General features: G+C 48.3%; 71 protein-coding genes, 1 rRNA gene and 1 other annotated feature (1 of these 73 cut by a window edge). Of the genes, 69 read left to right on the top strand and 3 right to left on the bottom strand.

The genetic code is table 11. The annotated features are described in order from the left end of the window. Both disA and pssA read left to right on the top strand, forming a co-directional pair. A protein-coding gene (gene disA / locus AC0YNS_RS30680) for a DNA integrity scanning diadenylate cyclase DisA (RefSeq protein WP_090986378.1) crosses the window boundary here: on the top strand, window positions 1–765 show its 3' portion. 312 nt of this gene lie to the left of the window's left edge; only the last 765 of its 1,077 coding nucleotides appear in the window; its start codon lies off the left edge, out of view; it ends in the stop codon at window positions 763–765. A 154-nt stretch (window positions 766–919) separates the two neighbouring features. Continuing rightward, window positions 920–1,672: a CDP-diacylglycerol--serine O-phosphatidyltransferase gene (pssA, locus tag AC0YNS_RS30675; RefSeq protein WP_475784677.1), complete on the top strand. Its 753-nt coding sequence runs from the start codon at window positions 920–922 to the stop codon at window positions 1,670–1,672. Window positions 1,673–1,771: 99 nt separating this feature from the next. Here pssA and AC0YNS_RS30670 read toward each other — a convergent pair whose 3' ends face one another. After that, on the bottom strand, window positions 1,772–2,167 hold the full coding sequence (locus AC0YNS_RS30670; protein WP_090986375.1) for a nucleoside triphosphate pyrophosphohydrolase family protein: 396 nt from the start codon (window positions 2,165–2,167) through the stop codon (window positions 1,772–1,774). 187 nt (window positions 2,168–2,354) lie between these two features. Here AC0YNS_RS30670 and AC0YNS_RS30665 point away from each other — a divergent pair, with 187 nt between their 5' ends. The 63 genes from AC0YNS_RS30665 to AC0YNS_RS30355 all read left to right on the top strand — a co-directional run bounded on the left by AC0YNS_RS30665 (window position 2,355) and on the right by AC0YNS_RS30355 (window position 50,585). Next, window positions 2,355–3,449 (top strand): PIN/TRAM domain-containing protein, encoded by a 1,095-nt coding sequence (locus AC0YNS_RS30665; RefSeq protein ID WP_475784676.1) that lies wholly within the window; start codon window positions 2,355–2,357, stop codon window positions 3,447–3,449. Window positions 3,450–3,521: 72 nt separating this feature from the next. Then, window positions 3,522–4,244 (top strand): 2-C-methyl-D-erythritol 4-phosphate cytidylyltransferase, encoded by a 723-nt coding sequence (gene ispD, locus AC0YNS_RS30660; RefSeq protein WP_475784675.1) that lies wholly within the window; start codon window positions 3,522–3,524, stop codon window positions 4,242–4,244. Further along, window positions 4,241–4,726: a 2-C-methyl-D-erythritol 2,4-cyclodiphosphate synthase gene (gene ispF / locus AC0YNS_RS30655; protein ID WP_090986371.1), complete on the top strand. Its 486-nt coding sequence runs from the start codon at window positions 4,241–4,243 to the stop codon at window positions 4,724–4,726. Before ispD ends, ispF begins: the two co-directional genes overlap by 4 nt. Before the next feature lie 40 nt (window positions 4,727–4,766). Then, complete coding sequence (gene gltX, locus AC0YNS_RS30650) at window positions 4,767–6,224, top strand: glutamate--tRNA ligase (RefSeq protein ID WP_475784674.1); 1,458 nt, start codon at window positions 4,767–4,769, stop codon at window positions 6,222–6,224. A gap of 447 nt (window positions 6,225–6,671) precedes the next feature. Then, on the top strand, window positions 6,672–7,343 hold the full coding sequence (gene epsC / locus AC0YNS_RS30645; protein WP_090986368.1) for a serine O-acetyltransferase EpsC: 672 nt from the start codon (window positions 6,672–6,674) through the stop codon (window positions 7,341–7,343). Then, window positions 7,343–8,746: a cysteine--tRNA ligase gene (gene cysS, locus AC0YNS_RS30640; RefSeq protein WP_475784673.1), complete on the top strand. Its 1,404-nt coding sequence runs from the start codon at window positions 7,343–7,345 to the stop codon at window positions 8,744–8,746. Before epsC ends, cysS begins: the two co-directional genes overlap by 1 nt. Next, window positions 8,746–9,204, top strand: a complete 459-nt coding sequence (locus AC0YNS_RS30635; protein WP_475784682.1) for a Mini-ribonuclease 3 — start codon at window positions 8,746–8,748, stop codon at window positions 9,202–9,204. Before cysS ends, AC0YNS_RS30635 begins: the two co-directional genes overlap by 1 nt. Before the next feature lie 29 nt (window positions 9,205–9,233). Beyond that, window positions 9,234–9,998 carry a 23S rRNA (guanosine(2251)-2'-O)-methyltransferase RlmB gene (rlmB, locus tag AC0YNS_RS30630; RefSeq protein ID WP_475784672.1) on the top strand — a complete coding sequence of 255 codons (765 nt, stop codon included), beginning with the start codon at window positions 9,234–9,236 and terminating at the stop codon, window positions 9,996–9,998. 3 nt (window positions 9,999–10,001) lie between these two features. Continuing rightward, window positions 10,002–10,523 (top strand): NYN domain-containing protein, encoded by a 522-nt coding sequence (locus AC0YNS_RS30625; protein WP_475784671.1) that lies wholly within the window; start codon window positions 10,002–10,004, stop codon window positions 10,521–10,523. Window positions 10,524–10,814: 291 nt separating this feature from the next. After that, window positions 10,815–11,465, top strand: coding sequence for an RNA polymerase sporulation sigma factor SigH (gene sigH / locus AC0YNS_RS30620; protein WP_090986361.1), 651 nt, complete (start codon window positions 10,815–10,817; stop codon window positions 11,463–11,465). A gap of 332 nt (window positions 11,466–11,797) precedes the next feature. Next, window positions 11,798–11,947: a 50S ribosomal protein L33 gene (gene rpmG, locus AC0YNS_RS30615; RefSeq protein WP_090583192.1), complete on the top strand. Its 150-nt coding sequence runs from the start codon at window positions 11,798–11,800 to the stop codon at window positions 11,945–11,947. Between the two features lie 23 nt (window positions 11,948–11,970). Continuing rightward, window positions 11,971–12,180: a preprotein translocase subunit SecE gene (secE, locus tag AC0YNS_RS30610; RefSeq protein ID WP_090986359.1), complete on the top strand. Its 210-nt coding sequence runs from the start codon at window positions 11,971–11,973 to the stop codon at window positions 12,178–12,180. Between the two features lie 32 nt (window positions 12,181–12,212). Then, window positions 12,213–12,746: a transcription termination/antitermination protein NusG gene (nusG, locus tag AC0YNS_RS30605; protein WP_090986393.1), complete on the top strand. Its 534-nt coding sequence runs from the start codon at window positions 12,213–12,215 to the stop codon at window positions 12,744–12,746. 51 nt (window positions 12,747–12,797) lie between these two features. Continuing rightward, window positions 12,798–13,223 (top strand): 50S ribosomal protein L11, encoded by a 426-nt coding sequence (rplK, locus tag AC0YNS_RS30600; protein ID WP_090583195.1) that lies wholly within the window; start codon window positions 12,798–12,800, stop codon window positions 13,221–13,223. Window positions 13,224–13,354: 131 nt separating this feature from the next. After that, on the top strand, window positions 13,355–14,047 hold the full coding sequence (gene rplA, locus AC0YNS_RS30595; protein WP_090986355.1) for a 50S ribosomal protein L1: 693 nt from the start codon (window positions 13,355–13,357) through the stop codon (window positions 14,045–14,047). Between the two features lie 14 nt (window positions 14,048–14,061). Then, window positions 14,062–14,225: a sequence feature (ribosomal protein L10 leader region), on the top strand. Window positions 14,226–14,284: 59 nt separating this feature from the next. Further along, complete coding sequence (gene rplJ / locus AC0YNS_RS30590; protein ID WP_475784670.1) at window positions 14,285–14,782, top strand: 50S ribosomal protein L10; 498 nt, start codon at window positions 14,285–14,287, stop codon at window positions 14,780–14,782. Between the two features lie 97 nt (window positions 14,783–14,879). Further along, window positions 14,880–15,239: a 50S ribosomal protein L7/L12 gene (gene rplL / locus AC0YNS_RS30585; RefSeq protein ID WP_475784669.1), complete on the top strand. Its 360-nt coding sequence runs from the start codon at window positions 14,880–14,882 to the stop codon at window positions 15,237–15,239. Between the two features lie 86 nt (window positions 15,240–15,325). After that, entirely contained in the window at window positions 15,326–15,928 is a 603-nt protein-coding gene (locus AC0YNS_RS30580) for a class I SAM-dependent methyltransferase (protein WP_475784668.1), read from the top strand. 408 nt (window positions 15,929–16,336) lie between these two features. After that, window positions 16,337–19,900, top strand: coding sequence for a DNA-directed RNA polymerase subunit beta (gene rpoB / locus AC0YNS_RS30575; RefSeq protein WP_475784681.1), 3,564 nt, complete (start codon window positions 16,337–16,339; stop codon window positions 19,898–19,900). A gap of 152 nt (window positions 19,901–20,052) precedes the next feature. Next, a complete protein-coding gene (gene rpoC / locus AC0YNS_RS30570) occupies window positions 20,053–23,679 on the top strand; it encodes a DNA-directed RNA polymerase subunit beta' (protein WP_475784667.1) in 3,627 nt (1,208 codons plus the stop codon). 263 nt (window positions 23,680–23,942) lie between these two features. Then, the gene (locus tag AC0YNS_RS30565; RefSeq protein ID WP_475784666.1) at window positions 23,943–24,173 is read left to right on the top strand and encodes a ribosomal L7Ae/L30e/S12e/Gadd45 family protein; all 231 of its coding nucleotides are present in this window, start codon (window positions 23,943–23,945) and stop codon (window positions 24,171–24,173) included. Window positions 24,174–24,308: 135 nt separating this feature from the next. Next, entirely contained in the window at window positions 24,309–24,728 is a 420-nt protein-coding gene (gene rpsL, locus AC0YNS_RS30560; protein WP_090583216.1) for a 30S ribosomal protein S12, read from the top strand. Between the two features lie 64 nt (window positions 24,729–24,792). Then, window positions 24,793–25,263, top strand: coding sequence for a 30S ribosomal protein S7 (gene rpsG / locus AC0YNS_RS30555; protein ID WP_090986341.1), 471 nt, complete (start codon window positions 24,793–24,795; stop codon window positions 25,261–25,263). 29 nt (window positions 25,264–25,292) lie between these two features. After that, the gene (fusA, locus tag AC0YNS_RS30550; RefSeq protein WP_475784665.1) at window positions 25,293–27,374 is read left to right on the top strand and encodes an elongation factor G; all 2,082 of its coding nucleotides are present in this window, start codon (window positions 25,293–25,295) and stop codon (window positions 27,372–27,374) included. A gap of 113 nt (window positions 27,375–27,487) precedes the next feature. Continuing rightward, the gene (tuf, locus tag AC0YNS_RS30545) at window positions 27,488–28,678 is read left to right on the top strand and encodes an elongation factor Tu (RefSeq protein WP_475784664.1); all 1,191 of its coding nucleotides are present in this window, start codon (window positions 27,488–27,490) and stop codon (window positions 28,676–28,678) included. Window positions 28,679–29,271: 593 nt separating this feature from the next. Beyond that, window positions 29,272–29,580, top strand: coding sequence for a 30S ribosomal protein S10 (rpsJ, locus tag AC0YNS_RS30540; RefSeq protein ID WP_005544556.1), 309 nt, complete (start codon window positions 29,272–29,274; stop codon window positions 29,578–29,580). Between the two features lie 41 nt (window positions 29,581–29,621). Beyond that, window positions 29,622–30,245, top strand: a complete 624-nt coding sequence (gene rplC / locus AC0YNS_RS30535) for a 50S ribosomal protein L3 (protein ID WP_475784663.1) — start codon at window positions 29,622–29,624, stop codon at window positions 30,243–30,245. 25 nt (window positions 30,246–30,270) lie between these two features. Then, window positions 30,271–30,894, top strand: a complete 624-nt coding sequence (gene rplD / locus AC0YNS_RS30530) for a 50S ribosomal protein L4 (RefSeq protein WP_475784662.1) — start codon at window positions 30,271–30,273, stop codon at window positions 30,892–30,894. After that, a complete protein-coding gene (gene rplW / locus AC0YNS_RS30525) occupies window positions 30,894–31,184 on the top strand; it encodes a 50S ribosomal protein L23 (RefSeq protein ID WP_210663952.1) in 291 nt (96 codons plus the stop codon). The genes rplD and rplW overlap by 1 nt, the downstream gene beginning before the upstream one ends. Window positions 31,185–31,248: 64 nt before the next feature. Next, complete coding sequence (gene rplB, locus AC0YNS_RS30520; protein WP_090986330.1) at window positions 31,249–32,079, top strand: 50S ribosomal protein L2; 831 nt, start codon at window positions 31,249–31,251, stop codon at window positions 32,077–32,079. A gap of 68 nt (window positions 32,080–32,147) precedes the next feature. Next, on the top strand, window positions 32,148–32,429 hold the full coding sequence (gene rpsS / locus AC0YNS_RS30515) for a 30S ribosomal protein S19 (protein ID WP_090986328.1): 282 nt from the start codon (window positions 32,148–32,150) through the stop codon (window positions 32,427–32,429). A 44-nt stretch (window positions 32,430–32,473) separates the two neighbouring features. Continuing rightward, on the top strand, window positions 32,474–32,809 hold the full coding sequence (gene rplV, locus AC0YNS_RS30510) for a 50S ribosomal protein L22 (protein WP_090986326.1): 336 nt from the start codon (window positions 32,474–32,476) through the stop codon (window positions 32,807–32,809). Between the two features lie 13 nt (window positions 32,810–32,822). Further along, window positions 32,823–33,485: a 30S ribosomal protein S3 gene (gene rpsC / locus AC0YNS_RS30505; RefSeq protein WP_475784661.1), complete on the top strand. Its 663-nt coding sequence runs from the start codon at window positions 32,823–32,825 to the stop codon at window positions 33,483–33,485. Between the two features lie 2 nt (window positions 33,486–33,487). Then, entirely contained in the window at window positions 33,488–33,922 is a 435-nt protein-coding gene (rplP, locus tag AC0YNS_RS30500) for a 50S ribosomal protein L16 (protein WP_090986323.1), read from the top strand. Next, window positions 33,912–34,112, top strand: coding sequence for a 50S ribosomal protein L29 (gene rpmC / locus AC0YNS_RS30495; RefSeq protein ID WP_090583239.1), 201 nt, complete (start codon window positions 33,912–33,914; stop codon window positions 34,110–34,112). Before rplP ends, rpmC begins: the two co-directional genes overlap by 11 nt. A 48-nt stretch (window positions 34,113–34,160) precedes the next feature. Next, the gene (rpsQ, locus tag AC0YNS_RS30490) at window positions 34,161–34,424 is read left to right on the top strand and encodes a 30S ribosomal protein S17 (RefSeq protein ID WP_090986321.1); all 264 of its coding nucleotides are present in this window, start codon (window positions 34,161–34,163) and stop codon (window positions 34,422–34,424) included. Window positions 34,425–34,468: 44 nt separating this feature from the next. Further along, entirely contained in the window at window positions 34,469–34,837 is a 369-nt protein-coding gene (rplN, locus tag AC0YNS_RS30485; protein ID WP_090583243.1) for a 50S ribosomal protein L14, read from the top strand. Between the two features lie 45 nt (window positions 34,838–34,882). Next, window positions 34,883–35,236, top strand: coding sequence for a 50S ribosomal protein L24 (gene rplX, locus AC0YNS_RS30480; protein WP_090986318.1), 354 nt, complete (start codon window positions 34,883–34,885; stop codon window positions 35,234–35,236). 31 nt (window positions 35,237–35,267) lie between these two features. Further along, entirely contained in the window at window positions 35,268–35,810 is a 543-nt protein-coding gene (rplE, locus tag AC0YNS_RS30475; RefSeq protein ID WP_090986316.1) for a 50S ribosomal protein L5, read from the top strand. A 22-nt stretch (window positions 35,811–35,832) separates the two neighbouring features. Then, window positions 35,833–36,018, top strand: a complete 186-nt coding sequence (locus AC0YNS_RS30470; protein ID WP_090583249.1) for a type Z 30S ribosomal protein S14 — start codon at window positions 35,833–35,835, stop codon at window positions 36,016–36,018. Between the two features lie 30 nt (window positions 36,019–36,048). Then, window positions 36,049–36,447: a 30S ribosomal protein S8 gene (gene rpsH, locus AC0YNS_RS30465; protein ID WP_090986314.1), complete on the top strand. Its 399-nt coding sequence runs from the start codon at window positions 36,049–36,051 to the stop codon at window positions 36,445–36,447. A gap of 30 nt (window positions 36,448–36,477) precedes the next feature. Continuing rightward, entirely contained in the window at window positions 36,478–37,020 is a 543-nt protein-coding gene (rplF, locus tag AC0YNS_RS30460) for a 50S ribosomal protein L6 (RefSeq protein WP_090986312.1), read from the top strand. 63 nt (window positions 37,021–37,083) lie between these two features. After that, window positions 37,084–37,452: a 50S ribosomal protein L18 gene (gene rplR, locus AC0YNS_RS30455; protein ID WP_475784660.1), complete on the top strand. Its 369-nt coding sequence runs from the start codon at window positions 37,084–37,086 to the stop codon at window positions 37,450–37,452. Between the two features lie 31 nt (window positions 37,453–37,483). Further along, on the top strand, window positions 37,484–37,981 hold the full coding sequence (gene rpsE, locus AC0YNS_RS30450; protein ID WP_475784659.1) for a 30S ribosomal protein S5: 498 nt from the start codon (window positions 37,484–37,486) through the stop codon (window positions 37,979–37,981). Between the two features lie 13 nt (window positions 37,982–37,994). Next, window positions 37,995–38,180: a 50S ribosomal protein L30 gene (gene rpmD, locus AC0YNS_RS30445; protein WP_090986308.1), complete on the top strand. Its 186-nt coding sequence runs from the start codon at window positions 37,995–37,997 to the stop codon at window positions 38,178–38,180. Window positions 38,181–38,300: 120 nt separating this feature from the next. Further along, window positions 38,301–38,741 carry a 50S ribosomal protein L15 gene (gene rplO, locus AC0YNS_RS30440; RefSeq protein ID WP_090986306.1) on the top strand — a complete coding sequence of 147 codons (441 nt, stop codon included), beginning with the start codon at window positions 38,301–38,303 and terminating at the stop codon, window positions 38,739–38,741. Continuing rightward, window positions 38,742–40,040, top strand: coding sequence for a preprotein translocase subunit SecY (secY, locus tag AC0YNS_RS30435; RefSeq protein WP_475784658.1), 1,299 nt, complete (start codon window positions 38,742–38,744; stop codon window positions 40,038–40,040). It abuts the gene before it with no gap. A gap of 87 nt (window positions 40,041–40,127) precedes the next feature. Further along, complete coding sequence (locus AC0YNS_RS30430) at window positions 40,128–40,781, top strand: adenylate kinase (RefSeq protein WP_090986302.1); 654 nt, start codon at window positions 40,128–40,130, stop codon at window positions 40,779–40,781. Further along, window positions 40,778–41,539 (top strand): type I methionyl aminopeptidase, encoded by a 762-nt coding sequence (gene map / locus AC0YNS_RS30425; RefSeq protein ID WP_475784657.1) that lies wholly within the window; start codon window positions 40,778–40,780, stop codon window positions 41,537–41,539. The genes AC0YNS_RS30430 and map overlap by 4 nt, the downstream gene beginning before the upstream one ends. A gap of 14 nt (window positions 41,540–41,553) precedes the next feature. Next, entirely contained in the window at window positions 41,554–41,826 is a 273-nt protein-coding gene (locus AC0YNS_RS30420) for a KOW domain-containing RNA-binding protein (protein WP_090986392.1), read from the top strand. A 2-nt stretch (window positions 41,827–41,828) separates the two neighbouring features. Further along, on the top strand, window positions 41,829–42,044 hold the full coding sequence (gene infA, locus AC0YNS_RS30415) for a translation initiation factor IF-1 (RefSeq protein WP_015847200.1): 216 nt from the start codon (window positions 41,829–41,831) through the stop codon (window positions 42,042–42,044). A 43-nt stretch (window positions 42,045–42,087) separates the two neighbouring features. Beyond that, entirely contained in the window at window positions 42,088–42,201 is a 114-nt protein-coding gene (rpmJ, locus tag AC0YNS_RS30410) for a 50S ribosomal protein L36 (protein WP_003333770.1), read from the top strand. A 16-nt stretch (window positions 42,202–42,217) separates the two neighbouring features. After that, on the top strand, window positions 42,218–42,586 hold the full coding sequence (gene rpsM, locus AC0YNS_RS30405; RefSeq protein WP_475784656.1) for a 30S ribosomal protein S13: 369 nt from the start codon (window positions 42,218–42,220) through the stop codon (window positions 42,584–42,586). Between the two features lie 18 nt (window positions 42,587–42,604). Beyond that, window positions 42,605–43,000 (top strand): 30S ribosomal protein S11, encoded by a 396-nt coding sequence (gene rpsK, locus AC0YNS_RS30400; RefSeq protein WP_090986296.1) that lies wholly within the window; start codon window positions 42,605–42,607, stop codon window positions 42,998–43,000. 125 nt (window positions 43,001–43,125) lie between these two features. Next, window positions 43,126–44,070, top strand: coding sequence for a DNA-directed RNA polymerase subunit alpha (locus tag AC0YNS_RS30395; protein ID WP_090986294.1), 945 nt, complete (start codon window positions 43,126–43,128; stop codon window positions 44,068–44,070). Window positions 44,071–44,121: 51 nt separating this feature from the next. Then, on the top strand, window positions 44,122–44,490 hold the full coding sequence (gene rplQ / locus AC0YNS_RS30390; protein WP_090583277.1) for a 50S ribosomal protein L17: 369 nt from the start codon (window positions 44,122–44,124) through the stop codon (window positions 44,488–44,490). A gap of 120 nt (window positions 44,491–44,610) precedes the next feature. Next, window positions 44,611–45,351, top strand: a complete 741-nt coding sequence (gene truA, locus AC0YNS_RS30385; RefSeq protein WP_475784655.1) for a tRNA pseudouridine(38-40) synthase TruA — start codon at window positions 44,611–44,613, stop codon at window positions 45,349–45,351. A 269-nt stretch (window positions 45,352–45,620) separates the two neighbouring features. Further along, on the top strand, window positions 45,621–46,058 hold the full coding sequence (rplM, locus tag AC0YNS_RS30380; RefSeq protein WP_090986290.1) for a 50S ribosomal protein L13: 438 nt from the start codon (window positions 45,621–45,623) through the stop codon (window positions 46,056–46,058). A gap of 19 nt (window positions 46,059–46,077) precedes the next feature. After that, window positions 46,078–46,470, top strand: coding sequence for a 30S ribosomal protein S9 (gene rpsI / locus AC0YNS_RS30375; protein ID WP_308636566.1), 393 nt, complete (start codon window positions 46,078–46,080; stop codon window positions 46,468–46,470). A 151-nt stretch (window positions 46,471–46,621) separates the two neighbouring features. Next, entirely contained in the window at window positions 46,622–47,314 is a 693-nt protein-coding gene (locus tag AC0YNS_RS30370; protein WP_475784654.1) for a phosphoadenylyl-sulfate reductase, read from the top strand. Window positions 47,315–47,331: 17 nt separating this feature from the next. Beyond that, a complete protein-coding gene (gene sat / locus AC0YNS_RS30365) occupies window positions 47,332–48,498 on the top strand; it encodes a sulfate adenylyltransferase (protein ID WP_475784653.1) in 1,167 nt (388 codons plus the stop codon). Window positions 48,499–48,606: 108 nt separating this feature from the next. Beyond that, window positions 48,607–49,392, top strand: coding sequence for an N-acetylmuramoyl-L-alanine amidase CwlD (gene cwlD / locus AC0YNS_RS30360; protein WP_475784652.1), 786 nt, complete (start codon window positions 48,607–48,609; stop codon window positions 49,390–49,392). 101 nt (window positions 49,393–49,493) lie between these two features. Continuing rightward, window positions 49,494–50,585, top strand: coding sequence for a P-loop NTPase (locus tag AC0YNS_RS30355; RefSeq protein ID WP_475784651.1), 1,092 nt, complete (start codon window positions 49,494–49,496; stop codon window positions 50,583–50,585). 85 nt (window positions 50,586–50,670) lie between these two features. Here the strand turns inward: AC0YNS_RS30355 and gerD are convergent, their stop codons facing one another. Continuing rightward, entirely contained in the window at window positions 50,671–51,393 is a 723-nt protein-coding gene (gene gerD, locus AC0YNS_RS30350; protein WP_475784650.1) for a spore germination lipoprotein GerD, read from the bottom strand. Window positions 51,394–51,600: 207 nt separating this feature from the next. Between gerD and AC0YNS_RS30345 the strand changes: the two genes are divergently transcribed. Next, window positions 51,601–52,236, top strand: coding sequence for a KinB-signaling pathway activation protein (locus AC0YNS_RS30345; protein ID WP_475784649.1), 636 nt, complete (start codon window positions 51,601–51,603; stop codon window positions 52,234–52,236). A 7-nt stretch (window positions 52,237–52,243) separates the two neighbouring features. Here AC0YNS_RS30345 and pdaB read toward each other — a convergent pair whose 3' ends face one another. Beyond that, window positions 52,244–53,047: a polysaccharide deacetylase family sporulation protein PdaB gene (gene pdaB / locus AC0YNS_RS30340; protein ID WP_090986276.1), complete on the bottom strand. Its 804-nt coding sequence runs from the start codon at window positions 53,045–53,047 to the stop codon at window positions 52,244–52,246. Between the two features lie 108 nt (window positions 53,048–53,155). Here pdaB and AC0YNS_RS30335 point away from each other — a divergent pair, with 108 nt between their 5' ends. From AC0YNS_RS30335 to AC0YNS_RS30325, 3 genes are all read left to right on the top strand, one after another. Next, complete coding sequence (locus tag AC0YNS_RS30335) at window positions 53,156–53,767, top strand: stage II sporulation protein M (RefSeq protein WP_475784648.1); 612 nt, start codon at window positions 53,156–53,158, stop codon at window positions 53,765–53,767. 219 nt (window positions 53,768–53,986) lie between these two features. After that, complete coding sequence (locus AC0YNS_RS30330; protein WP_475784647.1) at window positions 53,987–54,208, top strand: hypothetical protein; 222 nt, start codon at window positions 53,987–53,989, stop codon at window positions 54,206–54,208. A 263-nt stretch (window positions 54,209–54,471) separates the two neighbouring features. After that, a 16S ribosomal RNA gene (locus AC0YNS_RS30325) occupies window positions 54,472–54,553 on the top strand; the annotation flags it as partial.

Raw genomic sequence — 54,553 nt, 5'->3', positions numbered from 1 at the left:
ATTCGTCACCGGACCGCGGAGCGAGTAGCGAAACAAACCGGCAAGCTGGTTGTATCGATCTCCCAGCGACGGAATGTTATTACGCTTTATCAAGGTCAGTTCAGGTATTCCCTAAAGGAAATGGGCGTTATCCTGACTAAGGCTAATCAGGCGATTCAGACGCTTGAAAAATACAAAGTGGTGCTGAACCAGTCCTTTACGAACCTATCCGCACTGGAGTTCGAAGAAATGGTCACCTTGCAAGAGGTTGCCCATGTCATTAAGCGGGTAGAGATGGTCATCCGCGTCAAAATGGAAATCAAGCGTTATGTGAATGAACTCGGTACGGAAGGCCGACTCATCAGCATGCAGATGGAAGAGCTTGTCGGCGGCGTTGAAGAGGAAGCCTGGTTCCTCCTCAAGGACTATGTGAAGGATCCCAACGAGGACCGCATCCGTGAAATTCGCGCAAGCATTCGCAAGTTGAATTCCGAGGAGCTGCTGGAACTGGGGCAAATCATGAAATTGCTCGGTTATACGGGACTAAGTGCTGCTTCAGAAGAAATGGTTGCGCCGCGCGGTTATCGTCTGTTAAGTCGCATTCCAAGATTACCGCAGGTTATCATGAACAATCTCGTGGAGCGATTCGGATATTTGCCTCATATTTTGATGGCCACGATTGAAGAATTGGACTCGGTAGACGGCATTGGGGAAGTTCGAGCACGTGCGATTAAGGAAGGCTTGAAGCGGATCCAAGAGCAGATGTTCATTGACAGACAAATTTAAATCCCATACAATGAGGGAATGCAGACGGACGCTGGTTACAACTGACAATTAGCCGTATTGCACCCCTTAACCTTCTGGTGGAAGTTATTTTCTCAGTTTGCCTGCACTACTGCAAATTGCGGTTTTAGGGCATAGTAAAGATGAGGTGGAGCAAATGATTACGAAGTCAATACCGAGTCTTTTTACGGTGGCGAATTTATTCCTGGGTATTGTCGCCATTATTCTCATATTTCCTGAGAATGCGAAGCCTGAGGTAGCTGCGATGATGGTTATTATCGCTATGCTGATGGATGGTGTTGATGGCCGAGTGGCCCGCGCACTTAACGCTCAAAGCGAATTTGGTAAAGAATTAGATTCACTGTCGGATGTAATTTCTTTTGGAGTTGCACCTGCTTTTATTATGTATAGTGTCGCTTTCCAAGAACTGACCCCGGCTCCGGCTTGGATTATAACCGCTTTGTTCCCGATTTGCGGAGCATTACGGCTTGCGAGATTCAACGTCGTCTCCGGTATGCCTGGTTATTTCATTGGCTTGCCGATTCCAGCCGCTGGCGGCGTACTTGCCACACTGGCTTTGTTCCACAAAGATATTGCTGTATCCGTCCTGATGGCAAGTACGCTTGTCTTGTCGTTCCTGATGGTAAGCACCGTTCGTTACCCGAACTTTAAGAAGCTCGGTATTCCGAAGAACGCGATCTGGGTCGTACCGATTATTGTTGCGGTCTCCGTGGTGCTCGGCATCTTGTTCCCACATCATCTATCGAAGATCCTATTCGTTCCGCTGGTACTCTACGCGCTGTACGGCCTAAAAAAAAACGTTGATCGCCGTCTCCCAAGCAGGAAACGCAAGCGTTTAATGGAAAGCCAGCGCCAAGAAGAAGCGGTTCACAGCGAACATAGCGCATAAGCGGCTAATTAGAAAGACCGCCTTGTCTGTCCCCTAAGGGGATGTACAAGGCGGTCTTTCTTGCGTTTACCGCTAATTATGCGAACGGGTGGGTAAAGACTAAGTAAGATTGAATAAGCCAAGCGTACTGCATTTATCGGATTCGTGTTCAATGACGTCTTCGAGTTGAATGTCGAGCAGATTCGCCATCGCGGACATATAGAACAAATTCCGACCGAGCTCGTTCTGAATGGCCTCTTTGCAATGTTCGCATAGCTCGCCTGAAATGTGATGATGAAGCTTTGTTTTGGCTTGCTCCAGGTTAAAGTCATCCGCAAACTGCTGCTTCCGGGCATTTAATTCGATACATCCGCATTCCGTAACGGATTTGGCAACTGCCCGATTAACGGAAGCGCCGGACTGGCCGTACTTCGACATGACGTCTAACAAGCTGCGATGTCGCAACAGCAGTTCAGAGACCTGCTGCTGAAATTGCTCCAGTGTTGGTGCGTTCATCGATTCCACCTCATTTCAGGAATGGATTGCTTTTCTTTTATTATAAGCCTCCCCGCGGTGCATTACAAAATGGATTTCACCTTTTTGTCCGCTTTTCGCAATAGGTTAATAAATTCTAATGCTTTCGCCCTTGTAGGCGATTAACGTAACCATAATTGGAACATAATTGTAATGGAGGTGGATTTATATGATGAAACGAATGATTCAACTGATTGGTCTATTGTTCGGCGGAGTTCTGGGCGCTCAAATGAACAGCTCCCTGAGCGGCGGTGTGAGCTGGGCGGAATCGTCTACCGGTCTTATGCAGCATTCAGGAAGCTATTACATGAACGTCGGCATTGGCGCGTTGTGCGGCCTTGCAGCAGCAACGGTATTGGCAGGCTCCATCCTCAAATGGATGCGGCAAGGAGCGGAGCGGGCGTCAGCCATTCCGACAGGCGAACTGGTAGCAGGCGGCAGTGGATTGATTGGCGGACTTGCACTGTCTGCGCTATTGTATCCGGTTTTATCTGGTTTATCGGGAGCAGGCCTATTCATTCCTCTACTACTGACGTTGTTCTTAGGGTATGCAGGACTGCGGATCGGGTTAAACAAGCGTGAGGAATTTACCGAAAGTCTGAGAGGGCTCTTCGAACGGCGGAGCAATGCTTCCCGAGTGGAAGAGGAAAGCAGCTATGAGGAGCACAAGATTCTGGATACGAGTGTTATCATCGATGGCCGAATTGCAGACATTTGCAAAACCGGGTTCATCGAGGGCACGCTGGTCATTCCGGAGTTCGTGCTGGAAGAGCTGCAGCATATTGCCGATTCGTCGGATTTGCTCAAACGGAACAGAGGGCGCAGAGGGCTTGATATTTTGAACAAGATTCAAAAAGAGCTCGATGTGAAAGTGCTGATCTATGAAGGTGAAGCCGAAGAGGGCGAAGTGGACAGCAAGCTCGTGAAGCTGGCGAAAGTGCTGCACGGTAAAGTCGTCACGAATGACTTTAACCTGAACAAAGTATGTGAGCTGCAAGGCGTATCGGTGTTAAATATTAATGACCTTGCGAATGCAGTGAAACCGGTCGTGCTCCCAGGCGAAGAGATTGTCGTGCAAGTCATCAAGGACGGCAAAGAGCATGGCCAAGGAGTCGCGTATTTGGATGACGGTACCATGATTGTAGTAGAAGGCGGCAGAGACTACATCGGAACGACGATGGAGGTGCTCGTGACGAGCGTGCTCCAAACCTCTGCGGGCAGAATGATTTTCGCGAAGCCGAAATTGTTGGAAAAAGCGCTGTAACGCGGTATGATAGTGGGGGCTGCAGCATGTAGCGGCCAATCTACGAAGTATACACGCGGGGCGGTTGAAGGCATGGAAGCAGCAGGTGCAAAATGGGGCGTCGTCGTTGTGGCGGCGGGCCGAGGAACCAGAATGGGCACAGCGGAGAGCAAACAATATTTGCTCTTGCGGGACAAGCCTATTCTGGTTCATACCCTTGAACGATTTCAAGCCATGGATGACATTGCGGAAGTGGCGCTTATCGTCGGTCAGCAGGATGTGGACCGTTGCCGGGCATTCGTAACGGAATATGGCCTGCACAAAGTGAAGCAAGTGGCGGCGGGCGGAAGCGAGCGCCAGCACTCGGTTCATCTTGGACTGGCAGCATTAAGCGATTTGGTCGACTGGGTCATGGTTCATGACGGTGTCCGGCCTTTTGTGACCGAGCATGCGGTTCGCTCATGTATGCATAAAGCTCTTCAGACGGAAGCAGCTGTGCTTGCCGTACCTGTTAAAGATACAATTAAGCAAGTGAATGAAACCGGCGCCATTACGGCGACTCCGGATCGGCGAAGCTTGTGGGCGATTCAAACGCCGCAGGCTTTTCGTCGTTCCTTGCTGCAGCAGGCGCTTGATCAAGCGGCCGCGGAGCAGTTTCTTGGAACGGATGACGCGATGGCTGTGGAACGATTAGGTGTGACGGTATCGGTTGCCGAAGGCGATTATACGAATATTAAGATTACAACACCGGAGGATTTGCCGTATGCGGAGTTTCTGCTGGCAAGCCGAGAGCGGGAGAGGGGATCGGAATCATGATTCGAGTAGGACAAGGGTTTGATGTACATCAGTTGGTGGAGGGACGGCCTTGTATCATTGGGGGCGTTACCATTCCGTACGAGCGCGGACTTCTGGGGCATTCCGATGCCGATGTATTGCTGCATGCCATCAGTGATGCGGTGCTGGGGGCTCTGGGACTTGGCGATATCGGGAAGCATTTCCCGGATACCGATCAGGCGTTTAAGGATGCAGACAGCTTGAAGCTGCTTCAGCATATTTGGGGATTAGTGAAAGAGCGCGGTTATAAGCTCGGCAATATCGATTCAACGATCATCGCGCAGCGTCCCAAAATGCTGCCTTACATTCCGCAGATGGTCGAGATTATTGCAGGAGCGCTGGAAGCAGAGGATCTCTCGCAGGTGAATGTGAAAGCAACCACAACGGAGCAGCTAGGATTCACCGGCCGCGGCGAAGGGATTGCCGCGCAATCGGTTGTCTGCCTTGTAAAAGTTGTGCTATGATTCTGCAATACAATAGATTGCCCGGGAGGAGTTAAACAAGATGTCAGAACAAATCAGAGTACGGTATGCACCGTCTCCAACAGGTCATTTACATATCGGCAACGCCAGAACGGCCTTATTCAACTATCTGTTTGCGCGTAATTTAGGCGGCAAATTCATTATACGGATCGAAGATACCGACGTGAAACGCAATGTAGCGGGCGGCGAAGAAAACCAGCTCACGTATTTGAAGTGGCTTGGGATCGATTGGGATGAAAGCATCGACGTCGGCGGAGGCTACGGCCCTTACCGCCAGACAGAGCGTCTTGATCTGTACCGCGAGTACTGGCAAGAGCTGCTCGACAAGGATCTGGCTTACAAGTGCTACTGCACCGAGGAAGAGCTGGAGCAGGAGCGGGAAGAGCAGACAGCACGCGGTGAAATGCCTCGTTATTCCGGTAAGCACCGCAGCCTGACTGATGAGCAGCGGACTGCTTTTGAAGCGGAAGGCCGCATTCCGAGCATCCGTTTCCGTGTACCGGAGAACCGGACCTACACGTTTAACGATCTGGTAAAAGGGCAAATCAGCTTCGAGTCCGATGGCATCGGCGATTACGTCATTGTGAAGAAGGACGGCATTCCAACGTACAATTTCGCTGTCGCATTGGATGATCATCTGATGGCCATCAGCCACGTCCTGCGTGGAGAGGATCATATCTCCAACACGCCGCGTCAGCTGATGATTTATGAAGCGTTCGGCTGGGAGCCGCCGGTATTCGGTCATATGACGCTGATCGTCAACGAGAACCGGAAGAAGCTCAGCAAACGCGACGAGTCCATTATCCAGTTTATCGAGCAATACGATAAGCTTGGTTATTTGCCGGAAGCGATGTTCAACTTCATTACCTTGCTCGGCTGGTCGCCTGAAGGTGAGCAGGAGATGTTCACGCGCGAGGAATTGGTGTCGGTCTTTACAGCAAATCGTTTAAGCAAGAGCCCTGCCGTGTTCGATACGAACAAGCTGAGCTGGATGAATAATGAGTATATGAAGAAATCAGACATTCCACGCATTGTGGAGCTGTGTATACCGCATCTTCAAGAAGCGGGACGTTTGCCTGCGGCACTAAGCGCGAGCGAGCATGATTGGGCGCGTGATCTGGTTGCTCTTTATCAAGATAAGCTGCGATTTGCAGCGGATATTGTGCCGCTTACCGAGCTCTTCTTCTTGCCGGAGGCGGCAGATGAGGATGAGGCAAAGGCAGTCTTGGCGGAGGAGCAGGTGCCGGTTGTCCTGCAAGCTTTCTTGGAGCAAGTTAAAGCGATGGACGCCTTCCATGTAGATGGAATCAAAGCAGCCATCAAATCGGTGCAGCAAGCAACGGGCTTCAAGGGCAAGCAGCTCTTTATGCCGATTCGCGCCGCTCTGACGGGTCAAACTCACGGGCCGGACTTGAATCAGACCATAGCTCTGCTGGGTCAAGCAAAGGTCGAACAGCGTTTGCAGGGGCGACTGGGCTAAATAGCGTCAGCCTATTGATATCCCACGAATACTTGAACGTGATGGGCGTTTGACTACTTGCCAGTTAGGAAGTCCTCGGCTATACTTGAATTAATTTAGAACGATAAGGCTTAGAACAGGATTGTTTATTTCAGTACAGGAATACCAGAGAGGGCGACCTTCAAACGGAGCCGCAGATACAGTAGTATAGCGGTGTTCGAATGACTGGGTGTGAGTCGCTTATTCTTGGGAATAAACGTTGCGCCTGGGAGCCGCATCTCCGAGCTGCCGTTATTGGCAGGGTGGGTGGTGACGATTGGTCCTCGTTACGGACTATAAGACGGACGATAGCAAGACGTACAACAAATCGTTCCGATGCAGAGTGGGACCGCGTGATTACGCCTCTGCAGCCTTTGGGCTGCGGGGGCTTTTTTGTATTATTGTCGATACCGGAGAGGGGGAATTTCGATGTTTCGAAGCTTGGCGTCTGACATTGAGACGATACTAGAGAATGATCCTGCTGCCCGCAATAAGCTGGAAGTCGTGTTCACTTATTCAGGTCTTCATGCGATATGGTCGCACCGAATCGCGCATGCGCTCTTCAAACGCAAATGGTACACACTTGCACGCGTCATCTCGCAGACCAGCCGATTTTTTACAGGCATTGAAATCCATCCGGGTGCGACAATCGGGGAAAAGCTGTTTATTGACCACGGCATGGGCGTTGTCATTGGGGAGACCTGCGAAATCGGTGATAATGTGGTTATCTATCAAGGGGTTACGCTTGGCGGGACGGGGAAGGAAAGAGGGAAACGTCACCCGACCATCGGCAACAATGTGGTCATCGCATCAGGGGCAAAGGTTCTAGGCTCCTTCAAGGTTGGAGACAATGTGAATATAGGGGCAAATTCCGTTGTGCTGCGGGAAGTTCCGTCGAACAGCACAGTCGTCGGTATCCCCGGCAGAGTAATTAAACGCAATGGCACGCGGGTAGGGGACCGCCTTGATCATACCCAGCTCCCGGATCCGGTCATTGAGATGCTGCGGGCGATGCAGAAGGAAGTGTCTGAGTTAAGAATAGAGCTGGAGCAAGAAAGAGAAAGACGCAAAGAGCCAGTTGCTGGAGGAGAAACGAGATAATGAGCCTGCGTATATATAACACACTGACACGTGAGAAGGAAATTTTTCAATCGCTTGAGCCCGGCAAAGTGAAAATGTACGTGTGCGGACCAACGGTTTATGATTATATCCATATCGGGAATGCCCGTCCGGCGATTTTCTTCGATGTCGTGCGCCGCTATCTGGAGTCGGCTGCTTACGAAGTGAATTACGTCGTGAACTTTACGGATGTGGACGATAAGCTGATTCGTAAAGCGGAGCAGCTGGGCACAACGGTTCCTGAAGTAGCAGAGCGGTTTATTCATGCGTTCAATGAGAATATCGAAGGGCTGGGTATCCACAAAGCTACGCTTAATCCGCGTGTTACCGATCATATGGATGAAATTATTGCCTTCATCCAGTCGCTCGTCGATGGCGGCCATGCGTATGAGAACGGCGGAGATGTATTTTTCCGTACGAGTACGTTCCCTGACTACGGCAAGCTGTCGCATCAGAATCTGGATGAGCTGCAGCTGGGCATTCGGATCGGCGTGGATGAGCGCAAAGAAAGCGGTCAAGACTTTGTACTATGGAAAGCTGCGAAGCCCGGAGAAATTAAATGGGATAGCCCATGGGGAGCGGGACGCCCGGGGTGGCACATTGAGTGCTCCGCGATGGCGCGCAAATATCTCGGCGATACGCTGGATATCCATGGCGGCGGCCATGACCTGCAGTTCCCGCATCATGAATGTGAAATTGCGCAATCCGAGTCCGTGACAGGCAAGCCTCTCGCGAACTATTGGATGCATAATGGTTACATCAACATCAACAATGAGAAAATGTCCAAGTCGCTCGGCAACGGGATCACGGTGCAGGAGATGCTTACTCGTATTAAACCGGCCGTTATTCGCTACTTTATGCTGTCGGCACATTATAGAAGTCCGCTTAACTTCAGCGACGAGACGATTGCGCAGGCAGAGAACAGTGTGGAGCGGATCTTGAACTCCGTTTCGAATGTGAAACACCGTCTTTCCGTTGCGGTAAGCGTGCCGGACGTGGCGGCGCTTGATCAACTCAAAGAAAGAATCGCTGCGATTCGCGAGCAGTTTAATGCGAAGATGGACGATGACTTCAACACGCCGGATGCCATTACCGCTATGTTCGAGCTGGTCAGTGAAGCGAACCTGCTTCTGCAGCGTCCGGTTGTATCGGCAGAGGAGCTTGAGCTATTGCTCACGGCGTTCCAAGATTTTGACCGTGTACTGGGGCTGTTGGAAACAGCAGAAGAACTGCTCGATGCCGATATCGATGCCCTTATCGTGCAGCGGACAGAAGCGCGAACCAATAAGGATTGGAAGCGGGCCGATGAAATACGCGACCAGCTGTCTGCGCTCGGGATTGTACTTGAGGATACTCCGCAAGGTATCCGGTGGCGGCGGAAATGATGGATAACGGACATACGGATATCGGTATCGGAGGAAACGGTGGAATCGGTTTGGGCATAGAAGAAGGCTTATGGTTCCACCCCCCGAACAAACCGGTTCAATTAATGAATCCCATCGTGCTGGCTTACATTGGCGATGCGGTGTTTGAGATGATGGTACGACAATATCTCATTTCGCAGTCCAATCATAAGCTGCACCATCTTCATCGTCAGGCAACACAGTTTGTATCGGCTAAAGCGCAGCGGATCCTGCTGGAGAAGTGGCAGCCGATTCTGACCGAGGAAGAAGCGGATATCGTCAGGCGAGGACGTAATGCCAAGTCAGGCACTTCGCCGAAGAACGCAGATCCGGCTGACTACCAACAGGCGACGGCGCTGGAGTGTTTAATAGGGTATTTGTATTATGGCAAGAAAGTGACCCGGCTGCGTGAGCTGATGGCGATCGCTTTTGACGAATAGATTTAGAAGAGACATATTTAAGGAGGTTAATGATGCGCGAGGTTGAAGAAGATACACAGGAATGGATCGCAGGTAAGCATCCCGTAATGGAAGCACTGCGCTCCGGACGCGAAATCAACAAAATTTGGGTGGCTGAGCAAGCGCAGAAGGCAGCGCAGCCGATTATGCTGGAAGCGAAGAAAGCGGGTCTTGTTGTACAGATCGTGGACAAACGGAAGCTGGACCAAATGGTGGAAGGCGTTCCGCATCAAGGTGTTGTTGCCCAAGCAGCAGCTTACCGGTACTACGAAATTGAAGAGCTTCTTGCGCGCGCCAAAGAAAGCGGAGAGATGCCATTCTTCTTGCTGCTTGATGAAATTGAAGATCCCCATAACTTAGGCTCTATTCTGCGGACAGCGGAGTGTACCGGTGTACATGGCGTTATCATTCCGAAGCGTCGCTCTGCTTCGCTGACAGCAACGGTTTCCAAAACATCGGCCGGTGCAGTGGAATATATGCCGGTTGCTCGGATTACGAACATGGCGCAAACAATCGACAAGCTGAAGGAAGAGGGTATTTGGGTAGCAGGCGCTGACGTTGGCGCGAAGCAGGATGTCTATTCCTCATCTACGAAGTTTGATATTCCGCTGGCGATTGTCATTGGCAATGAAGCAAAAGGGATTGGCAGACTGATTCGTGAGAAATGCGATTTCCTCATCAAGCTTCCGATGAACGGCCAATTAAATTCACTCAATGCTTCAGTTGCAGCAGGTGTACTGATGTACGAAGTCTTGCGGCAGCGCCTCGCCAAGTAGGCGATGCAGCGGCGGGATGACGTTCTGCTGGTTGACGGATATAACATGATTGGCGCTTGGCCGGTCCTGTCAGCTTTGGGAGATAAGGATTTAGAGGATGCGCGGGACCGACTGCTGGAAATGCTGGCGGACTATCAAGGCTTCACCGGTATGAAGGTCATCGTGGTATTCGATGCGCATCAAGTTCCCGGAGCAGGCTCCACGTTCAAACAGCATAGGCTGACCGTCGTGTTTACGAAGGAGAAAGAAACAGCCGACGCTTGTATTGAGCGTCTTGCGTCGGAGCTTGCGCTTCGAAGCCGCAACATTCATGTCGCGACATCCGATATGGCTGAGCAGGCGGTCACTTTCGGTAAAGGTGCCTTGCGGAAATCAGCCAGAGAATTGCTTATCGAAATCCAGCAAAACCGTAAAGCAATTGAGCGAAAGGTCGAACAGAAAACGACGGTTCGCAATGAGCTGGATGGTAATATTAGCAAGGATGTGCGAATGAAACTGGAACAATGGCGCAGAGGTCAAATGTAAGCGCTAGACTTTTACGTTACCGGCATGTGAGATATTAGCTTGCAATTCTCATTTAAGTCGGTTGGAATTCCCATTTTTGCTAGATAATTAGCATGTTTTCAGCGGGATCATCATTGACGGTTGAAGGTTACATAATGTATACTGAGTCTAAGTTTCTACACGTAGGGTACGTTGTAGAAGGTTGTTTCAGATATGTTATTTGCTCTAGTTTTGAGACATTGCGCGCCGGTTATAGATTAAGCTACTGATAGTTTTGGGCATTGTACGCCTTTCGAGCCGGAGGGATTGTTCGTGAGCATCGACCTCAGAGAATGGAAAACGCTGGATTATGACTGCAAAACGGACGAAGACATTGTCGAGACGGTTCGCGAGGGTGACAGCGAAGCGCTGGAATATTTAATCAATAAATATAAGAACTTTGTCCGTGCCAAAGCGCGTTCCTACTTCTTGATTGGGGCCGACCGCGAAGATATCGTCCAAGAAGGCATGATTGGCCTTTATAAGGCGATACGAGATTTTAAGGGTGATAAGTTAGCTTCTTTCAAAGCCTTTGCCGAACTGTGCATAACAAGGCAGATCATTACGGCGATTAAGACGGCAACCCGTCAGAAGCATATCCCGCTTAATTCTTATGTTTCGTTGGACAAGCCAATCTATGACGAAGATTCGGATCGCACGCTGCTTGACGTCATTTGCGGAACGAGAGTTTCGGATCCGGAAGAACTCATTATCAATCAAGAAGAGTTTGTAGGTCTTGAGGATAAAATGTCCGAGATCCTCAGTGATCTTGAACGTAAAGTGCTTATGCTCTATTTGGATGGAAGATCCTATCAAGAGATCGCCGTTGATTTGGATCGGCATGTGAAATCCATTGATAATGCGCTTCAACGGGTGAAACGGAAGCTCGAACGGTATTTGGAATTGCGTGATATTGGTAGCTAAATGGATGAAACCAGGGAGCCGATTGCGGCTCTTTTTTAATGGGAGGGCTTTTCGAGGTTTGAAATGTCCTTGTCCGGATCATACTGTTTACTGCGGAATGGAAGTTGTCGGCTCTTTTTGTGTTGTTGTCGCCCTGTCTGAGATGTGAGCAAGCAGCACAAGAATAGCAAGTGTGCAGGAATAGTTTTCCGTTGACACTACCTATTGCTTGTGATAAAGTGTTTTGGTAGCCCTAAATAGGTCTTTTTTTATTATGGGACCAAAATCAGGCTGGGTTCACATACAACGTTTCACACTTTATTTATTTATGGTAAGTTCGGGAGGTGTCAGCAATGCGGGTAATTATTACGTTGGCTTGCACAAACTGCAAACAAAGAAACTATGCTTCCAGCAAGAACAAACGGAATCACCCCGACCGTATTGAGATGAAGAAGTTTTGCAAGTATTGTAACGAGCATACTCCTCATCGCGAAACTCGATAAGGTCATTATGGAGGTTGGTGGACGTGGCATTTTTAGCTAAGCTGAAGCAAAGCTTCGGGTCGACTTTTTCCTTCTTCACCGACAGCTTCGCGGAATTAAAGAAAGTCCGCTGGCCAAGCCGTAAGGAATTGACAAGCTATACACTCGTAGTATTCTTTACGATTATAGCGGTGACAGTTTACTTCTGGGTTCTTGACATCGGAATTTCCGCATTGGTCGAACTGATTGTTTAAGAAGGGGCCAAGGGTGGCTTGTTATGGAAACGATGGAGAAAAGATGGTATGTTGTTCACACCTATTCAGGGTATGAGAACAAAGTAAAAGCGAACTTGGAGAAACGTGTTGAATCGATGGGCATGGAAGACAAGATCTTCCGTGTGCTTGTTCCTATGGAAGAAGAAGTGGTAGACAAGGACGGCAAGAAGAAAACCGTCATGCGTAAAGTTTACCCCGGCTATGTTCTTGTGGAAATGGTTCAGACGGATGATTCCTGGTATGTCGTTCGCAACACACCCGGCGTAACCGGATTTGTCGGTTCGACTGGCTCAGGCTCAAAACCTACACCGCTTCTGCCTGATGAAGTGGAACAAATTTTGCGCCATATGGGCATGGAAGAACCGAAGCCTAAGATTGAATTCGATCTGAAGGAAACGGTACGTGTTAAAGTCGGGCCGTTCGCTAACTTTGTCGGAACAGTGGAAGAAATTCTGCTCGACAAGAGTAAGCTGAAGGTGCATGTCAACATGTTCGGAAGAGAAACACCGGTTGAGCTTGACTACAATCAAGTAGAGAAGGTCTAATCGCGGTTTCTTGGACTTGCGTGTGATTATTACGGCAAGGAGGTGTTCATCATGGCAAAAAAGGTCATCAAGTTGGTTAAACTGCAAGTTCCAGCGGGTAAAGCGAATCCGGCTCCGCCGATCGGTCCAGCGCTAGGTCAAGCAGGGGTTAACATCATGGCTTTCTGTAAAGAGTTTAACGCTCGTACTGCAGATCAAGCTGGTTTGATTATCCCAGTTGTAATCACTGTTTTTGAAGATCGCTCGTTTACTTTCGAAACGAAAACGCCGCCGGCTGCAGTACTTCTTCGCGTTGCTGCTAAGATTGCTAAAGGTTCCGGAGAGCCGAACAAGAAGAAAGTTGCGACGGTTAAACGTTCTGTCGTTCGTGAGATCGCTGAACAAAAAATGCCTGACCTCAACGCAGCTTCTGTAGAAGCAGCTATGCGCATGGTTGAAGGTACAGCGCGCAGCATGGGCGTTGTTATTGAAGACTAGTCGTTAACGGCTGACAGAAGACACACCAGATGGCGTTGTCTGACTGACGAAGCGCTGCTTCGCTCAGGTGGGAGGATCTCCCTTTCACAGGGAGGATTTTCCGTTACTACCACATAAGGAGGAGAATTCTAATGGCTAAACACGGTAAAAAATATCTTGAAGCTGTTAAGCTGATCGATGTTGAAGCAACATACGAGGCTGCTGAAGCGATTGAACTCGTTAAGAAAGCCGCTACAGCTAAATTCGACGAAACGGTTGAAGTTGCTGTACGTTTGGGTGTAGACCCTAAGAAACAAGACCAAGCAGTTCGTGGCGTAGTTGTACTTCCTCACGGTACTGGTAAAACAAAACGCGTACTCGTTTTTGCTAAGGGCGATAAAGCCAAAGAAGCAGAAGCAGCAGGCGCAGATTATGTCGGCGATGCTGACGTAATCGCAAAAATCCAACAAGGCTGGTTCGAGTTCGACGTTTGCGTTGCTACTCCGGACATGATGGCTGAAGTTGGTAAACTCGGCCGTATCCTCGGTGGTAAAGGCCTTATGCCTAACCCTAAAGCGGGTACAGTAACGTTTGACGTTACGAAAGCCGTACAAGAAATCAAGGCTGGTAAGATTGAATACCGTCTTGACAGAGCAGGTCAAATCCATGCACCAATCGGTAAAGTATCGTTCGACTCCGAGAAGCTGAACGAAAACTTGAAAACACTGATCGATGCGCTGAACCGTGCAAAACCGGCTGCAGCTAAAGGGGTTTACCTGAAAGGTATTTCTGTTTCCTCGACAATGGGTCCCGGCGCTCGTTTGAACGCTGCTTCGTTCCGCTAAGAGAAACAGAAATTGATAATCGAATATGCATACCGAAGACAGTAGGTGCCCGCTCGGCTTAATTTCCTACCGAGGTGTTATGATAAACGTGTTTGTGCGCTTTTCGCCGATTGGCAGGAAGTGATTTACGGACCATCATGGCCTTCGCTACGTCTGCGGGGGCCTTTCTCATGCATCGCGTGGAAGGATTCCGCTGCATTAATCGGGATGTTGACAACATAACGGGAGGTGTACATTATGGCAAACGCAAAAATCATTCAAGGTAAAGAGCTGGCTGTTGCAGACATCACGACTAAACTTCGCGAGAGTTCTTGCACAGTTGTTGCTGATTACCGTGGACTTAACGTGAAGCAAGTAACTGAGCTCCGTAAACAATTGCGCGAAGCGAACATCGAGTTCCAAGTATTGAAAAACTCCCTCGTTCGCCGTGCGACTGCACAAGCGGAACTGACTGAATTGGATGCTGTTCTGGCTGGCCCTACGGCTATCGCTTTCAGCAAAGAGGATGCAGTTGCTCCAGCTAAGATTTTGGCTGATTTCGCTAAGAAAAACGACGCACTTAAACTTAAGGGCGGCGTAGTTGAAGGTCAAGTCTTCAACGCGGAAGAAATCAAAGCACTGGCGGATCTACCTTCCAAAGAAGGTTTGCTGTCCATGCTTCTCAGCGTGCTTCAAGCTCCAATGCGCAACTTTGCTCTTGCAGTTAAAGCTGTTGCAGAGAAACAAGAAGCTTAAGATGATTGGTTTTGTGTCGGGCCGAGCTCGGCACGCCGTATTCATCTGAATATAAGAAATAAAACAAAAACAAAACAAACTATTGGAGGTTTCTCTCATGAGTAAAGAACAAATCTTGGAAGCCATTAAAGGCATGAACGTTCTAGAACTGAACGACCTGGTTAAAGCAATCGAAGAAGAATTCGGCGTAACAGCAGCAGCACCAGTTGCAGCAGCAGGCGCAGCAGCAGCTGTAGTTGAAGAGCAAACTGAGTTCGACGTAATCTTGAACAACGCTGGCGCTTCCAAAATCAACGTTATCAAAGCAGTTCGCGAAATCACAGGTCTTGGCCTGAAAGAAGCGAAAGACCTTGTTGACGGCGCTCCTAAAGCAGTTAAAGAAAGAATCTCCAAAGAAGACGCTGACGCTATCAAAGCTAAGCTTGAAGAAGCAGGCGCTTCCGTAGAAGTGAAGTAATAACCGCTTATAGCGGAAACCCCTTGAAGCTTCGGCTTCAAGGGGTTTCCTTGATTTTTAAGGTTGTTCCGGATGGGAGGGATATGATGTCAGACCATTATTACACACGTACACCGGGAACCGCGCATGATCGGCATCTTCTCGAGACCGAGCTTTGTGGCTATAAGCTGCGTTTTATGACGGATGCAGGCGTTTTCTCGAAAACCGGCATAGACTTTGGCAGTCGAGTTCTTGTCGAAGCGCTTCAGCTGGATAAGCAAGCGAAGGTGCTGGATGTCGGCTGTGGTTATGGGCCAATGGGTATTACAGCAGCGAAGCTGGCTGAGCACGGGCATGTAACGATGATCGACATTAATGAACGTGCAGTTGCGTTGGCAACGGAAAACTTGAAGTTGAATGGGATCTTGAACGCCACAGTGTTGCAAAGCGACATTTATGAACGGGTGATGGGTCAAACTTTCGACACGATCATAACGAATCCGCCGATCCGGGCGGGCAAAGAGGTTGTCCATCGGATATTTGAAGAAGGTGCGAAGCTGTTAGTACCGGGCGGGGCGATGTGGGTGGTCATTCAGAAGAAGCAAGGGGCACCATCTGCGGCGGCGAAGCTCGAAGCGATTTTTGGAAACGTGGAAGAGGTTACGAAAGAAAAGGGTTATCGCATATTTAGGGCACAGAAGGAAGTCTAGGGAAAAACGCAACATTTTGTTGACTTGACTTTTCTGATGTGATATCATTATGAAATGTCAGCATTAAAATGGGCACAATCTCTTTAGTCCACTAAAATGTCAAGCGCTATTTTAAATGAATAGAAACAGCGGATTTGACGTATAATGTTTACATTTTGGGTCAAAATTACTTGATATGAGACTTTTGTGGTTTATTGTACCACAGAGTTGTGGCTGACAGAAGCATGCTCTTTTTTCGATTTCTCGATAAGGGCTTTTCTTTATTTGAATCAGAATTTGCCTGCTGCACATTCTGGTTTTAACAATGTGATAAACGTTCGCGGTCTTGCTCGCAAATTTACGGGTACGATTAGCGAACTGTTTAAGCTTGTTTATACAAGGTCATTGTTCACTTTCTGTGAAGCAGACATGAGGGGTGAGGTTAAGTTGGCAGGACAACTTGTTCAGTATGGGCGTCGCACGCGTAGAAGCTATGCCCGCATCCGCGAGGTGCTCGAAGTTCCGAACCTGATTGAAATCCAACAAAAATCGTACGAGAAGTTTTTGGAGAAGGACTTGCTTGAGCTTTTCCAAGACATTTCGCCGATTCAGGATTTTACAGGTAATTTGATGCTTGAGTTCATCGACTATTCACTTGGCGAGCCTAAGTATTCTGTCGATGAGTCGAAAGAACGCGACGTGACTTATGCGGCACCGCTGCGTGTTAAGGTTCGACTCATTAACAAAGAAACCGGTGAAGTGAAAGAGCAAGAAGTGTTCATGGGTGATTTCCCGCTGATGACCGAGACGGGCACATTTATTATTAATGGCGCGGAACGTGTTATCGTCAGCCAATTGGTTCGTTCACCTAGCGTTTACTTTAGCACGAAAGTGGACAAAAACGGCAAGAAAAATTATACGGCTACGGTGATTCCAAACCGCGGTGCGTGGCTGGAGCTTGAAACCGATGCGAAGGACATTATTTATGTTCGTATTGACCGTACTCGGAAGATCCCGGTTACAGTGCTTCTTCGCTCCCTTGGATTCGGCACGGATGCTGAAATTTTAGAATTGCTGGGCCATGACGAATATATTCGAAACACGCTGGATAAGGATAACACCGATTCCACGGAAAAAGCTCTTATCGAGATTTACGAAAGACTCCGTCCGGGTGAGCCGCCTACGCTTGATAATGCAAAGAGCTTGCTGGTAGCGCGCTTCTTTGATCCAAAGCGTTATGATTTGGCAAACGTAGGTCGTTACAAAATCAATAAGAAGCTGCACATTAAGAACCGTCTGTTCAACACGCGGCTCGCGGAAACGCTGATTGATCCTTCTACAGGGGAAATCCTGGCGGAAGCTGGTCAAATGATCGACCGTCGTTTGCTGGATGAGCTAATCCCTCATCTGGAGAACAATGTAGGCTTCAAAACGTACAATGTGGCAAATGGCGTTCTTGATGCGGATAGTATTCCGCTTCAAACGGTGAGCGTATACTCCCCGCTTGATGAGACTAAAGTGATTAAGGTCATTGCCAACGGCATTATCGACAAAGCTGTTAAGCATATTACACCTGCTGATATAATCGCTTCCATCAATTATTTCATAGATTTGCTGCACGGCGTAGGAAGCACGGATGATATTGACCACCTAGGTAACCGTCGTCTTCGTTCGGTTGGCGAGCTGCTTCAGAACCAGTTCCGTATCGGTTTGTCCCGTATGGAGCGTGTTGTTCGAGAGCGTATGTCCATCCAGGATGCTAATGCGATTACACCGCAGGCGCTTATCAATATCCGTCCTGTTATTGCGTCGATTAAAGAGTTCTTTGGTTCATCCCAACTCTCGCAGTTTATGGACCAAACCAATCCGCTTGCTGAACTGACGCACAAACGTCGTCTGTCTGCACTCGGACCCGGCGGTTTGACGCGTGAGCGCGCGGGCTTTGAGGTTCGTGACGTTCATAACTCTCACTATGGCCGTATGTGTCCGATTGAGACGCCGGAGGGACCGAACATCGGTCTGATTAACTCCTTGTCGACATTCGCGCGTATTAATGAATATGGCTTTATCGAAGCTCCTTACCGTTGGGTAGATCCGAAGACGGCTATTGTTACGGAGCAAATTGCCTACCTGACTGCTGATGAAGAAGATAACTACGTCATCGCGCAAGCGAATGCGAAGCTTACCGACGAAGGTAAGTTCCTCGACGATGCGGTTATCGTTCGTTACAACAAACAGGCTGACAATATTTTGACCATGCCTACTGAACGTGTTGACTATATGGACGTATCGCCTAAACAGGTTGTATCCGTCGCTACGGCGCTCATTCCGTTCCTTGAGAACGATGACTCCAACCGTGCGCTCATGGGATCCAACATGCAGCGGCAGGCTGTTCCACTTCTAATTCCGAAGTCTCCACTTGTCGGAACGGGTATGGAACATAAGTCTGCTAAAGATTCAGGTGTATGTATCGTTGCGAAATACGATGGCGTTATCGAACGCGTATCAGCCAATGAGATCTGGCTGCGCCGCGTTGAGATGATTGACGGTAAGCCGGTAACAGGCGACTTGGTGAAATCGAAGCTGCATAAGTTCATGCGCTCTAACCAAGGTACTTGTATCAACCAGCGTCCGATCTGCCGTAAAGGCGACATCGTGAAGAAAGGTGATATCCTTGCGGATGGTCCTTCCACGGAAATGGGCGAATTGGCGCTCGGACGTAACGTTGTCGTTGCGTTTATGACGTGGGAAGGCTACAACTATGAGGATGCGATCCTACTAAGCGAGAAACTCGTTAAAGAGGATGTGTACACGTCCATTCATATCGAAGAATATGAGTCGGAAGCACGTGACACGAAACTCGGACCGGAAGAAATTACGCGCGACATTCCGAACGTCGGTGAAGAAGCGCTCCGCAACTTGGATGAGCGTGGAATTATCCGCGTCGGTGCTGAAATTAGCGCAGGGGACATTCTCGTTGGTAAAGTAACGCCTAAAGGGGTTACGGAATTGACGGCTGAAGAGCGTTTGCTGCATGCGATTTTCGGTGAGAAAGCGCGTGAAGTACGTGATACTAGCTTGCGTGTACCTCATGGTACTGATGGTATCGTCGTAGACGTTAAAGTATTTACTCGTGAGAATGGCGACGAATTGCCGCCAGGCGTTAACCAATTGGTTCGTGCCTACATCGCGCAGAAACGTAAGATCTCTGAAGGGGATAAGATGGCAGGACGCCATGGTAACAAAGGGGTTATCGCTCGTATCCTCCCAGAAGAAGATATGCCTTTCCTACCGGACGGAACGCCAGTAGAGGTTGTTCTTAACCCGTTGGGTGTACCTTCGCGTATGAACATCGGTCAAGTACTGGAAGTCCATCTTGGTATGGCTTGTAAGAAACTTGGCATCCATGCTGCAACACCGGTATTCGATGGAGCGCGTGAGTATGACGTGTTTGACTCCATGGAAGAAGCAGGTATGCAGCGTAACGGTAAGACCGTTCTTTACGACGGACGCTCCGGTGAGCCGTTCGAGCGTGAAGTAACTGTCGGCGTCATGTACATGATTAAACTGGCGCACATGGTTGATGACAAAATCCATGCTCGTTCAACTGGTCCTTACTCACTTGTTACTCAGCAGCCGCTGGGTGGTAAAGCGCAGTTCGGCGGTCAGCGTTTCGGGGAGATGGAAGTTTGGGCGCTTGAAGCATATGGGGCTGCCTATACATTGCAAGAGATTTTGACCGTGAAATCCGATGATGTCGTCGGCCGTGTCAAAACGTACGAGTCTATCGTGAAGGGTGAGAACGTTCCGGAACCGGGCGTGCCTGAATCCTTCAAAGTTTTGATCAAAGAGCTTCAGAGCTTAGGTATGGACGTTAAGATCCTATCTGAGAATGAAGAAGAGATCGAAATGAAAGAGATGGACGATGAGGATGATGCAGCGAATGACAAGCTCAACCTCAATTTGGAAGGTGCAGAAGTAGGCGTCGAGTAATCGTTGCTTTCCTGCCGGAAGTCATAAGCATGCCGAAGTCCAACTTCACGGGCGGATGTAAGGTTGAAGGAGCCGCTTGCGCTGTGCTCCTTTAGCCGTTAACGGCGTTAAATACAGCATATTAGTGAACCATGACGAAGGAGGGTTGCTCCTTGTTGGACGTGAACAACTTCGAGTATATGAAGATTGGATTGGCATCTCCGGATAAAATCCGATCGTGGTCCCGCGGAGAAGTAAAGAAACCGGAAACGATCAACTACAGGACTTTAAAACCGGAGAAAGAAGGTCTTTTCTGCGAAAAGATTTTCGGACCGACGAAAGACTGGGAATGTCATTGCGGTAAATACAAGCGCGTTCGTTATAAAGGCGTTGTCTGTGACCGCTGTGGTGTTGAAGTAACGCGTGCGAAAGTGCGTCGTGAGCGTATGGGGCATATCGAGCTAGCGGCTCCTGTATCCCATATCTGGTACTTCAAAGGAATTCCGAGCCGTATGGGGCTGGCTCTTGATATGTCGCCTCGTTCGCTTGAAGAGATCATCTATTTTGCATCATATGTGGTAACGGATCCAGGCGATACGCCGCTTGAGAAAAAGCAGCTGTTGTCCGAGAAAGAATACCGCAGCTACCGTGAGAAGTACGGCTATGGCTTCCATGCCGGCATGGGTGCAGAAGCAGTCAAGAAACTGCTTCAAGACATCGATGTCGAGCGTGAGCTTGAAACATTGAAAGAAGATCTTCGTACCGCTCAAGGCCAACGTCGTAACCGTGCGATCAAACGTCTTGAAGTTATCGAAGCATTCCGTAACTCCGGCAATATGCCGGAATGGATGATTCTTGATGTGCTGCCGGTCATTCCGCCGGAACTTCGTCCAATGGTACAGCTTGACGGTGGACGTTTTGCAACGTCTGACCTGAATGACTTGTACCGTCGTGTAATTAACCGTAACAACCGTCTGAAACGTCTGCTCGATCTCGGTGCTCCGGATATTATCGTGCAGAATGAGAAGCGTATGCTTCAAGAAGCGGTTGATGCTTTGATCGATAATGGCCGCCGTGGTCGCCCGGTAACGGGTCCAGGTAACCGTCCGCTTAAATCGCTCAGCCATATGCTCAAAGGTAAGCAAGGACGTTTCCGTCAGAACTTGCTCGGTAAACGGGTTGACTATTCCGGTCGTTCCGTTATCGTCGTAGGTCCTAGCTTGAAAATGTTCCAATGCGGATTGCCGAAAGAAATGGCGCTTGAGCTCTTCAAGCCATTCGTTATGAAGGAACTCGTTAACAAAGGTCTTGCACACAACATTAAGAGTGCGAAACGTAAAGTTGAACGTGTCAGCCCAGAAGTTTGGGATGTGCTAGAAGAAGTAATCAAGGAGCACCCGGTTCTACTCAACCGTGCCCCGACCCTTCACCGTTTGGGTATCCAAGCGTTCGAACCGATTTTGGTTGAAGGTCGCGCAATTAAACTTCACCCGCTCGTATGTACCGCTTATAACGCGGACTTTGACGGTGACCAAATGGCAGTTCACGTACCGCTCTCTGCTGAAGCGCAAGCTGAAGCACGTTTGCTCATGCTTGCTTCGGGTAACATTTTGAACCCGAAAGACGGCAAGCCGGTCGTAACGCCTTCACAGGATATGGTTCTCGGAAGCTTCTACCTGACGATGGACAACAAAGAGGGTAAAGGCAGCGGTTCTGTATTCGCTACTGTAAACGAAGCGATCTCTGCATACCAACGCGGTATTGTATCGCTGCATGCACGTATATTTATTCCGGTTAAAGTTCTGAAGAAAACGTCCTTCACGGATGCACAGCAGAAGACGCTGATCTGCACCACGGTTGGTAAAGTAATCTTCAACGAAATTTACCCGCCGGATTTCCCTTACATCAATGAACCTACCAAGGTGAACTTGCTGCAAGGTACCCCGGATAAATATTTTGTCCATGATAAGGGCGCTGACTTGCTTAAGTTTATGGATGGGTTGGCTCAAATTGGCGGTGTAGGTAAAGAGTATCTCGGCTTAATTATTGCGGAGTGCTTCCGTCAATACCACACAACCAGAACTTCGATCATGCTCGACAAGATCAAGGAACTGGGCTTTACGTACTCGACTCGTGCAGGTATTACGGTTGCGGTATCTGACGTTATCGTACCTCCTGAGAAGGTTGAGATCTTGAGAGAGTCCGAAGAGAAAGTAAAAGTCGTTTCGAATCAATACCGTCGTGGTTTGATTACAAACGAAGAACGTTATGACCGTGTAATTGAAATTTGGAGCAAAACCAAAGATCAAATCACTGAAATCCTTATGAAATCGATGGATCGTTACAACTCCATCATGCTCATGGTGGATTCCAAAGCACGGGGTAACAAATCGCAAATTACGCAGCTTGGCGGTATGCGTGGTTTGATGGCGAATCCATCCGGTCGGATTATCGAATTGCCAATCAAGTCCAACTTCCGTGAAGGCCTAACCGTACTCGAGTACTTCATCTCGACGCATGGTGCGCGTAAAGGTCTTGCCGATACTGCATTGCGTACAGCTGACTCAGGTTACCTGACTCGTCGTCTGGTTGACGTTGCACAAGATGTAATCGTTCGTGAGGATGATTGCGGAACAGACAAAGGCTTTAGAGTAAGTAAAATTCAAGACGGTAAAGAGGTTATCGAAGATCTCTACGACCGTATTGAAGGCCGTTACTCCTTTGAAACTGTACGTAATCCACAAAACGGCGAAATCATTCTACACCGCAGCCAGTTGATCGATTCCAATAAAGCAGAGGAACTTATCGCTGCTGGAGTAGAAAGCCTGCAAATCCGTTCCGTTCTTAGCTGCCGTGCTCGTCATGGCGTATGTAAAATTTGCTACGGACGTAACTTGGCAACAGGTAAATTCGTTGAGATCGGTGAAGCGGTCGGTATTATCGCTGCTCAATCCATCGGGGAACCGGGAACACAGCTTACAATGCGTACTTTCCATACCGGCGGTGTTGCCGGAGACGATATCACGCAAGGTTTGCCGCGTATCCAAGAGCTTTTCGAAGCACGTAACCCGAAAGGTCAAGCGATCATTTCCGAAATCGACGGTGTCATTAAAGACATCCGCGAAACGAAAGACCGCCGTGAAATCGAAGTTCAAGGTGAAGCAGAATCAAAAGTTTATGCTGTTACCTATGGTTCGCGTATCCGCGTAGCCAAAGGCAAGCAGATCGAAGCCGGCGATGAGCTCACAGACGGTTCGATCGATCCGAAGGATATGCTCCGTATTAAAGGCATCCGTGGCGTTCAGAACTATATCCTTCAGGAAGTTCAACGCGTATACCGGAACCAAGGGGTAGAAATCAACGATAAGCATATCGAGGTTATGGTGAAGCAAATGCTTCGCAAAATCCGTATCGTAGAAGCTGGCGACACAACGTTGCTGCCAGGTGCTTTTGTTGACATTCATGAGTATGAAGCGGCAAACCGCGACGCAATTCTCTCCGGCAAAGAGCCGGCGGTAGCTAAACCGGTATTGCTGGGTATTACTAAAGCATCCCTGGAAACTGACTCCTTCTTGTCAGCAGCCTCATTCCAAGAGACAACTCGTGTCTTGACTGATGCCGCTATCAAAGGTAAAGTCGACCAGTTGCTTGGTTTGAAAGAGAATGTTATCATTGGTAAGCTCATCCCGGCAGGTACAGGTATGCAGCGTTATCGCAGCGTGCATGTAGCTGGTATGGATGATGAACCAGGCATGGAAGAACTGCAAGTTGAAGCAGAGAGCGTACCGGTTGAGTCTTAATCGGGAAGTGATATAAGGCAGCATGAGGACAAAGAGCGAGCGGGGCTGCAGCCGTTGCAAACGGAAGTAAGCCTGCCGCTCTTTGCGCCGTCATGCCATGTCATGATAATCCATTTTCTCCTGTAATTCTTAAAGAGTCGTGCTTGACAATTACCAAGCCTAGATGCTAATATGTCGTAGTGTGCCAAATCGCACAACCTCTACGCATGTCATTAACGAAACTTGATCGTTCTAGTTTTGACTGACTTGGAAGGATGGTTGAGATGCGATTTGTAATTGGTAGCAAGCAAACGACGAAGATGGTTGAGCAAGGATTAGCCACTCAAGTCTATGTAGCACAAGATACAGATCCGCGGCTGAAGAACAGTATTGTTCGGCTTTGCGAAACATCGGGAGTGCCAATCATCTGGTCTGAATCAATGAAGGACCTTGGGGAAACCTGTGGAATTGAAGTTGGTGCAGCGATGGCAGCGGTTATACCGGAAATCGAATAAAGAAGTAACGTTTTTACCGAGTTGAATGACAAGGTAGAAACTTTCGTTTGTTTCTTTATGAACCGCCTGGATCTGTGGGCTTAAATAGCCAATATGTCTTGAAATGTTTTACTAAGTGAGGAAGGGGGATGCAACATGCCAACAATTAACCAACTCGTTCGCAAAGGCCGTGAAGCGAAAGTCGTTAAATCGAAATCGCCAGCCCTGCAAAGAGGTTTCAATGCATTGAAACGTGAAGAGACAAACCTTAGTTCACCACAAAAACGTGGGGTTTGTACACGTGTAGGTACGATGACTCCGAAAAAACCGAACTCCGCTTTGCGGAAATATGCGCGTGTACGTTTGACAAACCGCGTTGAGGTTACAGCTTACATCGGCGGTATTGGACACAACCTGCAAGAGCATAGCGTAGTATTGGTACGCGGCGGCCGGGTAAAAGATCTTCCGGGTGTTCGTTACCATATCGTTCGCGGTGCGCTTGATACAGCGGGTGTAAACAACCGTAAACAAGCTCGTTCCAAATACGGAACTAAACGTCCTAAAGTTAAAAAATAAGGCATAGCCGGCGACGGTTATCCTCATCCTAAAATGAAAAACTAGAAGAAAGGGGGACTTCCACATGCCACGCAAAGGTCCAGTAGCAAAACGTGATGTATTGCCAGATCCGTTGTACAGCAGCAAGCTTGTAACTCGCTTGATCAACCGTATCATGATCGATGGTAAACGCGGTGTCGCTCAAACAATTTTGTATGATGCGTTCACACTTATCAACGAGCGTACGGGTAAAGAACCGATGGAAGTTTTTGAAGCAGCAATTAAGAACATCATGCCAGTACTTGAAGTTAAGGCACGCCGTGTAGGCGGTTCGAACTACCAGGTACCAATTGAAGTTAAACCGGAGCGCCGTACAGCGCTTGGTCTCCGTTGGCTCGTGAACTATTCACGTAACCGCGGTGAGAAAACAATGGAAGAACGTTTGGCAGCTGAAATCATCGATGCTTCCAACAACACTGGTTCATCCGTGAAAAAACGCGAAGATACACACAAAATGGCTGAAGCGAATAAAGCATTCGCTCACTATCGTTGGTAGAATTCGCTTAATCGAAAGGAGACTGAATTATGGCAAGAGAGTTCTCCTTGGAAAATACGCGTAATATCGGGATCATGGCGCATATTGATGCAGGTAAAACTACCACGACAGAGCGGATCCTGTTCTACACAGGCCGTACCCACAAAATCGGCGAGGTGCACGAAGGTGCAGCAACGATGGACTGGATGGAGCAGGAACAAGAGCGCGGAATCACGATTACTTCCGCTGCTACTACTGCTCAATGGCATGGTCACCGCATTAATATTATCGACACCCCGGGGCACGTTGACTTCACTGTTGAAGTTGAACGTTCCCTGCGTGTATTGGACGGGGCCGTTGGTGTTTTCAGTGCGAAAGAAGGCGTAGAGCCGCAATCCGAAACCGTTTGGCGTCAAGCTGATCGTTACGGCGTACCGCGGATCGCTTACGTCAACAAAATGGATATTATCGGCGCAGACTTCCTTAACGTAGTTAGAGATATGCGCTTGCGTCTTAACGCAAATGCAGTGGCAATTCAATTGCCGATCGGCGCTGAGAACGACTTTGTAGGTGTAATTGACTTGGTTGAACGAGTTGCTTACAAGTACAAAGACGATCTTGGTAAAGATCCGGAGAAAATTGAAATCCCTGCGGAATATAAGGACCAAGTCGAAGAACTTCGCTTGGAACTGATCGAGAAAGTTGCTGAGCTTGATGAAGAGCTCACAATGAAATATCTCGAAGGCGAAGAAATCACTGTTGCTGAGATTAAATCCGTACTTCGCAAAGGTGTTTGCGATGTTAAGATCTTCCCAGTAATCGTTGGTTCTTCGTACCGTAACAAAGGCGTTCAATTGATGCTTGATGCAGTTGTTGACTACTTGCCATCGCCAATCGACGTTCCAGACATCAAGGGTCACCTTGAAGATGGTACTGAGACGATCCGCAAGTCTGCTGACGACCAGCCTTTCGCAGCATTGGCGTTCAAAATCATGACTGACCCTTACGTAGGTAAACTGACGTTCTTCCGCGTATACTCCGGCGTACTTAGCTCCGGTTCATACGTTGTGAATGCAACGAAAGGCAAACGTGAGCGGATCGGTCGTATCCTTCAGATGCACGCTAACAGCCGTCAAGAAATCAGCGAAGTTTACTCCGGTGATATCGCAGCAGCTGTAGGTCTGAAAGATACAACTACTGGCGATACGCTTTGTGATGAGAAGCACCCGGTTATCCTTGAGTCCATGAACTTCCCTGAGCCGGTTATCCAGCTTGCGGTTGAGCCTAAGACAAAAGCTGACCAAGACAAAATGGGTATTGCTCTTCAAAAGCTGTCTGAGGAAGATCCTACGTTCCGTGCTCACACGGACGAAGAGACCGGCCAAACGATTATCGCTGGTATGGGTGAGCTTCACCTTGAAATTCTAGTTGACCGTATGCTTCGTGAATTCAAAGTCGAAACAAACGTTGGTAAGCCTCAAGTAGCTTACCGTGAGACGTTCAAAACGGCTGCGAAGGTCGAAGGTAAATTCGTTCGTCAATCCGGCGGACGCGGCCAATTCGGACATTGCTGGGTTGAATTCTCCCCGCTTGAGCCAGGCTCAGGCTTTGTGTTTGAGAACAAAACCGTGGGTGGCTCGATTCCACGTGAGTTCATTGCTCCAATTCAAGCAGGTATCGAAGAATCGATGAAAAATGGTGTCGTTGCCGGCTTCCCGGTTGTTGACATCAAAGCAGTCGTAGTCGACGGTTCCTACCATGACGTTGACTCCTCGGAGATGGCGTTCAAAATTGCTGGATCGATGGCGCTTAAAGCAGCGAAAGAGAAATGTTCTCCGATTTTGCTTGAGCCTATCATGAAAGTAGAAGTTAGCGTTCCTGAAGAGTACATGGGCGACGTAATGGGTATGTTGAGCTCCCGCCGCGGTCGTATCGAAGGTTCGGACACACGCCATGGTGCGTTGATCGTTCGTGCTAAGGTGCCTCTAGCTGAGATGTTCGGTTACTCCACTACACTTCGTTCCGGTACACAAGGTCGCGGCGTGTTCTCCATGGAGCTTTCGCACTATGAAGAAGTACCACGTTCGATCTCGGAAGAGATCATCTCCAAATCCAAAGGCGCTGCTAACTAGTAGCTCTTTGATAACTTGCATCTCATAAGTTGCACTATGGCTGAATGTTGGGGGCATTAAGCTCCCGCACAGCCGATCACATAATCTTCTACTTATTAAGGAGGAATAGTTCAATGGCTAAGGCTAAATTTGAACGTAATAAACCGCACGTTAACATTGGTACAATTGGTCACGTCGATCATGGTAAAACAACTTTGACGGCTGCAATCACTACAGTTCTTTCGAAAAGATACGGTGGTGCTGCTGTAGCATTCGACCAAATCGACAAAGCTCCAGAAGAGCGCGAGCGCGGTATCACAATCTCCACTGCTCACGTTGAGTATGAAACTCCTAACCGTCACTATGCACACGTTGACTGCCCAGGTCACGCCGACTATGTTAAAAACATGATCACTGGTGCTGCACAAATGGACGGAGCAATCCTGGTTGTATCCGCAGCTGACGGCCCAATGCCGCAAACGCGTGAGCACATCCTTCTTTCCCGCCAAGTAGGCGTACCTTACATCGTCGTATTCCTGAACAAATGCGACATGGTTGAAGATGAAGAGTTGCTTGAACTCGTTGAGATGGAAGTTCGCGACCTTCTTAGCGAATATGAGTTCCCAGGTGATGATACTCCAATCATCCGCGGCGCTGCTCGTGAAGCTCTTCAAAACCCAGATGGCCCATGGGCTGACAAAATCATCGAGTTGTTCGAACAAGTCGATACTTACATCCCAACTCCACAACGTGATACTGAGAAGCCGTTCCTTATGCCAGTTGAGGACGTGTTCACAATCACAGGTCGTGGTACTGTTGCTACAGGACGCGTTGAGCGTGGCGTAGTTAAAGTATCTGACGAAGTTGAAATCATCGGTATTGCTGAAGAAACTCGCAAATGTATCGTAACAGGCGTAGAAATGTTCCGTAAATTGCTTGATTCCGCACAAGCTGGTGACAACATCGGCGCATTGCTTCGTGGTGTAGACCGTAAAGACATCGAGCGTGGTCAAGTACTTGCTAAGCCAGGTTCCGTTAAACCACACACGAACTTTACAGCTCAAATCTACGTTCTGACTAAAGAAGAGGGCGGACGTCACAAACCTTTTTTCACAGGTTACCGTCCACAGTTCTACTTCCGTACAACTGACGTAACTGGTATCATCAGCTTGCCTGAAGGTACTGAGATGGTTATGCCAGGCGACAACATCACAGTAACGGTTGAGCTTATCGCTCCAATCGCTCTGGAAGATGGTACTCGCTTCGCAATCCGTGAAGGTGGCCGTACTGTAGGCGCCGGCGCTGTAGCTTCCATCCAAAAATAATGAAACTGCAGCGTAAGCTGCAGCTCATAAAGCCCTCACTTCGGTGGGGGCTTTTTTATTACTAAATTTTGATGTTTGCGTAAAAGCTCGAATTTCACTATTATAAGTGAAGACAAAAGACGCGCAGAAACAAAGAGAACGAAGTTCATGCAATTAACGATTAATGGCTTCATTATATAAGCCATTTTTTAATGTGTTTTTTTCTCATTTGGCTTTATTGATTATGAATGTTTTCGCGAATCCACAAAGCGCAGCGGAGTGGGAAATGAGCCTGAGAGTTTACATGCTGCCTTTGAAATTAAGTTTCCACAGTTGAGCAATTTATTAATGTAGAAACTCAATTTCAACAGCAGCCGAAGGCCATTTGCCGCGCAGCGTAGCGAACTATGGATCCCAAGTAATTCTTTTCATCAAAGCCAATAATTTTGTTGCATTCGCCCAGCGTTTCAGATATAATAGTGAGCGTTGGTCTGTGACGTTGCGATGATGCGAGAGGTTGCCGACACACACGGCTCCTTTGCCATGAGGGGCGTGTCGGGTTTTCTTGCGGAGTATGTCCGATACTAAATTGGGCGATAGAAGGAGGGACTTATATGGCTAAGCAAAAGATTCGTATTCGCTTGAAAGCATACGATCATAGAATTCTGGATCAATCCGCAGAGAAGATTGTTGAAACTGCGAAACGTTCCGGTGCAGGCGTGTCTGGGCCGATTCCGCTTCCTACTGAGAAGCAAATCATCACCATTCTGCGTGCGGTACACAAGTACAAGGATTCTAGGGAGCAATTCGAAATGCGCACTCATAAGCGTTTGATCGACATTGTTAACCCAACGCCGCAAACGGTTGATGCATTGATGCGCTTAGATCTGCCATCCGGTGTAGATATCGAAATCAAACTGTAAGTTATGCATATTTGAAAATGGAAAGGAAATGAGGTGTCAACATGAAAGGTATCTTAGGTAAAAAACTTGGAATGACGCAAGTGTTTACTCCTGAAGGTAACGTAATTCCGGTTACGGTTATCGAAGCAGGCCCTTGTGTTGTTTTACAGAAGAAGGACCAAGACAACGACGGTTACGTATCCGTACAACTTGGTTTCTCCGACAAGAAAGTATCGAGAGCTACTAAGCCAGAAATCGGCCACGCTAAAAAAGCGGAAACGGCTCCTAAGCGCTACGTTCGTGAATTCCGCAGCATCAACATTGCTGAATATGAAGTTGGCCAGGAATTGAAGGCTGACCTATTCACAGCTGGCGAGTTCGTTGACGTTACAGCTACTTCCAAAGGTAAAGGTTTCCAAGGTAACATCAAACGTTGGAACCAAAGCCGCGGCCCTATGGCGCACGGCTCGCGTTACCACCGTGGTCCAGGTTCGATGGGTTCTATCCAAGCGAACCGCGTACCAAAAGGCAAACACCTTCCAGGGCACATGGGTAACGAAACAGTTACAATCCAGAACCTTGAAATCGTGCGCGTTGATGTGGAACGTAATGTATTGCTCGTTAAAGGCTCCATTCCGGGCCCTAAAAATAGCTTTGTAAAAGTTAAATCTACGGTGAAGAAATAATCGCCTAAGAAAGGAGGAACATGAAATGCCGAAAGTAGCAGTTTATAGCGTGAATGGCTCGCAAGTTGGCGAGGTTGAATTGTCCGAAGCGGTATTCGGAATTGAACCAAACGTTCACGTATTGCATAGCGCAGTTCTTTTGCAGCAAGCTTCTGAACGCAGAGGTACGCACAAAACAAAAGGACGCTCCGAAGTACGCGGTGGCGGTCGTAAGCCTTGGAAACAAAAAGGTACAGGCCGTGCACGTCAAGGTAGCATTCGCTCCCCACAATGGGTTGGCGGTGGTACAGTATTCGGACCAACTCCACGTAGCTATAGCTTCAAACTTCCTAAGAAAGTTCGTCGCCTAGCAATCAAATCTGCATTGTCTTCCAAAGTGATCGACAACGAAATTATCGTTCTGGATCAACTGGCGTTCGCGCAACCGAAGACTAAAGAATTCGTAGCAATTCTGAACAACCTGAAAGTGGCTCGTAAAGCACTGGTTGTAACAGCTAGCTTTGAAGATAATGTAGCACTTTCAGCTCGTAACATTCCTAATGTGAAGTTCGTTGCAGCCGATGGCATCAATGTTCTAGACGTTATGAAATACGACAAGCTGATTATCACTAAAGAAGCGGTTGAAAAAGTACAGGAGGTGCTTGCGTAATGAAAAATCCTCGCGATATTATCAAGCGCCCAATCATTACTGAACAAACAAGTGATTTCATGGCGAACAAAAAGTATGTATTCGAAGTTGATCTTCGTGCAAACAAAACTGAGATCAAACTTGCGATTCAATCGATCTTCAAAGTGAAAGTATCGAGCGTGAACACGCTTCGCATGCCGGCTAAGCCTAAACGCTACGGTAAACACAGCGGATATACATCCGAGTGGAAAAAAGCGATCGTGCAATTGAGCGCAGATAGCAACGAGCTAGAATTTTTCGAAACAGTTTAATTAGCGAAGAAGCCCCCGGCTTCTCGTGAAAGAACGTTAGATATCGGTTAAGGAGGGAATCGAAGTGCCAGTTAAGAAGTATAAACCGACATCTCCAGCGCGACGTGGTATGTCCGTCTCGACATTTGAAGAGATCACCACAAGCACACCGGAGAAATCGCTTCTTGCGCCGCTTTTCAAAAAAGCTGGTCGTAACAACCAAGGTAAAATTACGGTTCGTCATCACGGTGGCGGCCATAAACGTAAATACCGGATCATCGACTTCAAACGTAACAAGGACGGTATCGTAGGTAACGTCGCGACGATCGAATACGATCCGAACCGTACGTCCAACATCGCACTTATCCACTATGTGGATGGAGCGAAAGCCTACATCATCGCACCTAAAGGCCTTAAAGTTGGGGATAAAATCGTTTCCGGAGCAGATGCTGACATCAAGATCGGTAACGCGTTGCCGCTTGAGAACATCCCGGTAGGTACAGTTATCCACAACATCGAGCTAAAACCAGGCAAAGGCGGACAATTGGTTCGTGCTGCTGGAACAACTGCTCAACTTCTTGGTAAAGAAGAGCAATACGTCACAATTCGCTTGACGTCCGGCGAAGTACGTCGTATTCTGAAAAAATGCCGTGCGACAATCGGTTCTGTTGGTAACGAAGATCACGAACTCGTGAAAATCGGTAAAGCCGGCCGTTCCCGTTGGATGGGCAAACGCCCTGAAGTACGTGGTGTTGTAATGAACCCGAACGATCACCCACACGGTGGTGGTGAAGGCCGTGCGCCAATCGGACGTAAATCTCCAATGTCTCCATGGGGCAAACCTACACTTGGTTTCAAAACACGCAAAAAGAAAAAAGCATCGAGCCAATACATTGTTCGTCGTCGTACGAAGTAATAGGCGCCTCGGCGTCATGAGCGTGACGCGCTGCGTCGCGTAACGCTAGCGTGAAGGGAGGATCATCCATGGGTCGCAGTTTGAAGAAAGGACCGTTTATTGACGGTTACTTGCTGAAAAAGGTTGAAGTTCTGAACGAGGCTGAGAAGAAGACAGTTGTCAAAACTTGGTCGCGTCGTTCTACAATTTTCCCGCAATTCATCGGTCACACTTTTGCTGTTTATGACGGTAAGAAGCACGTGCCGGTATATGTGACGGAAGATATGGTTGGCCACAAACTCGGTGAGTTCGCGCCAACTCGTACGTACAAAGGACACGGTAACGATGACAAGAAGACTGGTCGTCGTTAATCGGTTAAATAGTTAGGTAATAAAGGTCGAGAGGAGGTTCATCCATGCAACAAGCTAAAGCGTTCGCTAACCACGTCCGCATTGCACCTCGTAAAGCTCAGCTGGTTGTTGATTTGATCCGTGGTAAGCAAGTCGGCGAAGCAATCGCGATTCTGCGCCACACACCAAAATCGGCTTCCCCAATCGTTGAGAAGCTGCTGAATTCCGCAATTGCTAATGCGGAGCACAACTACCAATTGGACGTGAACAAACTTGTGATTACACAAGTGTTTGTTAACCAAGGGCCAACAATGAAACGTTTCCGCCCGCGCGCAATGGGTCGTGCTAGCCGGATTAACAAAAGAACCAGCCACATTACTTTGGTGGTATCCGAAAAATAAGGAGGGAAAACGTGTGGGACAAAAAGTAAACCCGGTCGGTCTACGTGTTGGTATTATCCGTGATTGGGAATCCAAATGGTACGCAGGCAAAGACTTCGGCGAATTGCTCATGGAAGATGTTAAAATCCGTGAGTACCTCAAAAACAAATTGAAAGATGCGGCTGTCTCCAAGTTCGAAATCGAGCGTGCAGCTAACCGCGTTAACGTTACAATTCATACAGCTAAGCCTGGTATGGTAATCGGTAAAGGCGGATCTGAAGTTGAAAACCTTCGTTCCGAACTGTCGAAAATCGCTAAAGGCAAAAAAGTGCACATCAACATCTCTGAGATCAAACATCCAGAACTTGATGCGATTCTCGTAGCTGAGAGCATTGCACAACAACTTGAGCGTCGGATCTCGTTCCGCCGTGCAATGAAACAATCCATCCAACGTACAATCCGTTCGGGCGCGAAAGGTATCAAAACTGCCGTTAGCGGTCGTTTGGGCGGCGCTGAGATTGCTCGTCAAGAAGGTTATAGCGAAGGTACAGTTCCACTTCATACGCTGCGTGCAGACATTGATTATGGAACAGCAGAAGCTGCGACAACATACGGCCGTATCGGCGTTAAAGTATGGATCTATCGCGGTGAAATCCTTCCAACTAAGAAGAAAGCTCCACAGGAAGGAGGCAACTAATCATGTTGGTCCCAAAACGTGTCAAACATCGTAAGCAACAACGTGGTCATATGAAAGGTCGCGCTAAAGGCGGTACTGAAGTAGCCTTCGGCGAATACGGTCTACAAGCACTTGAGCCTTCATGGATCACTAACCGTCAAATCGAAGCAGCGCGTATTGCGATGACTCGTTACATTAAACGTGGCGGTAAAGTATGGATCAAGATTTTCCCTGCGAAACCAATTACGCAAAAGCCTCTTGAAGTTCGGATGGGTAGCGGTAAAGGTAACGTAGAAAAATGGGTTGCTGTCGTAAAACCGGGCAAAATAATGTTCGAGCTTGCTGGCGTATCTGAAGAGATCGCACGTGAAGCTATGCGTCTTGCAGCACATAAACTCCCAGTTAAAACGAAGTTCGTGAAACGCGAAGAAGTGGGTGGTGAAGCAAATGAAAGCTAATGATTTCCGCAACCTAACCTCTGTTGAACTCGAACAAAAAGTCGCTGGATTCAAAGAAGAGCTATTCAACCTTCGTTTTCAATTGGCTACCGGCCAACTGGAAAACCCAACTCGCATCCGCGACGTACGTAAGGATATAGCTCGTGCCAAAACCGTTCTTCGTGAAAGAGAACTCGGAATCAGCAGCTAAACTGCGATTGTCCGTGAGCGATAACGAATGTATGGAAGGAGGATGAACATGAGCGAACGTAATGCCCGCAAAGTTCAAGTAGGTAAAGTCGTGAGTGATAAAATGGACAAAACAATCGTTGTTGCCATTGAAACTTACAAAAAACACGACCTGTACCACAAACGTATTAAATACACGAGAAAATTCAAGGCGCACGACGAGAACAACCAAGCTAAGATCGGTGATATCGTTAAAGTCATGGAAACTCGCCCGCTATCGAAAGACAAACGGTTCCGTTTAGTCGAAATCGTTGAAGCTGCTGTTATTTTGTAAGAAATGCTTCTTAGTAAGCATTTTCCCGAAAGGAGGACGTTGAAATGATTCAACCATTTACACGTTTAGCTGTCGCTGACAACTCCGGCGCTAAAGAACTGATGTGCATTCGTGTGCTCGGTGGTACTGGACGTCGTGTTGGCCATATCGGCGATTTGATCGTCTGCTCCGTCAAACAAGCAACACCCGGTGGCGTTGTCAAAAAGGGTGATGTAGTTAAAGCGGTTATCGTACGTACGAAACGTGCGGTTCGCCGTAAAGACGGTTCATACATCGCATTTGATGAGAATGCAGCGGTTATCGTAAAAGAAGACAAAAGCCCGCGCGGCACACGTATTTTTGGACCAGTTGCTCGTGAACTTCGCGACCGCGACTTCATGAAAATCGTATCGCTTGCTCCGGAAGTTATCTAAAAAGTACTTTGCGCATTCCGCGCAAGCACGCAGGAGGTGTAACTCATGCCACGGTTGAAGAAAGTGTTAGAATCCCATAACAATAAATTGCACGTGAAGAAAGATGACACGGTAATGGTCATTACGGGCAAAGACAAAGGCAAAAAAGGCCGCGTTATTGCTGCGTATCCGCGTCAAAACCGCGTACTCATTGAAGGCGTCAATATGGTGAAGAAACATGCTCGTCCTTCGCAAGCTAATCCGCAAGGCGGCATTATCGAGCAAGAAGCGGCGATTCACGTTTCCAACGTTATGCACATCGATCCTAAGAGCGGTAAAGTAACTCGGATCGGATATAAAGTGCTTGATAACGGCAAAAAAGTCCGGATCGCTAAAAAATCCGGCGAGGTAATTGATTAATTGACCGATACGGAAAGGAGGTCCACGTTACATGGCAGCAAGAATGAAAGATCGTTTCCTGAATGAAATCACTCCTGCTCTTATGCAGAAGTTCAACTATACAACAGTAATGCAAGTGCCTAAGATCGAGAAAGTTGTAATCAACATGGGTGTTGGTGAGGCTGTTTCCAACTCTAAAGTTCTCGATGTTGCTGTTGAAGACATGCGTTTGATCTCTGGTCAAAAGCCTGTAGTAACTCGCTCCAAGAAATCGATCGCTGGTTTCAAACTTCGCGAGAACATGCCGATCGGGGTTAAAGTAACACTACGCGGTGAGCGTATGTACTATTTCCTTGATAAACTGTTCAATGTCACACTTCCACGCGTACGCGATTTCCGCGGCGTATCAAACAAAGCGTTTGATGGCCGTGGTAACTACACTCTGGGTTTGAAAGAGCAATTGATCTTCCCTGAGATCGAGTATGATAAAGTTGACAAAGTACGCGGTATGGACGTCGTCATCGTCACGACGGCAAAATCGGACGAAGAAGCTCGTGAACTGCTGACCCAAATGGGCATGCCGTTTACGAAGTAATCCACAGGAGGTGTAATACCAAGTGGCAAAAACTTCGATGAAGGTTAAGCAGCAACGTGCTCCTAAATTCAAAGTGCAGGCTTACACACGCTGCGAACGTTGCGGCCGTCCGCATTCCGTTTTGCAAAAGTTTAAAATTTGCCGGATTTGTTTCCGTGAATTAGCATACAAAGGCCAGATTCCTGGCGTTAAAAAAGCAAGCTGGTAATCAGCCTAGTTCGGGAAGGAGGTTTACACAATGGTTATGTCTGATCCGATCGCAGATATGCTTACACGCATTCGCAACGCAAACGTTGTGCGTCATGAGACCGTAGAAATGCCTGCTTCGAAAGTAAAGAAGCAAATCGCTGAAATTTTGAAACGCGAGGGCTTTATCCGCGATGCCGAGTATATTGAAGATAACAAACAAGGGATGATCCGTATTTTCCTTAAATACGGCCCGAACCAAGAGCGTGTAATTACGGGGCTGAAACGTATCAGCAAACCGGGTCTACGCGTTTACACGAAAAGCACTGAAGTGCCTCGCGTATTGGGCGGCCTGGGAATGGCAATCATTTCCACGTCCCAAGGAATTATGACTGATAAAGAAGCACGCCAAGTTAAATCCGGCGGCGAAGTCGTCTGCTACGTTTGGTAATTAACTGTCACAACGATTGGAGGTGTAACAATGTCTCGTATTGGCCGTAAACCGATCCAAGTTCCAGGTGGCGTAAACATCGACTTGGACAACAGCTTGATCACTGTTAAAGGACCTAAAGGTACACTGAGCCGCGAAATCCACAAGGATATGAAAGTGGTTGTAGCAGACAGCGTAATTACTGTAGAGCGTCCTTCTGACAATAAATTGCATCGTTCCCTACACGGTACAACTCGCAGCGTCATCGCTAACATGGTTAGTGGTGTAACTGAAGGTTTTGCAAAAAACCTTGAGCTAGTAGGCGTTGGTTACCGTGCAAACAAAACTGGCGAGAAAATCGTACTTAACGTAGGTTACTCGCATCCAGTTGAAATCACTCCTGAGAGCGGAATCGAGTTCGATGTTCCATCGAACACGAAAATCACTGTTAGAGGCATCGATAAGGAACTCGTTGGTGCAACTGCTGCGAAAATTCGCTCCGTACGTGAGCCTGAACCGTATAAAGGTAAAGGTATCAAGTATGAAGGCGAGCGTATCCTTCGTAAAGAAGGTAAAGCTGGTAAGAAGAAATAAGCAGGCGCTTAGCGTTGCTTAATCGGATAGCTTCATAAGCACAAGGAAAGGAGTGTACAACGAATGATTACAAAAGGCGATAAAAACAAAGCACGTCTCAAACGTCACCTGCGTGTGCGTAAGAAAATCAACGGAACTACGCAGCGTCCGCGTCTCTCTGTATTCCGTTCCTCCAAACACATCTATGCACAATTGATTGATGATGTTCTAGGCGTAACGGTCGCTTCAGCGTCCACGCTTGATAAAGAAATCGCAGAACAATTCAGCAATGGTGGTAACATCGAGGCTGCTCGTAAAATCGGCGAAGTTATCGCTTCTCGCGCTAAAGCGAAAGGCGTAGAGCAAGTGGTTTTCGACCGCGGCGGTTACTTGTACCATGGAAGAATTCAAGCACTGGCTGATGCAGCTCGCGAAGCAGGACTTGAGTTTTAATCGATAATACTTATGAAGGAGGTAAGTCGACTTGCGTATCGATCCAAATACGTTAGAACTAACTGAAAAAGTAGTTCAAATCAACCGTGTAGCGAAAGTAGTAAAAGGCGGACGCCGTTTCAGCTTTAGCGCACTGGTAGTTGTAGGTGACGGTAAAGGATATGTTGGCGCAGGGATCGGTAAAGCTGGCGAGGTACCGGATGCAATCCGCAAAGGTATCGAAGATGCTAAGAAAAACCTGATCCATGTACCACTTGTGAAAACAACAATCCCACATCTAGTTCTCGGACACTTCGGCGCTGGCCGCGTATTGCTTAAACCAGCATCTGAAGGTACTGGAGTAATTGCAGGCGGACCGGTTCGTGCCGTTCTTGAGCTTGCAGGTGTTGGCGACATTCTAACCAAATCGCTTGGTTCTTCAAACTCCATGAATATGGTTAACGCGACACTAGAAGGACTTTCCCGTCTGAAACGTGCCGAGGACGTTGCTAAACTTCGTGGCAAAACCGTGAAAGAGCTTTTGGGCTAAGGAGGAGAATACGATGGCAAAATTGCAAATCACCCTCGTTCGCAGCCTGATCGGTCGTAACGAGAAGCAGCGTGCGACTGTTGCTACGCTTGGTCTTCGCAAGATTCGTCAATCGGTTGTCCACAGCGACAGCCCGGCTATCCGTGGCATGATTACTCATGTCAGCCACTTGGTTAAAGTGGAAGAAGTACAAGCTTAAATCGTCTTTAATGGCGTAAACGATATACCGCATCAAAAGTATGCTTTCAAAGACGAGTTTTGCTGATGAAGCAAACTCGTACAGAAAGCAGCGTAAAACATTAAGGAGGTGCAACGTACGATGAAATTGCATGAACTTTCACCAGCACCGGGTTCTCGTAAAGAGGGCTTCCGTAAAGGCCGTGGTATCGGTAGCGGCAACGGTAAGACAGCCGGTCGTGGTCACAAAGGTCAAAATGCTCGTTCCGGTGGTGGCGTTCGCCCAGGGTTCGAGGGCGGACAAAACCCATTGTACCGTCGCTTGCCTAAACGCGGCTTCAACAACCCGTTCCGTAAAGAGTATGCGATTGTGAACATCGATGAGTTGAACAGCTTTGCAGCTGGCACAGAGGTAACACCTGAGCTTCTGCTTGAGCAAGGTATCGTTAAAAACCCACAGAGCGGAATCAAGATCTTGGGTAATGGCGAAATCACTGTTCAGCTTACGGTAAAAGCAAGCAAGTTCTCTCAATCTGCGGTAGAGAAAATCCAGGCTGCCGGCGGTAAAACCGAGGTGATCTAATTGTTCAAGACCGTGTCCAACATTTGGAAAGTGGAAGACCTTCGCAAGCGGATCCTGTTCACGTTGTTCATCTTGTTGGTTTACCGGATCGGTTCCTTTATACCGGTTCCTGGTGTCAATAAAGATGTATTTACACAAACTGATCAGGCCGGTTCTGAATTGTTTGGTTTGCTTAATACGTTTTCCGGTGGGGCACTGTTCCAGTTCTCGATCTTCGCGATCGGGATCATGCCTTACATTACCTCATCGATCATCGTACAGCTTCTGTCGATGGACGTTATCCCTAAATTCGCTGAATGGGCGAAGGAGGGCGAGAACGGTAAACGTAAACTTGCTCAGATTACTCGTTACGGTACGATTGTTCTTGGTTTAGTCCAAGGTTTTGGTACTGCAATTGGTTTTAACCGGCAATATCAGTACGATATGATTCCTGGTGCAACGGTTACGGATTATATTATGATTGCGATAATTCTAACGGCGGGAACAGCCTTCCTCATGTGGCTCGGTGAGCAGATTACAGAGAGAGGCATCGGCAACGGGATCTCGGTCTTGATTTTTGCCGGTATCGTAGCAGCAATTCCTTCTCACATTCGTTCGATCTACACAGCGGAGTTTGTTGATGCAAGCAACATCTTCCTTAGCATTATCAAGATAGTAGTGATTGTAATTGCGATTATCGCAATTATCGTCGGCGTTATCTTTGTACAACAAGGTATTCGTAAGATTCCGGTACAATACGCTAAGCGCGTTGTTGGACGGAAAATGTACGGTGGGCAATCTACCCACATTCCGCTGAAAGTTAACGGTGCAGGTGTTATCCCGGTTATCTTTGCAGTATCGCTTCTGATGTTCCCGGTTACGATCGCGAACTTCTGGTCGACGCATGCATGGGCATCATGGGTTCAAACTCATATGTACTACGACAAGCCGCTAGGCATGGTGTTGTACGTAATTCTGATTATCGCTTTCACGTTCTTCTACACGTTTGTGCAAATCAATCCGGTGCAGATGGCCGATCAAATGAAGAAAAATGGTGGTTACATCCCGGGCATTCGTCCTGGTAAGCCGACATCTTCCTACATTACGCGCGTCATGTCGCGGATCACACTCAGCGGAGCGATCTTCCTATCGCTCATCTCGATCTTGCCGGTACTCTTCGGCACGCTCGCTGATTTGCCTCGTGATGTGAAGCTAGGCGGAACCTCGCTGCTAATCGTAATCGGTGTTGCACTGGATACGATGAAGCAAATCGAGACGCAATTGATCAAGCGCCACTACAAAGGGTTTATCAATAAATAACAATAGGTTCGCAAGCGGGCTTCCGCGCATCTAGTTGTGTGGCGGGACCCGGCCGAGCCTATTATGTTTAAAGCGAGGAACACGCTAATGAACATCTTATTCATGGGCCCTCCGGGCGCCGGCAAAGGCACACAGGCGGAACGTATCGTGGACACTTTCAGTGTCCCGCACATTTCCACTGGCGATGCTTTCCGTTTAGCAATGAAGCAAGGCACACCTCTTGGTCTGAAGGCTAAAGAATTCGTGGATCAAGGACTTCTTGTCCCGGATGAAATTACGAACGGCATCGTTCGTGAACGTCTCCAACTTGAGGATTGTAATGGCGGCTTCCTGCTGGATGGATTTCCTCGCACACTGCAACAAGCTGAGGCGCTGGACGGGATGTTGGCTGAAATGGGACGCAGTATCGATCATGTTGTTAACTTGAAGGTTGACCGCGGTCTACTGCTTGCGCGTCTGACCGGTCGTCGCATTTGTAAAGCATGCGGCTCCACTTACCATGTTATGTTCAACCCGCCGAAGCAAGAAGGCGTTTGTGATAAATGCGGCGGCGAGCTGTACCAGCGGTCAGACGATACGGAAGCAAAAGTAGGCACGCGTCTCGACGAATATATCTCCAAAACAGCTCCATTACTTGAGTACTACACAAGTAAAGCCGTTTTGTGCGAAGTAGACGGCGAGAAAGAAATCGACGAAGTTACAGCTGACATCGTTAGCTGCCTGCGGGGAACAGCAGAATGAGCATTTGCAAATCCGAATCGGAATTGCAAGTAATGAGAATAGCTGGCCGAATTGTATCGGAGACGCATCGCTTGCTCAAACAAGCTATTCGTCCCGGCATTACGACCAAAGAATTGGACGATATTGCTGAGTCGTACATTCGCAGTCAGGACGCAATACCTTCTTTTAAAGGGTACAATCAATTTCCTGCCAGTATCTGCGCTTCTGTAAACAATGAGCTGGTACACGGTATTCCAGGATCACGTAAGTTGCATGATGGCGACATCATCAGCATAGATATTGGCGCACAGTATAAAGGCTACCATGGCGATTCCGCTTGGACCTACGGTGTAGGCAGTATTAGTGAAGAGTCCCAGCGACTGCTCGACATTACAGAACAATCGCTTTATGCAGGACTCGCGCTCGTGAAACCGGATGTTCGTTTGTTCACCATCTCGCATGCGATTCAACAAGTGATTGAAGCTGCTGGTTTTTCTGTTGTTCGAGATTTTGTGGGGCATGGCATTGGTGCAGATTTGCACGAAGAACCGCAAATTCCGAATTTCGGATTACCCGATCGCGGACCTCGTCTAAAACCAGGAATGGTGCTGGCGATAGAACCGATGGTCAACATCGGTGAGCGATATGTGCGTACGCTGGAGGATAATTGGACAGTCGTTACACAGGATAACAGCCGATGCGCTCACTTCGAGCACACGGTTGCCGTCACAGAGGATGGCTGCGAAATCTTAACCCTATCCAGGGAGCAGGCAGGTTGAGTGCATTGGAACATATGCCGGAGATCGGCCGTATAGTTAAGGTCCTTAAAGGAAAAGACGGAGGCTCATACGCCGTCATCATTCAGGTTCTGGATGAACGTTTCGTCCTTGTAGCTGACGGAGACAAGCGGCGCTTCGATCAATCGAAGAAGAAGAACGTACTGCATCTTCTGATGCAACCGGTCGTCAGTCATGAAGTGGCTGACAGCATGCGGGAAACCGGCCGTGTTACTAACGCTAAACTGCGTTATGCTATTCAGAAGGCTGTGCAAGGGAAAGGAGAATGACTATGGCCAAAGAAGACGTCATTGAAGTCGAAGGTACGGTCATCGAACCACTACCTAACGCCATGTTCAAGGTTGAACTTGAGAATGGACACCAGATTCTCGCCCACGTATCGGGCAAACTGAGAATGCATTTTATCCGCATTCTGACAGGAGATAAAGTAGTCATTCAATTGTCGCCTTATGATTTATCTAGAGGACGCATTACCTATCGGAAGTAGGCCTTAAAGGCCTGCCGACGAAAGAATTCGGGAGGTAATCACAATGAAGGTTAGACCATCGGTCAAGCCGATTTGCGAGAAATGTAAAGTCATTCGCCGCAAAGGCAATGTTATGGTGATTTGTGAAAATCCGAAACACAAACAAAAACAAGGATAAGGAGGGATAACGATACATGGCACGTATTTCTGGTGTAGACTTACCGCGTGATAAACGCGTTGTCATCGCTCTGACATACATCTTCGGTATTGGCAGAACGACTGCCAATAAAATTCTTAGCACAACCGGTATTAGCGAAAATACACGCGTTCGTGATCTGACAGAAGATGAAGTCAGCCAACTTCGCGAAACAATCGATAAAACGGTTAAAGTAGAAGGCGACCTTCGTCGTGAAATTTCGCTTAACATCAAACGTCTGATCGAGATCGGCTGCTATCGCGGTGTTCGTCACCGTCGTGGTCTTCCGGTTCGTGGTCAACGGACGAAAACAAATGCTCGTACGCGTAAAGGTCCTCGCCGGACTGTAGCGAACAAGAAGAAATAAGAAGGAGGGATAACCGAAATGGCTAAACCAAAAAAAGTGGTTCGTACGAAACGTCGTGACCGTAAAAATATTGATACTGGCGTAGCGCATATCCGCTCGACATTCAATAATACGATCGTTACGATTACTGATCCGCACGGAAACGCGATTTCTTGGGCAAGCTCGGGTAACCTCGGCTTTAAAGGTTCCCGTAAGAGCACGCCGTTCGCAGCTCAAATGGCTGCTGAATCTGCAGCAAAAGCGGCAATGGAACACGGCATGAAAACTGTCGAAGTAATGGTTAAAGGTCCTGGCGCAGGCCGTGAAGCAGCGATTCGTTCGCTACAAGCAGCAGGTCTGGAAGTAAACCTTATTAAAGACGTTACTCCAGTTCCGCACAACGGATGCCGCCCGCCAAAACGTCGTCGCGTATAGTCAATATTTGTGGTATCAAATGACTACAACTTGTGAATAATGGTTGTGAAGGTTTGCCATACTACATGATTTGACTACTTATGCGATAATGGTAACGGAGCGACGTTTTGAGGGAGGGTACTATTGTGATTGAGATCGAAAAGCCGAAAATCGAAACCGTAGAACTAAACGAGGATGGCACGTACGGAAGGTTCGTTGTTGAACCGCTTGAACGTGGCTACGGAGCAACGCTCGGGAATTCGCTTCGCCGAATCCTGTTGTCGTCGCTGCCTGGTGCAGCGGTAACCTCTGTTCAAATCGATGGTGTACTTCACGAGTTCTCTACGGTTCCAGGTGTGATGGAGGACGTTACCGAAATCATCCTGAATCTCAAAGGCCTCTCGCTGAAAATCCATTCCGACGAAGAGAAGGTATTGGAGATTGATGCGGAAGGCGATGGCAACGTTACGGCTGGCGATATTCGCGCAGACAGCGATGTCGAGATTTTAAGCCCTGATCTTCATATCGCGACGCTGGCCTCCGGTGCACGGCTCCACATGCGGGTATTTGCTAATCGCGGACGCGGTTATGTGCAAGCAGATCGGAATAAACGGGAAGACCAACCAATTGGCGTCATTCCTGTTGATTCCATCTACACACCGATTACTCGTGTAAACTACTCGGTTGAGAACACTCGCGTTGGTCAAGTGACTAACTACGATAAGCTCACACTTGAAGTTTGGACCGACGGAAGCATTCGTCCGGAAGAGGCTGTAAGCCTCGGCGCCAAAATTTTGACTGAGCATCTGGATCTGTTCGTTGGTTTGACTGACGAAGCGAAAGACGCTGAGATCATGGTTGAAAAAGAAGAAGACAAGAAAGAGAAAGTACTTGAGATGACGATCGAAGAGCTCGATCTCTCGGTACGTTCTTATAACTGTCTGAAACGTGCAGGTATCAACACCGTCCAAGAGCTGATCACGAAAACAGAAGAAGACATGATGAAAGTCCGTAACCTCGGACGCAAGTCTTTGGAAGAAGTTCAAGAAAAGCTCGAAGAACTGGGTCTTGGCCTCCGCATGGAAGAATAAAAAGCAGCGTAGACTAAAGGTCGATAGACTGTTTTAAGGAGGGGAAAATCGATGGCATATTCAAAATTGAGCCGTGACGCTAGCTCCCGGAAAGCATTGTTCCGTGACCTCGTTACAGACTTGTTCTTGTATGAGCGCATTCAAACGACTGAGGCGAAAGCAAAAGAGCTTCGTCCAATCGCTGAGAAGCTAATCACACTTGCAAAACGTGGAGATCTGCACGCTCGTCGTCAAGTTGCAGCTTTCGTTCGCCGTGAGTCTTTGGTAGCTGGTGAACAAGATGCAATTCAAAAATTGTTCTCCGAACTGGCTACCCGTTACTCGGAACGTCCGGGCGGATATACGCGTATTTTGAAACTAGGACCACGTCGCGGTGACGCGGCACCTATGGTTTACTTGGAACTGGTGGATCGCGCGTAGCAAGAAGAAACGGCTGGCGTCATATATTTGCGCCCGCGAAAGTTTCTTTCGGAAAGGGTGGACCTTGCGGCCACCTTTTTTTGTTGCCCTTGATACCGTTCATAAGGGGGACTATATGGGATGAAGAACATACGGATGGTTGTCAGCTATGTAGGCACGCATTATCATGGCTTTCAAACGCAGCCCATCGGAAATACGGTGCAGGACGTGCTTGTGCAAGCGATTCATGTGTTGACTGGTGAGAAAGTGAATATCGTGGCATCCGGTAGAACGGATGCAGGTGTGCATGCGAGGGGACAGGTGTTTAATTTCATCACCTCCTCGCCAATTCCGATCGGACGCTGGGCGCTCGCCTTGAACTCTCGATTGCCGGTTGACATCGCCATCTTAAAGGCCGATGAAGTACCGCTTGATTTTCATTCAAGCTACAGCGCGAAACGGAAAACGTATCGCTACTCCATCGACACCAATAAGTTTGCAGATGTATTCGAACGGGATTACCGGTTCCATTATCCCATGCCTCTTCGCTTGCCCGAGATGAGGGAAGCGTTGTCCAAATTGGTTGGAAAGCATGATTTCACTTCCTTTGCATCGAAGCGTTCTACGAAGCGTACACATGTGCGAACGATCCTAGAGGCGAGAATCGAACAAGGTGAAGGGAAATTGGATCTATTTGTGACTGGTGATGGCTTTCTCTATAATATGGTGAGAATCATTGTGGGCACCTTACTATGGGTAGGGGAAGGGAAGCTGACCGTATCTGATTTTGAGCGTATCCTTGTTGCGAAGGACCGGACTGCAGCCGGACCGACAGCGATGGCTCACGGTCTGATGCTTTGGGAAGTTTCCTACGACGATTGACGAGTATTACCAGTACTCTGAGGGCATAATGCCTAAACAAATAGCTTGCACTTGTTAATCCTATGTTGTAGAATATAACTTGTGCTTTCTTAGTGGCTCTCCCACAGCCCCGACTGAGATCGCCAACCAACAATAGCATTTTTGAATGGAATCGAGCCGGTTACAGATGATGGCTTAGAGTAGACCTTTGGTCGATCCACCATTCATCTCTAACGTACCGTAACATTATAAATTAGAACCAATGTTTGAATGAACAAGGAGGAACATCCATGCGCATTACCTATATGGCAAAGTCCAGCGAAGTTGATCGCAAATGGTTTGTCATTGACGCAGAAGGCAAAACGCTTGGTCGCTTAGCGAGCGAAGCTGCTAGCCTGATCCGCGGCAAGCACAAACCGACTTTTACTCCACACGTTGATACTGGTGACTTTGTAGTTGTCATCAACGCGGAGAAAATTCACCTTACTGGTAAAAAACTTCAAAACAAAATGTACTACCGTCACTCCATGTACCAAGGCGGACTTAAAGTAACTCCGGCTCAGGACATGATCAAGAACAAACCAGAGCTAGTATTGGAGCAAGCTATCTACGGCATGCTTCCAAAAAATCGTCTTGGCGATAAAATGAAGATGAAGCTCAAAGTTTATGCCGGACCAGAACATCCACATCAAGCACAAAATCCAGAAGTTTACGAACTTCGCGGGTAAATAGAGGGAGGACAGTTTCATGGCACAAGTTCAATACTATGGAACCGGTCGTCGTAAACACTCTGTAGCACGTGTACGTCTCGTGCCGGGTGAAGGACGAATCATTATTAACAAACGTGACTTGAATGATTACTTCGGTCTGGAAACACTGAAGCTGATCGTTAAACAACCGCTTGCTCTTACTGAGACTGCAGGCAAATACGATATCTTGGTTATCGCACACGGCGGCGGTATCTCCGGTCAAGCCGGCGCTATCCGTCACGGTATCTCCCGTGCTCTGCTTAAAGCAGATCCGGAATTCCGTCCAGCTTTGAAGCGTGCAGGATTCTTGACTCGTGACCCACGTATGAAAGAGCGTAAAAAATACGGTCTTAAAGCAGCACGTCGCGCGCCACAATTCTCCAAACGTTAATATCGACTTACGGAAATGCCTTCTCTGCTTGCAGAGAAGGCATTTTTTTCATATTCCGGATATCATTTAAAAATATTGAACAAATGGAACAATCGACGTATAATTTAATGTAGATTAGTTTACTAGGAATTTGAATATGGAGGTCATCACCATGAACTTGTTTGAAAAGGAAGCACTGATCAAGCAAAAAGCGGATGAATTGGAAACAGCATCACCGCAGGAGATTATTAAATTCGCGGTAGAAACTTTCCCGAACATTACCTTTGCCTGCAGCTTTGGCGCGGAAGATGTCGTACTTGTCGATATGCTGCAAAAAATCAGCCCGAAAACGGATATTTTCTATCTGGATACGGACTTCCACTTTAAAGAAACCTACGAAACACGCGACAAAATGGCGGATATCTACAACCTTAACTTTGTTGAAGTGAAGCCTATGATCACTCCCGAAGAGCAAGCTGCTCAATTTGGTGAAGAGCTTTGGAAGAGCGCTGCGAACCAATGCTGTGATATCCGTAAAGTACAGCCTTTGACGCAAATTCTATCCAAATATGAAGCGTGGATTACAGGTATTCGCCGTGACCAAGCTCCTACACGTGCGAACGCGAAGAAGATTGAATACGATACAAAGTTCGGATTAGTGAAATTCAATCCAATTGCGAACTGGACTTCTGAAGATGTTTGGGATTATATCCGCACGAACAATGTGTACTACAATCCGCTTCACGACAATCACTATCCGAGTATCGGATGTGAGCACTGCACGCGTCAGGTAATGCCTGGTGAGGATCCACGTGCAGGCCGTTGGTCGGGTCAGGAAAAAACAGAATGCGGATTGCATAAATAAGAGGGGGCTTTCAGAGCATGAGCAGCATTAAGCCACATGGCGGCGTACTCATCAACCGAGTCGCAAGCGGAGCTGAGCGCGATGCGCTGCTGGCAGAAGCGGCAGCATTACCGGTCATCATTGTTAACACATGGGCAGTATCGGATTTGGATCTGATCGGAGTCGGTGCATTCTCGCCGCTTACCGGTTTCTTGAATGAAGCTGACTATCGCTCGGTAGTTGAACGTATGCGCCTTGCAGACGGCACGGTATGGAGCATTCCAATTACACTGGCAGTAGAAGAGGCGAAAGCTTCTGAGCTCTCTACAGGCCAGCGTGCAGCACTTGTAGGCGAAGACGGTATTGTTTATGGCGTTATTGATATCGAAAGCATCTACAGCGTTGATCAGAAGCATGAGGCATTAAATGTGTATAAGACAGATGACATCGAGCACCCTGGTGTTGCCAAAACCTACAGCCGTCCTAATACGTATGTTGGCGGACCGATTACGGTTCTTAACCGTCCGGTGCCTGAGAAGTTCAATGAGTTCTATTTTGATCCTTCTGAGACTAGACGGATCTTCGCGGAGAAAGGATGGCGTACAATTGTCGGCTTCCAAACGCGTAACCCGGTTCACCGTGCACATGAGTACATTCAGAAGTGTGCAATGGAAATCGTAGATGCGTTGTTCCTGAACCCCCTTGTAGGCGAAACCAAATCGGATGATGTACCTGCAAATGTTCGGATGAAGAGCTACATCGCATTGCTTGAGAACTACTATCCGGCTGATCGGACATTCCTTGGCGTATTCCCTGCAGCTATGCGTTATGCGGGTCCTCGTGAAGCGATCTTCCATGCTATGGTTCGCAAAAACTACGGCTGCACACACTTCATCGTTGGCCGTGACCACGCTGGTGTAGGCGACTACTACGGTACGTATGAAGCTCAGGATCTGCTACGTTCCTTTACAGCAGATGAACTTGGCATCATTCCACTTTATTTCGAACACAGCTTCTTCTGCACGAAATGCGGCAATATGGCATCGAGCAAAACTTGCCCGCATGACAAAGAGAGTCATCTGACGTTATCGGGAACGAAAGTTCGCGCATTGCTGCGTGATGGCGTTTGCCCGCCGCCGGAATTCTCGCGTCCGGAAGTCGCCAAAATTCTTATTGAAGGCATGTCTGAACAGCCGGTTAATTAATAGGCAGCTGTTCAAAGCATAACAAGCCACCTCGTCCCATAGGATGATAAAGAGTACAGGACAGACTCCTGTGCACGATCATCGGATGGAGATTGGGGTGGCTTTTGTATGCGCGGAGTTCGGAAACGTTTCGTCATCTGGATCACGTATCGCGGTGCTGTTCGCATTTCCCTTGGCGTGGTGGCGGTCATACTAACTGTGATTCTGCTCACGCAGGAGGTGCCTGCCACACGCACCTGGACGTATTGGACACTGCCTTTATCCGGTAAGGTGATCGCCATAGATGCAGGTCACGGCGGCGTTGATGGCGGAGCGGTCAGCAAGCAAGGGATGGTGGAGAAGGATTTGAATTTGGCCATCGCTTTGCAACTGAGGGATTATTTGCAGCAAGCCGGCGCGATCGTGGTTATGACACGAGAAGGGGATTACGATCTGGCTGAGGAAGGCACGTCGAAGATAAGCAAGCGTAAGACACAGGACTTAGTGAACCGCGCCAAATTTGTAAAAGATAAGAACGCTGCTATGTTGCTCAGCATTCATATGAACAGTATCCCGTCCCCGCGTTGGTCAGGTGCACAGACGTTCTTTTATCCGAATCTGCCGGAGAATGCGGTTCTTGCCTCTCTGATCCAAGATGAAATTCGGCGCAATCTGGCGAATACCGAGCGAGTGGCTGCTACTGTAAACACGGTTTATCTGCTTAAGGCTATGGATGAAGTACCGAGCGCCTTAGTAGAAGTCGGTTTCTTATCCAACCCGGGAGAGGCAGCACGGCTTGCAGATGCCGAGTACCAGAAGAAGGTTGCGGCTTCCATCTATCAAGGTGTTCTTCGCTTTACTGCCGGTGAGAAATGGGGAGCAGCTTCAAGCACGGAACCGAATGATCCCCAATAAGCGCGGCTTGGAACAGGGTCTTGGTCTTGTTATAATGGAGCGAGTACATACTTACACGTTGTTATATGCATTCATTCAAGAACAAGAGGAGACGGATAAACATGTTGACCCGCATAGAAGCTTTAGCGGCCGCTGAGTCTGCGGCGGCCCCATATATGGCGGAAGGTGCGATTACCTTCCGCGATGTGATGGTTAAGGAGGACCGTCACGTATCCATGACGGTCCTTGGGGCAAGCGCGAGCGCTGAACGCGCGCTCGAGGCTGCGCTGCGAGCAGCGCTTGCCGCCGCCGGGGCCGAAACCGCGCACTTCCGGTTTCGCACCGGCGAAGGCGCTCCTGCGGCAGCGAAGCCCGCGCCCGCGGCAGCGCAGCCGCAGGCTGCAGCCTCCGCCCCCGTACGTGGCCACGGGGCCGGGCTGGAGGCACATCCGCTGCTGAGCAGCAGCAGCGGAGTGCAGTTCATCGCCGTCGCCAGCGGCAAGGGCGGCGTCGGCAAATCCACGGTGACCGTCAATCTCGCGGTCGCCTTAGCCCGCAAGGGCAAACGCGTCGGGATCATCGACGCGGACATTTACGGCTTTAGCGTGCCCGATATGATGGGCATCGAGGATCGTCCGCAGATCGTGAATGAGCGCGTTATCCCGATCGAGAAATTCGGCGTACGCGTCATGTCGATGGGCTTCTTCGTAGAAGACAATGCGCCAATCGTATGGCGTGGGCCGATGCTGGGTAAGATGCTCCGCAATTTCTTCGCGGAGATCGAGTGGGGCGAGCTGGATTACTTGCTGCTTGATCTGCCGCCGGGAACAGGCGACGTTGCGCTTGATGTGCATCAGTTGATTCCGCAAAGTAAAGAAATCATCGTCACGACGCCGCACGCGACAGCTGCGTTTGTTGCTGCACGCGCAGGGGCGATGGCCATTAAGACCGAACATGAAATTATCGGTATCGTCGAGAACATGTCCTACTTTATAAGCAAGGATGGAGAGCATGAATATGTATTCGGACGCGGAGGCGGCGCAAGGCTGGCTGAATCGCTGAATGCCGAACTGCTCGCCCAAATCCCGCTTGGCGCGCCGGACAACCATCCGTCCGAGCCGGATTTCGCACCATCGGTATACAAAGCCGATACGGACAATGGCCGCATTTACCTAGACATCGCCGACCGCGTCATTGCGAAATGCGAAGCGTAATCTAATCGTTCACTTACAAAAAGCCGGTATTCCACACCCAATCGTGTGAGAATACCGGCTTTTTAGTCATCCAATCATCCAGTCATCAACCGCCTTGATCACTCATACCGCTGTCACCTTCGCCGCCGCCTTCACCTTCACCGCCGCCTTCTCCTTCGCCGCCACCTTCGCCCTCACCGCCGCCTTTATCGCTGCCTTCTTTTTCTTTCGTAACCTTCTCGTCCGGCTTAGGCTTAAGCTCCTCTTGAACAGCCTTCTTGAGCAGATCCAGAATTTCAAGACGGAACAGAGGATTTTGCATCGATTCCTGCATGAGCGACATGGTTTGTTTCCGGTATTGGGTGCTTTGCAGCACTTCAAGAATCATTTTATCCATTTCCGGACTCTTCATCACTTGAATGAGATCCTTCTGGTACGTAGGGTCCTTCAGCAAATCCTTATGAATTTGCTTATTTTGCTTATTTACGGCTTTCGCGAATTCTCCTGCAAAACGAGGATCGGTCATCAACTTCTCAATTACCTTGCTGTACTCCGGCGCGACCAACGTTTCCTTAACTGCCAGTCGAACCTGCTCTTGATCCTGCACGGACAATGAACGGAGGCTGGAGCCGTTGTTGCCGCTTGTGGCGGAAGCCGATTCCTGGAGCGCTTTTTGCGCGTCTTCGGTTTTGAGTATGTCAATTACCATAGACTTCATGTCTTTATAGCTGATGGGCTCACTCGATGCGCTGGATTGCTGCGTACCGCAGCTTGACAGGCTGAAAGTCAGGACAATGAGGGCACCAAGCCATGTAATTCGTTTAACCATGCTGTCAGTGTCTCCCTTCTGAAAAAGCAACTGTTGGTGTGTTTAGTATGCGACAATGTTCATCGTATTATCATGGAAGCGGCATGGCTTTTTGTATGGGACATGGTAAAATGAAGGATAGTTTCGGCATATTCGGAAACGCTGGCGATTAACGCCTGAAACATACCGAATTCATCAATCTCAACAAACCTGTAGGAGTGGAAAATAGTGAACTTGCGCAAATTGTTTTTCTTATTTTGGAGTACGATGGCCGTTGGCGGTGTTGTGACCATTGTTGTCGGAAGTATCATGCAATGGACCGATGCTTCATTTGGCTTCATGGGCCTTTCGGCTGCAGGCTTTAATGCAGCCATGATGGCACTTGTCGGTCTGCTTTTCGGCGCATTCAGTCAAATGGGCTTCTTTGCTTACATGACCTTGAATTACATCGCACTTAGCGTCATCCGCAGAAATTACATGTGGAACGCACTTCAGGCGTACACGACGTTGTTTGCACTTGGCGGCATCGGCTACTTGCTTTACCAGGATCGCGTGAAGCTCTATAACAATTGGATTTTCTGGGTGCTGCCGATTGGACTTGGACTGGCATCATGGGCAGTAGCGTATTACAAAGCCAAACTAACGAACAATAATGCATTCATACCGACGATGTTCCTACAAGTTGTAGTTACACTGCTCGAAGCATGGCCAAGCCTTAGAGGCGAAGAAAGCAATGTAACGGCAATGATATTTATGATCATCCCAATGTTCGTATGTAATGCCTACCAAATCTTGTGGCTGCACAAACTGGTGCGCAAACAACAAACAACCGATTCCGCATCAAATGCGAAACCGGCTGTATAAGCTGCTATTATTGTTCGGCTGAAGCATCAAGCTGCTCGAACATCGCTGTTTTATCTTGTACCGTTTTGCCTTGAAGCTCCGTTTGGGCGATTAATTCCGATACCGTCACAAATTCATAACCCTTGGAGCGCAGCTGTTCGATAATGGCAGGCAGTGCTTCATGGGTTTGCTTCACGGAATCGCTGGCATGCATCAGAATGATATCCCCGGGATGTGCTTTACTGACCACACGATTGATGATTTTGTCCGTGCCGATATTCATCCAGTCGAGCGAATCGGTATCCCATTGAATGACTTTGTAGTTCATTTGCTCGGCAATACGAAGGACGCGTTTGTCAAAATCCCCATTAGGCATACGGATCAGGCTTGGTGTCTTACCGGTAACTTGGGTCAAAATCGTTTGAGCGGTCTCGATCTGGCTGCGAATTTCTTCATCACTGAACGTGCTGTAGTTGTCATGCTTGTGACCATGACTGCCGATTTCATAACCGCCGTCGACGATCTTCTTGACGATATCGGGGTGGGTTTGACTCCAAGGCGATGAGAGGAAGAAAGTGACGTTCTTCACACCTTTCTCCTTCAATACTTCAAGGATCGGCTCCGTACGTTTATCTCCCCAGCTGATGTCAAACGTCAGGGCAATAACCTTCTTATCTGTCGGAACGCTGTAGATGGCCGCAGGCTGATTGGGAGCAAACACAGTAATGTTGTCTTTCTCCGCGTAAATAACGCCTGCAGCAAACAAAATACCTACGGTGACTAGAAAGTAACGCTTTAGTTTCCGTCCATTCATCACATAAAACATATTCATTACAATTGCACTCCTCTCCAATAAGGGCTTGTTCTAGTACAATCTATGCTCGTACCAACAACTTATTCGTGTTATCCCAAAAACAGCCCAAAGAGGTGACGCCTACTTATGTTTTCGCCAAGAGAAATCCTTCGACATTTGCAGACGATGCGGCATTACATCGCGTTCAGCACGATTTTTCTGCTAGCCGGCATCGTGGTAGGTGCAACTAACCCGGCTTTAGACTCCTTTATCAACAGTCAGCTTAGCGGACTGAAGGGTGTTGCGGAAAATATTGATTCGAGCTCTCATCCGACTTTATTCTTAATGCTGTTTATTTTCTTCAATAATGCGATTAAAGCCATACTGGTCATGTATGTAGGTTCGCTGTTCGGGATCGTACCCATTGCGTTCTTAGCGATTAATGGCATGCTGCTCGGTTACTTGGTTCACAAGACAGCGGAGCAGGGGAATGAAGCCGTATTTACAATGGTGTTTAAAGGGCTGCTGCCACACGGTATCATCGAGATCGCGGCAATCATAATTGCTTGTGCATATGGTTTGCGGTTTGGCAGAATGATGCTGCAGGGGCTTGGAACAGTCTTTACGAAGCGTAAAGGCTGGGGGCAAGAGCTTGAGCTGTTCGTGATGCGGACGCTGCCGGTGATGGTTTTAATTGTGTTTATGTTGATTGTTGCGGCAGTTATTGAGAGCACGGTAACAGTTTGGTTGCTTAGTTAGTAATAAATTTCCAATTATTTGAGCATAACAATAAAGCGGCGTTTATCGTGACATGCGATAGGCGCCGCTTTTTCTAAATTTCAGAGCGCGAAAATTCGTTTCGATTTGCTGAAATTTGGATAATATGAAGTAATTGTGCCGTTTTCAGGCGGTATTAGCAGTTTCTTCATGTTGGCCGATATTTTCCGGCTGATTATTTGAAGGGGGCCACTAACGGATATGCTCGGAATTCTGTTCAACGACAAAGAATGTAAAGAACTCGACTACGTCCTACGCAAAGAACTCGACGAAATGCTGCTCGATTTGAACGATTCCCGGTTAGACGGCGATATTAAAAACGCGATTGCCAAACGCTATAAGGTCATTTTCCGCATGTATGCTCGTATTGCCTCCCCGAAAGAGCTGTCCCGATATGCCCTGAATATGCGTACATACCGCTGATATCAACGGTTTTTCAAGGTGTTATGAACATGTGGATAAAAAAATCAAAAAAACCCTTGCATTGTTTATAAAGCGTGTGATATATTAATCAAGTCGCCGCTGAGACACGGGCGAATGAACAACGGAATTTGTTCTTTGAAAACTGAACAATGAGCGACCAGTCAAATGGTCATAAATGGCGAAACTAACGTTTCGCAAAGCTAGTTTTTTGAATGAGCTAACAAGCGATTTCTTAAAATGGCCAAGCCTTCGGGCTTACCACTTTTATGGAGAGTTTGATCCTGGCTCAGGACGAACGCTGGCGGCGTGCCTAATACATGCAAGTCGAGCGGAGTTATTCCTTCG

Source organism: Paenibacillus sp. J22FR21, assembly GCF_056269135.1.
This window is presented reverse-complemented; position numbering and strand designations above follow the sequence as displayed.

What these genes read in the sequence shown, in the direction of transcription:
- ispF (WP_090986371.1), top strand. Translation starts at nt 4,241, where the DNA reads ATGATTCGAGTAGGACAAGGGTTTGATGTACATCAGTTGGTGGAGGGA.
- rplR (WP_475784660.1), top strand. Translation starts at nt 37,084, where the DNA reads ATGATTACAAAAGGCGATAAAAACAAAGCACGTCTCAAACGTCACCTG.
- rplA (WP_090986355.1), top strand. Translation starts at nt 13,355, where the DNA reads ATGGCTAAACACGGTAAAAAATATCTTGAAGCTGTTAAGCTGATCGAT.
- rpmD (WP_090986308.1), top strand. Translation starts at nt 37,995, where the DNA reads ATGGCAAAATTGCAAATCACCCTCGTTCGCAGCCTGATCGGTCGTAAC.
- rpsL (WP_090583216.1), top strand. Translation starts at nt 24,309, where the DNA reads ATGCCAACAATTAACCAACTCGTTCGCAAAGGCCGTGAAGCGAAAGTC.
- ispD (WP_475784675.1), top strand. Translation starts at nt 3,522, where the DNA reads ATGGAAGCAGCAGGTGCAAAATGGGGCGTCGTCGTTGTGGCGGCGGGC.
- rpsQ (WP_090986321.1), top strand. Translation starts at nt 34,161, where the DNA reads ATGAGCGAACGTAATGCCCGCAAAGTTCAAGTAGGTAAAGTCGTGAGT.
- AC0YNS_RS30635 (WP_475784682.1), top strand. Translation starts at nt 8,746, where the DNA reads ATGGATAACGGACATACGGATATCGGTATCGGAGGAAACGGTGGAATC.
- rplL (WP_475784669.1), top strand. Translation starts at nt 14,880, where the DNA reads ATGAGTAAAGAACAAATCTTGGAAGCCATTAAAGGCATGAACGTTCTA.
- rplC (WP_475784663.1), top strand. Translation starts at nt 29,622, where the DNA reads ATGAAAGGTATCTTAGGTAAAAAACTTGGAATGACGCAAGTGTTTACT.
- sat (WP_475784653.1), top strand. Translation starts at nt 47,332, where the DNA reads ATGAGCAGCATTAAGCCACATGGCGGCGTACTCATCAACCGAGTCGCA.
- tuf (WP_475784664.1), top strand. Translation starts at nt 27,488, where the DNA reads ATGGCTAAGGCTAAATTTGAACGTAATAAACCGCACGTTAACATTGGT.
- cwlD (WP_475784652.1), top strand. Translation starts at nt 48,607, where the DNA reads ATGCGCGGAGTTCGGAAACGTTTCGTCATCTGGATCACGTATCGCGGT.
- rplJ (WP_475784670.1), top strand. Translation starts at nt 14,285, where the DNA reads ATGGCAAACGCAAAAATCATTCAAGGTAAAGAGCTGGCTGTTGCAGAC.
- rplX (WP_090986318.1), top strand. Translation starts at nt 34,883, where the DNA reads ATGCCACGGTTGAAGAAAGTGTTAGAATCCCATAACAATAAATTGCAC.
- rpoB (WP_475784681.1), top strand. Translation starts at nt 16,337, where the DNA reads ATGAGGGGTGAGGTTAAGTTGGCAGGACAACTTGTTCAGTATGGGCGT.
- infA (WP_015847200.1), top strand. Translation starts at nt 41,829, where the DNA reads ATGGCCAAAGAAGACGTCATTGAAGTCGAAGGTACGGTCATCGAACCA.
- AC0YNS_RS30330 (WP_475784647.1), top strand. Translation starts at nt 53,987, where the DNA reads ATGCTCGGAATTCTGTTCAACGACAAAGAATGTAAAGAACTCGACTAC.
- rpsM (WP_475784656.1), top strand. Translation starts at nt 42,218, where the DNA reads ATGGCACGTATTTCTGGTGTAGACTTACCGCGTGATAAACGCGTTGTC.
- rplP (WP_090986323.1), top strand. Translation starts at nt 33,488, where the DNA reads ATGTTGGTCCCAAAACGTGTCAAACATCGTAAGCAACAACGTGGTCAT.
- rpsI (WP_308636566.1), top strand. Translation starts at nt 46,078, where the DNA reads ATGGCACAAGTTCAATACTATGGAACCGGTCGTCGTAAACACTCTGTA.
- AC0YNS_RS30565 (WP_475784666.1), top strand. Translation starts at nt 23,943, where the DNA reads ATGCGATTTGTAATTGGTAGCAAGCAAACGACGAAGATGGTTGAGCAA.
- AC0YNS_RS30580 (WP_475784668.1), top strand. Translation starts at nt 15,326, where the DNA reads ATGTCAGACCATTATTACACACGTACACCGGGAACCGCGCATGATCGG.
- rpmG (WP_090583192.1), top strand. Translation starts at nt 11,798, where the DNA reads ATGCGGGTAATTATTACGTTGGCTTGCACAAACTGCAAACAAAGAAAC.
- rpmC (WP_090583239.1), top strand. Translation starts at nt 33,912, where the DNA reads ATGAAAGCTAATGATTTCCGCAACCTAACCTCTGTTGAACTCGAACAA.
- cysS (WP_475784673.1), top strand. Translation starts at nt 7,343, where the DNA reads ATGAGCCTGCGTATATATAACACACTGACACGTGAGAAGGAAATTTTT.
- rpsJ (WP_005544556.1), top strand. Translation starts at nt 29,272, where the DNA reads ATGGCTAAGCAAAAGATTCGTATTCGCTTGAAAGCATACGATCATAGA.
- AC0YNS_RS30420 (WP_090986392.1), top strand. Translation starts at nt 41,554, where the DNA reads ATGCCGGAGATCGGCCGTATAGTTAAGGTCCTTAAAGGAAAAGACGGA.
- gerD (WP_475784650.1), bottom strand. Translation starts at nt 51,393, where the DNA reads ATGGTTAAACGAATTACATGGCTTGGTGCCCTCATTGTCCTGACTTTC.
- rpsK (WP_090986296.1), top strand. Translation starts at nt 42,605, where the DNA reads ATGGCTAAACCAAAAAAAGTGGTTCGTACGAAACGTCGTGACCGTAAA.
- truA (WP_475784655.1), top strand. Translation starts at nt 44,611, where the DNA reads ATGAAGAACATACGGATGGTTGTCAGCTATGTAGGCACGCATTATCAT.
- AC0YNS_RS30670 (WP_090986375.1), bottom strand. Translation starts at nt 2,167, where the DNA reads ATGAACGCACCAACACTGGAGCAATTTCAGCAGCAGGTCTCTGAACTG.
- rplF (WP_090986312.1), top strand. Translation starts at nt 36,478, where the DNA reads ATGTCTCGTATTGGCCGTAAACCGATCCAAGTTCCAGGTGGCGTAAAC.
- rplQ (WP_090583277.1), top strand. Translation starts at nt 44,122, where the DNA reads ATGGCATATTCAAAATTGAGCCGTGACGCTAGCTCCCGGAAAGCATTG.
- rplE (WP_090986316.1), top strand. Translation starts at nt 35,268, where the DNA reads ATGGCAGCAAGAATGAAAGATCGTTTCCTGAATGAAATCACTCCTGCT.
- fusA (WP_475784665.1), top strand. Translation starts at nt 25,293, where the DNA reads ATGGCAAGAGAGTTCTCCTTGGAAAATACGCGTAATATCGGGATCATG.
- AC0YNS_RS30665 (WP_475784676.1), top strand. Translation starts at nt 2,355, where the DNA reads ATGATGAAACGAATGATTCAACTGATTGGTCTATTGTTCGGCGGAGTT.
- rpsH (WP_090986314.1), top strand. Translation starts at nt 36,049, where the DNA reads ATGGTTATGTCTGATCCGATCGCAGATATGCTTACACGCATTCGCAAC.
- rpsG (WP_090986341.1), top strand. Translation starts at nt 24,793, where the DNA reads ATGCCACGCAAAGGTCCAGTAGCAAAACGTGATGTATTGCCAGATCCG.
- AC0YNS_RS30370 (WP_475784654.1), top strand. Translation starts at nt 46,622, where the DNA reads ATGAACTTGTTTGAAAAGGAAGCACTGATCAAGCAAAAAGCGGATGAA.
- gltX (WP_475784674.1), top strand. Translation starts at nt 4,767, where the DNA reads ATGTCAGAACAAATCAGAGTACGGTATGCACCGTCTCCAACAGGTCAT.
- AC0YNS_RS30335 (WP_475784648.1), top strand. Translation starts at nt 53,156, where the DNA reads ATGTTTTCGCCAAGAGAAATCCTTCGACATTTGCAGACGATGCGGCAT.
- rplD (WP_475784662.1), top strand. Translation starts at nt 30,271, where the DNA reads ATGCCGAAAGTAGCAGTTTATAGCGTGAATGGCTCGCAAGTTGGCGAG.
- rpsS (WP_090986328.1), top strand. Translation starts at nt 32,148, where the DNA reads ATGGGTCGCAGTTTGAAGAAAGGACCGTTTATTGACGGTTACTTGCTG.
- rplW (WP_210663952.1), top strand. Translation starts at nt 30,894, where the DNA reads ATGAAAAATCCTCGCGATATTATCAAGCGCCCAATCATTACTGAACAA.
- map (WP_475784657.1), top strand. Translation starts at nt 40,778, where the DNA reads ATGAGCATTTGCAAATCCGAATCGGAATTGCAAGTAATGAGAATAGCT.
- AC0YNS_RS30430 (WP_090986302.1), top strand. Translation starts at nt 40,128, where the DNA reads ATGAACATCTTATTCATGGGCCCTCCGGGCGCCGGCAAAGGCACACAG.
- rplN (WP_090583243.1), top strand. Translation starts at nt 34,469, where the DNA reads ATGATTCAACCATTTACACGTTTAGCTGTCGCTGACAACTCCGGCGCT.
- pssA (WP_475784677.1), top strand. Translation starts at nt 920, where the DNA reads ATGATTACGAAGTCAATACCGAGTCTTTTTACGGTGGCGAATTTATTC.
- rlmB (WP_475784672.1), top strand. Translation starts at nt 9,234, where the DNA reads ATGATGCGCGAGGTTGAAGAAGATACACAGGAATGGATCGCAGGTAAG.
- rplK (WP_090583195.1), top strand. Translation starts at nt 12,798, where the DNA reads ATGGCAAAAAAGGTCATCAAGTTGGTTAAACTGCAAGTTCCAGCGGGT.
- AC0YNS_RS30355 (WP_475784651.1), top strand. Translation starts at nt 49,494, where the DNA reads ATGTTGACCCGCATAGAAGCTTTAGCGGCCGCTGAGTCTGCGGCGGCC.
- nusG (WP_090986393.1), top strand. Translation starts at nt 12,213, where the DNA reads ATGGAGAAAAGATGGTATGTTGTTCACACCTATTCAGGGTATGAGAAC.
- pdaB (WP_090986276.1), bottom strand. Translation starts at nt 53,047, where the DNA reads ATGAATATGTTTTATGTGATGAATGGACGGAAACTAAAGCGTTACTTT.
- rpmJ (WP_003333770.1), top strand. Translation starts at nt 42,088, where the DNA reads ATGAAGGTTAGACCATCGGTCAAGCCGATTTGCGAGAAATGTAAAGTC.
- epsC (WP_090986368.1), top strand. Translation starts at nt 6,672, where the DNA reads ATGTTTCGAAGCTTGGCGTCTGACATTGAGACGATACTAGAGAATGAT.
- rplO (WP_090986306.1), top strand. Translation starts at nt 38,301, where the DNA reads ATGAAATTGCATGAACTTTCACCAGCACCGGGTTCTCGTAAAGAGGGC.
- rplV (WP_090986326.1), top strand. Translation starts at nt 32,474, where the DNA reads ATGCAACAAGCTAAAGCGTTCGCTAACCACGTCCGCATTGCACCTCGT.
- AC0YNS_RS30625 (WP_475784671.1), top strand. Translation starts at nt 10,002, where the DNA reads ATGCAGCGGCGGGATGACGTTCTGCTGGTTGACGGATATAACATGATT.
- rplM (WP_090986290.1), top strand. Translation starts at nt 45,621, where the DNA reads ATGCGCATTACCTATATGGCAAAGTCCAGCGAAGTTGATCGCAAATGG.